The sequence below is a fragment of the uncultured Microbulbifer sp. genome (genome assembly GCF_947498635.1).
Classification (GTDB): domain Bacteria; phylum Pseudomonadota; class Gammaproteobacteria; order Pseudomonadales; family Cellvibrionaceae; genus Microbulbifer; species Microbulbifer echini.
The window spans coordinates 54,582-112,252 of record NZ_CANMKV010000004.1; the positions used below are offsets into that span (position 1 = coordinate 54,582).

The window sequence follows — 57,671 nt, forward strand, 5'->3', positions numbered from 1 at the left end:
CGCGGCAGTACCGCTACGGATCTGATCGGCCGTCTTAATCGAGGGGAGGTCACTACCTATCGCCTGACCCTGGTCGAGGGTTGGACTTTCCGGCAAGCCCTGCAGAAAATCCGCTCCGGGCAGAGGGTTGTTAAATCAGAGGCGGTCAGTAGCGTCCGCGCGGCGGCTCGGTTGCTGGGCTTGGAAGAGGGCTCTGTGGAGGGGTGGCTATTCCCGGACACCTATGTGTACCGTTCTGGCACTACGGATATTGAGCTGCTGCGCCAGGCCCACGAACGCATGCGGCGCGTGTTGGAAGAGGAGTGGCAGGCAAAAGGGGAGGGGCTTCCCTACGCTTCTTCTTATGAGGCTCTGATTATGGCCTCGCTGATTGAAAAGGAAACAGGGCAGCCCTCTGAGCGCAGCGAAATCGCAGGGGTATTCGTGCGTCGCTTGAATAAGGGGATGCGCCTGCAAACCGATCCCACCGTGATCTATGGATTGGGGGAGGATTACGATGGGAATCTCACGCGGGCCCACTTACGTGCGTCAACTCCGTATAATACCTATGTAATCAACGGGCTGCCTCCCACGCCTATCGCGTTGCCGGGTCGTGCGGCTATTCGTGCAGCACTCAATCCAAAGCCTGGTAAGAGCCTTTATTTTGTAGGTAAGGGAGATGGCTCCCATCATTTCTCAGCCACTCTGACAGAGCACAACCGTGCGGTGCGAGAGTATCAGTTGAAGAGACGGGCGGATTACCGCTCCAGTCCGGCAGAAGGAAATTAGAGATAGTGTCGCGCGGAAAATTTATTACCCTGGAAGGCGGGGAGGGGGTCGGTAAGTCCACCAACCTGCAATTTATCACCCAGTGGCTAACCGATCGCAATATTCCATTCATTCAAACTCGTGAGCCCGGTGGTACACCACTTGCCGAACAGCTGCGAGAATTACTCCTGGCGAAACGCGAAGAAATTGTGAATCCTACGGCGGAGCTGCTCATGGTTTTCGCGGCTCGGGCACAGCACTTGGCCCAGGTGATCGTTCCAGCCCTGGAACGCGGCGACTGGGTGGTTTGTGATCGCTTTACCGACGCCACTTATGCCTATCAGGGTGGTGGGCGAGAGCTGAATAGGGCGTTTATAGAACAACTGGAAAAAGACGTGCAGGGTGAATTGCGGCCAGATAAAGTGCTCCTTTTAGACCTGGATCCGCAAATAGGTTTACAGCGAGCAGCCCACACCGGAGCTGCCGACCGTTTTGAGAGTGAACATTTGGCATTTTTCCACCGTGTGCGTGCAGCCTATCGTGAGCGCGCGGAGGCGGCGCCGTCTCGCTATTCTATCGTTGATGCCAGCCAGACTTTACCAGAGGTCCAGCAGCAGCTGGCGCAGGAGTTACAGCGTTTACTCTAATGTACGCCTTGAATGATCAGCCCAGCTTGGCTGAAGAGAATTATCTGATTATCAATTTGGCGAATGGCTGTGTCTGAAATTCCTGAACATACTCCCATCCCCCAGTTACTGCCTTGGCAAGCCGAGCAGTGGCAGCGTCTCAGCACTCAGTGGCGAGCAAGGCGGTGCCCGCATGCTCTATTGTTGAGTGGCCAACCGGGTCTCGGTAAGCGGGCTTTTGCCGATGCTTTTTCTGCGGTGGTACTGTGTGCACAGCCTCAGGATGGACAAGCCTGCGGTAGCTGCAAAGACTGCCATCTTTGGCAGGCAGGGTCACACCCGGATTTTCTTCGGGTAGAACCGGAAAAAGTGGGCGCTCCGTTGAAAGTGGAGCAGATTCGGCGGTTGGATAATTTTGTATCCCGCACCAGCGGGCGCGGAGGCGCGCGCTTGGTGTGGCTGGCACCGGCGGAGGCAATGAATATCAATGCGGCCAATGCCCTGTTGAAAAACCTGGAAGAGCCTGCGGCATCGGTTATTTTCTTGCTGATCAGTGATTCTCCTGCGGGCTTACTGCCAACCATTCGCAGCCGTTGCCAATCTATTGTGTTTCCCTCCCCGCCAGAAGAAATGGCGCTGCAATGGTTGCGCGGACGCGAACTGGAAGAGTCTGCGGCAGTTAGGGCCTTGCCGCTTTCCGGTGGGGCGCCCCTACTGGCGGCGGAACTTGCGGATCCTAAGTGTGAGGAAGTCCGGCAGCAATTTCTTCAGGAAGTTATGGCATTATCCCAAGGGCGTGTCGGTGCGGTGGCAGTCGCCGGGCGCTGGGAAACACCCCCTGAACACACAGATTTGGGTCAGCTTTTGCAATTTTGGCAGCAGTGGGTTACGCAGATGGCGCGGGTGCGCAGCTGTGATTCGATGGGGGATACCCAGGTGATGGCGTTATTGCAACGGTTACCGGGTGCGGGAGAGGGGAGCCTGCGTGCATTGTTTGCTTTTTACGACCAGTTGCTTCAAGCGCGCAAGGGGCTTGCAAGTGGAGCGAACCCCAATCGCCGCTTGCTTCTGGAAGAATTGATGATCCGTTGGTCCAGGCTCTTTTCCCAGTGAATACTTGCCCATTTTCGAAAGAGCGGGGGTTCTGGACAGAAACAGTACGCTCGGATAAGTTAGTGCAACATTAAAAACATTGAGGTTGAGCATGAAAGCCATGGGAGGCGGTGCCCGAAACGGCATCCTATCGCTGAAAATTCAGGATAAATCGGTTCTCTATGCGGCCTATATGCCTTTTGTAAAAAATGGCGGCCTGTTTATCAGTACGGATAAATCCTACAGCCTCGGTGATGAAGTGTTCCTGCTGTTAAGCCTGATGGATGAGCCGGAAAAAATTCCGGTGGCGGGTAAGGTAATTTGGATTACTCCCAGCGGAGCCCAGGGTAACCGTACACCGGGTATTGGTGTCCAGTTTGGGGATAAAGACAACATTGCGCAAAACAAGATAGAAACTTACTTGGCTGGTACTCTTGAATCCAGCCGGCCCACTCACACGTTGTAACTTCACATGCTCGTAGATTCTCATTGCCACCTGGATAGATTGAAACTAGATACCGTTGAAGGCGGCCTGGACGCGGTTCTGGAGCTCGCTCGCAGCCGCGGGGTCGGTAAGTTCTTGTGTGTTGGTATCAGCCTTGATAATGCCGATACCGTCGTAGAGATCGCCTCCAGGTATCAAGATGTGGTTTGTTCTGTGGGTATTCATCCGCTGGATGTGGAATCCGGCCTTGCCGGAGTGGATGAATTAATTGCTATGGCCGCACGCCCCAATGTAGTGGCTCTTGGGGAAACCGGTCTCGATTATTACTACAGCACCGATACCAAAGAGACCCAGCAGCAGAGCTTTATTGCCCACCTGCAGGCCGCAGGCCAGGCAGAGCTTCCCGTAATTGTGCATACCCGCGATGCCCGAGAGGATACCCTTCAGCTGATTCGTGAGCATGGTAACTTGGATACTGCCGGTGTATTGCATTGTTTTACCGAGAGCTGGGAAATGGCGAAGTCTGCACTCGATCTCAACTATTACATCTCCCTTTCGGGCATTGTTACGTTTAAAAATGCTGAGGACTTGCGCGATGTGGCCCGCAAACTGCCACTCGAGCGTCTGCTGGTAGAGACCGATTCGCCCTATCTGGCACCGGTTCCCTACCGTGGCAAGCCAAATATCCCGGCCTATGTGCGGGAGGTGGCTGAGTTTATCGCCGAATTGCGCGGTATCTCCTACGAGCAGCTGGCTGAAATCACTACTGAAAATTTTCTTCGATTATTCCCCCGGGCTGCCTGAGTCCGGCTATAGGAAGTACCCCCCTTGATGATGAAACAACAATTACAGGTCATGCTGACCTTGCAGGATGAAATTAATACCGTCGTTAACGAAAATTGGCGTGCACAAAGCTATGCATGGTACCGCGCAATCTGGGTTGAAAGTGCGGAACTCCTGGATCACTATGGTTGGAAATGGTGGAAAAAACAGCAGCCGGAAATGGACCAGGTAAAACTGGAGCTGGTAGATATTTGGCATTTTGGGTTGAGTCTTGAGCTGCAGCAGGGTTCTCCGGCCCAAGTAGCTGAAAAGATGTTGAGCGAGCTGAGTACTGGTGAGTGGACGCCCGGTGATTTTCGCGAAAATCTGGAGGCCTTTACTCTCAATACATTGGCGAGTAGGCAATTTGATCTTGTCGGATTTGCCCAGCTACTTGCCGATGCCGAAATGCCTTTCACCGAGCTGTATCAGCGCTATGTCGGCAAGAATGTGCTCAATCGTTTCCGCCAGGACAACGGTTACAAAGATGGTTCATACATAAAGAATTGGGGCGGTCGGGAAGACAATGAGCATCTCGCTGAAATTGCCGGTCAACTCGATGCGCACGCTGAAGATTACAGTGAGCAGATTTATCGCTCACTAGATGAGCGCTACCGGGAAATTGCGCTGGTGTAAGCCATTTTTATCCCCCTGTTGGATAAAGTGAACATTTGTTAAGCCGATTGCGCTGGTATTTTTTCAGCTTGAGGTGAAATTTACTCGCGAGGCCCTATAATGCGGCCGCTTACAAACGAGGAGAACTATCGTGAAAGCACCTGTTCGTGTTGCTGTTACCGGCGCTGCCGGTCAGATCAGCTATTCGCTGCTGTTCCGCATCGCTTCCGGCGAGATGCTGGGTAAAGATCAACCGGTTATTCTGCAGCTGCTGGAAATTACTCCGGCACTGGAGGCGCTAAAAGGCGTGGCCATGGAGCTCGAAGACTGCGCTTTCCCGCTGCTCTCGGGTATTGTTCAGAGTGATGACGCCACTGTTGCGTTTAAAGACGCTGACTACGCTCTACTCGTGGGTGCACGCCCCCGTGGACCGGGTATGGAGCGCAAAGATCTGCTGGAAGCTAACGCCGCTATCTTCTCTGCACAGGGTAAAGCCCTGAATGACGTTGCCTCCCGCGATGTAAAAGTACTGGTTGTTGGCAATCCAGCCAATACCAATGCTTTGATTGCACAACGCAATGCACCGGACCTGGATCCACGCAACTTTACCGCAATGACTCGTCTTGACCACAATCGCGCGCTGTCGCAGCTGGCCAATAAGACGGAGTCTAGTGTTAATGACATTACTCACATGACTATCTGGGGTAACCACTCTTCCACTCAGTATCCGGATCTGCACCAAGTGAAGGTTTCTGGTGCTGCGGCGATGGATAAAGTGGAGCAGGATTGGTACGAGAACGACTTTATTCCGACCGTTCAACAGCGTGGCGCTGCGATCATCAAGGCGCGCGGTGCTTCTTCCGCAGCCTCAGCCGCGAATGCCGCGATCGATCATATGCACGACTGGGCTTTGGGCACCCCTGACGGTGACTGGACCAGCATGGCTGTTTACAGCGATGGCTCTTACGGTATCCAAGAAGGCCTGATTTACTCTTTCCCTTGCACTTGCAAAGGTGGTGACTGGGAGATTGTTCAGGGTGTTGATATCAATGAATTCTCCCGCGAGAAAATGTCTGCTACTGAGCAGGAGCTTGCGGAAGAGCGTGATGCGGTTGCCCACCTGCTGCCGTAATCTTATGGACACACCGGCCTAAGAGGCTGATCTGTCTTAAAGGCCCGCACATCTGTGCGGGCCTTTTTTTTTGGCGGTACACAGCTAGAAAACTGGCGGGTCGTTATACAACTGTGGGCTGATGATGGCGGCACTACACTGATTGTAAGTACTATTCGGAAGCGCTTGCCATGGTTACAGAAGTCGGTCGCCAAGCCCCCCGATGCGCCTGCATCCTTCTTCAGCCAAATCAATCCCTGTCTGCATCAGGCAACCTCTGGGTGTTTTTTTCCCTAGTCGGGGTCTCCCTTGGTATTAGTCTGGCATTTGCCTTTGCTGGGGCCTGGATGATCCTGCCCTTTGCGGGGCTGGAAATTCTGCTTCTGGCGGTTTTGTTTACCTATGTCTACCTCGAGGGTACTCGTCGAGAGGTCATCCGGATTAACGACGAGCGTGTGGTTTTTGATTGCTGTAAAGGGGTGCGCCAACAATCTGTCTATCACCGGGAGTTTTCTCGGGGCAATTTGGCGTTGTTGGTGCGTATGGGAAGCAGTGCGGCTGAGCCGGCCTCAGTGACTTTTAGTGGGCCTGAGGGATGCCTTGAGGTGGGTGAATTCCTCACCGATGCAGAGAAAGCGGACTTGGTACAAAAGCTCGGGCGAATGGGCATCATTGCGCGTCGGGAGAGGGAGTTTCGCCTGCATCAATTCTGATTTAAAGGTGCCCTCGGCCTCTTGGTAAGCAGTTTTCGTTATAATCCTCCAAAGATTTACAACAAAACCCAGGGGATTTCTCATGGCTTTTCCCAAGATTGGCAATTTGGCACCGGCTTTTACTCTAACAAACCAGAAAGGAGAGAAGGTGTCGCTAAAGGATTTTCGCGACAAAAATAATGTTGTGCTTTATTTTTATCCCAAGGCCCTCACGCCGGGTTGCACTACCCAGGCGTGCGGCATACGGGATAGCGCTGAGGCGTTTGATGAATTGGATACGGTTGTTCTCGGAGTTAGCCCAGACCCGGAAGCTAAATTACAGCGCTTTATTGACAAGCATGAACTGAACTTTGACCTCCTCTCAGATGAAGACCATAAAATTGCGGATAAATATGGTTGCTGGGGGCTAAAGAAGTTTATGGGCAAAGAGTACATGGGCTTGATCAGAACCACGTTCATTGTCGATAAGAGTGGCCGTTTACGCCATATTATCGACAAGGTTAAAACCAAGACTCACAGTGAAGATGTGCTCAGTTGGGTCTCTGAAAATCTGAACTGATTTTTGTTTTTCGCGGTGGCTGCCAGCTCTTCCAGCGAAGGCCTGCTGGCCCCGTTCCCTCGAATTCCCTTATGTTCTATAGGGGGCTGAGCAGATCAGTCAGTCAATTTTGACTTATACAGCACAATAAGATGAAAAAAACCGCTGTCGCCCCTTGCATTCTTAATTCTTGGTCTATACTGGCAGATGTAAAGGAAAGGTGCGCCGGCGAGAGAGTGTTTCTCTTTGGGTATTGCCGGAGCGGTTAGTTTAAAAATTGTACATCTCTGTGAAGGATTCGATGTCTGTTTTTGGTGCATCCCCCATCGAGTAGTAGTCCGCCGAAGTTTTTGGTGTGTTGGTGTGGGCAGGAGTAACCGGGATTCGCTGGATGCGGACATAGAAAAATAACTGCGGCTCACGGAACTCAAAAGGAGCAGCTCGATGAACCATACTCAGCCCGACCAAACTTCGCTCTCTGAAGACAAATCCCTTCAGCAGGCCAGAATATCCGGTGATCCGAATATTCTTGACCAGCTGCTGGCCCCCCCGGAAGCCACCAGCTTTGGCATTGCTGCCAGGGTCATCGATGTGCTGGAGCAGCGCATTGGTAAGGCTTCTCTCGCCATTCGCCCCGTTGCCTCCGATCTAAGCATGTCCACCCGGACCCTGCAGCGTCGTTTGCAGGAGCACAACCTAAGCTTTGCCTCGCTCCGGGATCATGTGCGTTTTCGCCACGCGGTGCATTTCCTCAAAGATACCGCTCTCAGCGTTGACGGAATTTCAAGGATTTTGGATTTTTCCGACAGGACCAGCTTTACCAGTGCCTTCAAGCGCTGGACTGGAATGTCGCCAACTGGCTATCGTCGCCAGGTTCGCCAGCGCTTTTAAGTGGGAATGGGTTAGGCCGATCCTTTTTGGATCGGTCCGATCCGTTGCCTCAACGGGGTAAACCCGTTAGAGTTGGCGGCAATTTTATAGGCTGACTCTTTGAGGTTTTGCATGAGCTTTTTTATTCCCTCTGCCATGGCACAGCAAGCAGCGCCGTCACCACAGGGCAACCCGATGATAACCCTGTTGATGTTTGCGGGTCTGTTCGCATTCATGTGGTTTTTTATTATCCGCCCTCAGCGCAAGCGCCAAAAAGAGCACCAAGAGCTGGTTGGTGCCCTCAAGAAAGGGGATGAGGTGGTGATGAGTAGCGGTATGCTGGGGCGTGTTGATAAAGTTGATGAGGACTACATCGTGCTGGAAGTTGCAGACAATATGTCTCTGAAGTTCCAGAAGGTGTCAGTTCATGCTGTTTTGCCGAAAGGCACAATTAAAAAGATCTGATCACTTTGTTTTGATCTTTTATTTGTCACTTGAGAGCCCGGCAGTCGCCGGGCTTTCTCGTATTTGCCAGTTTGATTTTTATAGGCGATGTTCTAGGTTTATTGGTGTAGGAAAACTTATAGGAAATACCTATGCCAAACAGTAGTCAAGATAAGCCGGGGGCCGCTATTGTCAGAAAAGTAAAGGCCCTTCCTGGACTATCAAAAATTCAAGTGGGCATCCCGGATAGGAAAGAGGGCGGCTTTCATTTTCAAGTAAACCTCTCTGCTGAGGCTACTTTGGGGGAGGGATTCCTGAAAACTGCTACGGTCCAGGCCAACGTGCCGGGGTGTGGGGCTTTTGAATTACTGTGTGACGAGGGCACTATCATTGGAGGTAAAGATAGCGCACCGGCGCCACTGGATTACCTGTCAGCGGGCATCGCTTTTTGTTTTCTTAGTCATCTATCTATCTATATCGACCAGACAAAACTCAACATTGAAAGTGTTCAAGTTGAGCAGCAGATGCGTTTCAAGGCTGCGGTTTACAAGATGCAAGAAGTTGTAGAGGCGCCTCATAGGGGTATTTGTGAGGGGATAGATACTGTTGTCTTTATAAAATCTGATGAGCCTAGGGAAGTGGTTGAGAAAATGATGTCTGTTTGCCAGGCTGCCTGTATGGGGCTGCAAACTGCGATGAATGCTGTTCCCGTTAAGATGACATTAGTTTACAACAAGCCCTAGAGGTCACTTATTTCTGGAAAGTGTCAGTTAGGCAGGGTTCCCAAACTCTAATCCCGCTATTCTAAGTGGAGTTTTCTGTGTCTGAAAGCTTGCCAATCCCTTTGCCCAGTCGCTTACGCCTGGCTCACCTTCCCACGCCTCTGCAGCCTCTTGATCGAATCAGTGAGCGCCACTCTTTTCCTTATGGTGGGCCGAGGATATGGGTGAAAAGGGATGATCTGACAGAGTCTGGGATGTCCGGCAATAAATTGCGCAAACTTGAGTTTGTTGCGGCTGAAGCACTTGGTCAGGAGTGCGATACCCTCATCACTTGCGGGGGTGTTCAGTCCAATCACTGTCGCACCACAGCGCTTGTCGGAGCGCGTCTGGGATTTAAGGTTCATCTATTGTTACGCGGTGAGCGAGATGCTGCGATAGATGGAAACCTGCTGTTGGATCACCTTGCTGGTGCAGATGTAACTATCTACCCACCTTCGGAATACACTGGAAATTTGGGCCGGATTTTTACTCATTGGCGTGAGCGTTACACTGCGCTGGGGCGCCGTGCATTTTGCATACCCACCGGAGCCAGTGATGGTCTGGGCATTTGGGGTTATCTGGCCGCCTCAATGGAGTTAATGCAGGATTGCCGTGCCCAGGGCTTTGTGCCCGATCATATAGTTTGTGCGACTGGCAGCGGAGGAACCCAGGCCGGGTTGACATTAGGCTGCCAGTTGCTTGAGGTAGAAAGCAGGGTTACTGGATATGCAGTGTGTGACAATGCAGCATACTTTCAGAACAAGGTTCGCGAAGATATTCGCCACTGGGTGGACCTTACGGAATGCAGTGTTGATTTGGCATCCCTTACAATTAATGTTAATGCGAACTATATGGGGCCAGGGTATGGGGAGGCGGGCCCAGAGGTCTATCAAACAATAAATAAGGTGGCGAATCTCGAGGGACTTTTATTGGACCCGGTCTATACCGGTAAAGCGTTCCATGGGCTTTTACAGGAACTTGGCAAGGGCCGTTATTCGGGCTGTAGCAACTTGGTATTTGTGCATTCGGGAGGGCAATTCGCTTTGTTTCCCCATCGTGACAATTTCTCATTTAGCGGGGTTTAGGCCCCATTACTGTTCTAGTGCTGCGGAAGCTGCTAACCTGCGCAACAAATTGCGGCTACTGCTGTATATAAAACAATCAGAATTAGATCAGAGAAGTGGGGGGTTAGTTTGGATTCCTTTAATCAGCTACTACTGTCATTGGACGGTGTGCTCGGTTCAGCGCCTTGGTTCCCCTGGGTGTTGCTCGGGGTAGGTTTCTTTTTCACTATCTATTTAGGGTTTCCACAAATCCGCTACTTTGGACATGCAATCAAGATTGTTCAGGGTAAATACGATAAACCCAGTGACCCCGGTGATACTTCTCACTTCCAGGCATTGGCCACGGCTCTTTCCGGGACTGTGGGTACCGGTAACATTGGTGGTGTGGGTCTTGCTATCTTCCTGGGCGGCCCAGCCGCGCTTTTCTGGATGTGGATGACCGCCTTCCTTGGTATGACAACCAAGTTTGTTGAGGTCACACTTTCACACAAGTACCGTATCAAGGCAGCAGACGGCTACTATGCCGGTGGCCCCATGTTCTATATGGAGCGCCGCCTCAATATGAAATGGTTGGCGGTGCTATTTGCCATTGCCACAGTGATCTGTTCCTTTGGTACTGGAAGCCTCCCTCAGGTAAACAATATTGCCCAGGCAATGCATGATTCCTTTGGTATTGAGAAAGCGCTTACCGGTGGTGTGCTCGCAATACTGCTGGGTATGGTCATCATTGGTGGGATCACTCGGATCGCCAAGGTAACCTCCACAATTGTTCCCACTATGGCATTGATTTATGTGGTTGGTGCCTTAGGTGTGATCATCTATAACTACGAGAATATTCTTCCATCTTTTGCTGCTGTGTTCCGCGATGCCTTTTCTGGTAGTGCCGCGGTTGGTGGCTTCCTGGGTGCCAGCTTTGCCTATGCTTTTAACCGCGGTGTGAATAGAGGGCTCTTCTCGAATGAAGCGGGCCAAGGTTCCGCGCCTATTGCCCACGCCGCCGCGCGTGCCGATGAGCCGGTTTCAGAGGGGATGGTCTCTCTGCTCGAACCATTTATCGATACCATCATTATTTGTACCTTAACTGGCTTGGTGATCTTGTCTTCTGGTGTTTGGAGTGAGAAGCACGAGAACTTATTTGAAGGTGCGGACACTTATGTCGTCGAAGGGCGTTACGAAGAAAGTAATCCGGAGGAAGTTAAGCAGTTGTTTAACTACCTGAGCAGTCAGCCCAGTGATGTGAAGCCCTATAACGGTTCAGTGGTGGTCACGGATGGACAGCCGCTCAATGTCCAGGACTTTACCCTGATCCATGCTCGCTCTATTGCTGAGGATCTGAATTTTAAAGTTGGAGAGGATGAATTTAGCGGTGTTCTCAATGTTGTAGATGGGAAGTTTGCCAACGAAAAAGTGGAAATTTGGGGTAAATCCTTGGTTCACTCTGTGGCGCTGACGAATAAAGCATTCCAGCGTGGCTACTTTGGTGAATACGGCGGGTTGATCGTGACCCTTGGTATTCTTCTGTTTGCTTTCTCAACTGCGATTGCCTGGTCTTACTATGGTGACCGCTCCATGATTTACCTGTTTGGCCCCAAAGCGGTGATGCCTTATAGGATCGTGTATGTGATAGCTTTTTTCTGGGCGGCGATTGAGGATACAACCGTGATTTGGAACCTGTCCGCCGTAGCCATCGTGATTATGACGCTACCTAACCTGTTTGGTATTACGATATTGGCTAAAGAAATGAAGGACTCGGTGAAGGATTACTGGAAGGATCCCAGCCATAAATAACAGGGGTTCACCAAACGCCCCGTGGCAAAAACAAAAAAGGCAGCCAATTGGCTGCCTTTTTTGATGCCTGGGTCAGCTGGTGTGTCTGCTGACTCAGGTTATCTATGCGCTTAGCAAAACAGCTTATTGTGCTTGAGCGCTGAGAGTAATACCGGAGTAGGAGGAGTAGCCACGGATGCTGATGTGCCAAGTACCTGCCTGGGGGTTGCTGATGCTGCAGCTCTCCTCATTGCCCCATTTATAAGGGCGGCAGTCCCAGTTGTTGCGAGTCGGGGTTGAACCGTAGCGTACGTAGAGGTCTCCGTCGCCGCTGCCACCCTGCATGTTGACGCTCAGGGATGACATGCCACTATCGACAACCAAAGTGTAGTGGTTCCAGCTATCTGTAGAGCCGGATACGTCGGTTTCTTCCCAGCCATCGGGATTGCCGCCGCCATCACCCTCAGTGAAGCTGCCTACCAAGCTGACGCCAGAGAAGGAGCTGTAGCCGCGCACCATGACATAGTAGGTGCCAGCTTGAACATCCCCATCGGCGATTTCACAGACTTCATTATTTCCACCGCTGAATGGACGACAGTCATAAGTGGAGCTTGTTGGAGCTGAGCCAAAACGCACGTAGAGGTCTGCGTCGCCGGTGCCTCCGGACATCTCAAATTTCAGATCGGTCGCATCGGCTGTAACGTCCAGAGTATAGAGTAACTCATCGCCGGAGCCGCCAGATAAGCCGCTTACTGGTACACCGTTGTCTAGTGCACCGGGGGGTGGGGGTGGGGTGTCATCACAGGTAACACCGACGGTATCGAAAGCGGCAGTGACATCGGCAGAGTTATATCCGAGATCTTCTGCTGCAGAAATCACACCACAGGCCCCATCGTCATATTCAGTTTGTGCTTGCCAGTACATCTGATTGGCGAGAACGAAAGCGTCAAACGCCGTGCGAGTATTCCAGCCGTTGGTATTGGCGAGAAGATAGAAGGCACGATTGTAAACCCCGGAGCTATAGTGTACGTCCATGCCGTCATAGTAATCGTCCGCATGACCGATAGAGCTACCGTCTTGGGTGGGATCCGCAAAGTAACGTAGGGCGCCGTTGGATTTGAAAATCTGGGAGCCCACCAGCCAGTCATTACTACCAGTCATATAATATTCAGCAGCTTCACCAGAGATGTCCGAGAAGGACTCGTTGATGCCACCATATTGTCTAGTGTATTCAAGCCCGGAATTCTGCTCCGTAAAACCGTGGCTGACTTCGTGTGCGGTCACATCCAGGCTAACCAGGGGGTAGAAGGTGTTGCGGCCATCCCCGAAGGTCATCTGGCTGCCGTCCCAGAAGGCATTTTCATAGTTGTTGCTGTAGTGAACTCGTAGACGCAGCTTCTGGGTGAGTGGTGAGGTGTTGTACCAATCACTGAACATATCGAAGACCACACCGCCAAAGAAGTGGGCGTCGTTCAACGGAGAGTAAGCGCCGTTGATTTCTTTGTGGTCATTGTACGGGCAGGTGAATGAGTGAACGCTGCCACCACTGGTAGCGTGATTCAAGTCAACGGTTTCGACGTTGGTGGTATCCATACGGCAATTACTATCCACTTCCATCGATGGGAAGTCGATACCGTATTCATAGCGCCCGGTTTTCTGGTTGCCGCCTGGGCCCTGTGCATCTTGGAAGGTAAGGCCATCCCAATGCTTGATCACCTCACCGGTCATAGCATCAATGAAGTAGAAGGGGCGCTTGGGCTCGTCACCATACTCAACCCAGTTCACCAGATAGGCGAGGCGAGCTTCATCTTGATCATTGATGTAGACATAGAGTTCTTTCTTCTGGTTTTTGGCTTCCAGTTTAAGAACCGGCAGTGAAAGTGCGCCCTGCATAACACCCTGCTGGGCGCGTAGGGTTACCTGGTGATTCATTGCGCGATCTATTGCATTTTTTGCATCGATAGATGCGCGCACGGTGGGTACTTCGAGTTCAAGGCCGGTGAGAATGTTGCCGCGTACTTCGGTAATAAGACCCTGACCTGAGCTGGTTACGGATTGCCCCCACACAGGAATGCCCTTGTGGGTTTGTTGATAACGGGCGACAGTTTTGCCACTTCCAAGAGTACGCTCACGAACCTTTACCAGGGCCATATCAGATCCGGCAACAGTACTTAATGTCTGAGGCGAGAGCATATCTGGGGTGGCTGGGACACGGTCGGCGGCCTGAGCACTGATAGCCATGGCTAAAGTGCAGGTAATTCCTACGAAATGCTTCATTGCTAGCTTTCCCTTTATATAACTTTTTTATTAGTTGCCGAGCACCGCCAACCGAAAACAGTGAATATAGAAATCACTGAATACTTCGGCAGTTCGATGCAAACGGTCTTTATGGGTGGTAAGACAGCAGAAGAAGGCCGGGCATCAGTGGTGGGGCCATAAAATGGCATTGACGTCCGCTTTCTCAAACCGGTTGCCCAAAATTTCCGGGCAACCTGAGATTACCTTGCATGCGCTTAGTGGCAACAAAAAGGTGATGACAAACTCATATATTTGAATTCTTTTCAATATTTTTGCATGGGTAGTCACAATTCAGCAAATAATATCCTGCCGGAGAATCCAAATGATAGCGCGTAAATAAACCTGATAAATGGGGGGTGCGCCAGTCAATTACCATTTTTCATAAAAGTCTCAATTTTTTTTCTTGGGAATATCTACACGTTAAGAAGAAGATATTCCCGCTCCCAGGAGCTGATGACTCGGTTAAATTCTTCGTACTCATCACGCTTGATTGCACTCCATGCTTTTACGAATTTTTTGCCAAACATTTCTGCAGCGGCTTCACACTCGGTTAAAAGATTGAGCGCGTGTTCCTGTGTGCGTGGGAGAGTGATCGCTTCTTTGGAGCAGTCGCCCTGATAAGGTGCGCTGGGTGCCACTTTATTAATCATACCCAGATAACCGCAGGCGAGAGAGGCGGCAATGGCGAGGTAGGGGTTACAGTCGGCGCCGGGAAAACGGTTTTCCAGTCTTTTTCCTTGTGGTGAACTGTCCGGAACTCTAAGTCCTGTGGTGCGATTGTCATAGCCCCAGTGCAAGCTGGTAGGGGCCGCCATTTCCGGAGTGAAGCGCCGGTAGGAATTTACGTTTGGGGCTAGAAAGCTAATAAATCCAGGGGTGTACTCCTGCATGCCGCCAATAAAATTTAGGAAGGTATCGTTTTCTTTGCCGTGACTGTCGACAAAAATATTTTTTCCGGTTTTTATATCGACAATACTTTGGTGTAAGTGCAGTGCGCTGCCCGGCTCATCTTCCATGGGTTTGGCCATAAAGGTGGCATAGATGCCGTGGCGAAGGGCAGTTTCACGGACTGTGCGTTTAAAAGTAAAAACCTGATCGGCGAGATGTAATGGATCCCCGTGAAGGAAATTTATTTCCATCTGTGCGGTCCCTGACTCATGAATCAGGGTATCGACATCCAGGCCCTGCGCCTCACAAAAATTATACATGTCGTCGATAATAGGTTCGTATTCATTGGCGGCATCAATGCTATAGGATTGTCTGGTTTTTTCTGTACGGCCGGATCTTCCTACGGGCGCTGAGAGCTTTTCATCCGGATCCAGGTTGCGTTTGACCAGGTAGAATTCCACTTCTGGAGCGACAACCGGTTTCCATCCTTGCGCTTTGTATTTTTCCAAAACAAATTTGAGAATATTCCGCGTGCTAATCGGATGAGGTTGACCATCGCGGGTATAACAATCATGAATAATTTGAGCAGTGGGATCATTGGCCCAGGGGTTAAGTCGAACAGAATCGGGATCGGGTACCAATAACATATCGGTATCGGCAGGATCTACTAGCTCATTGTGTTCATCGACAAAATCACCGGTGACGGTTTGTACAAGGATGCTCTCGGGCAGGCGGCTATCCTGGGTGAGAAACTTGTCCGTGGGGGTAAATTTACCCCTGGCGTTGCCCGACATATCTGGTACCAAGCACTCCACCTCGGCAATATCATGCTCGGCGAGCCAATTTGTAATCTTGTCCATTCGGTTGTTTTACCTAGTGTGATCCAATCTAAAGGTTGCTCCAGTATATGCCTGACTCTCTCAGTTGCGGTAGCTGGGTAGCTGGGTAGCTGGGTAGTTGGGAGTTGGGCAGTGCCTTGGTAGGCCCAGGTTGTGGGGTTGCTTAAGTGTGTCTGAAAACGGTTTTGAAAGGGACTGTGAAAGGAGTGCTGGACTAGGATCTGGAATAGGGGGTAAAAGCGAATTACCATTCGACAATTCTCGGGGCTTGAGCATTCTTTGTCTGAATCCCCGACCGGCTCAACGCCTTAAAGGGCTATATCAATGAATACCATACCTGGGTATACAAATTCCTATTATTCCGCGAGTGCCAATTTACAATCTTTGTACCCCCAGTTAGAGGGGGATAAGGAGGCGGATGTTTGCGTGATTGGGGCTGGCTATACTGGTCTCTCTACGGCGTTGCACTTAGCTGAACGAGGTTACAAGGTAGCTGTATTGGAGGCGGAACGAGCGGCTTGGGGAGCCTCTGGACGCAATGGGGGGCATGTGGGTGTAGGGCAGCGGCGCTGCCAGAGTGAGCTGGAAGAAATGTTCGGGCTCGATATTGCTAAAAGGCTTTGGCAGTTCAGTCTTGAGGCGGTGCAACTGGTTGAGCAATTAATCGGTAAATACCAAATAAATTGCGACTTGAAGCGCGGCATAATGCACCTTGCCGCCAAGCCTAGTCATGACAATTATCTGCGCGAGGAAGCCGAGCTACTCCGGGAGCGTTATGGTTACTCTGGTGTGCGTTATGCGGATGAGCAGGAAGTGGGTGGCCTTGTGGGTACCCGGCGATACCTGGGAGGGCAAATTGACAGCGGTTCACTACATTTGCATCCCCTGAACTACGGCCTGGGGCTGGCGGCCGCCTGTGCTGGCGCCGGGGTTGCGCTTTTTGAGCAAAGCCGGGTAACGGGATATCGGAGTGGGCGCCCCTGTAGTGTTGAAACAGCCAGGGGGCGGGTGAAGGCACGCAATATTGTATTGGCTTGCAACGGCTACCTCGGAAATCTCGAGCCCCGCTTAGCCGGTAAAATTATGCCGATTAATAACTTTGTCCTGGCAACTGAGCCCTTGTCCGAACCCTTTGCGCAGAAACTGATCGCTAATGATTACGCGGTTCAGGACACGCTCTTTGTCATCAATTACTGGAAACTCTCTGGTGATAACCGCCTGATTTTTGGTGGTGGAGAAAATTATACGACCCGCTTTCCCGCCGATATCCGCAAGTTTGTGCGAAAAAATATGCTGAAAGTGTATCCGCAGCTGGAAAAGACCCGCATTGATTATGGTTGGGGAGGCACTCTGGCCATCACTATGAATCGCATGCCGCATATGGGGAGATTGGAGCCCAATATCTACTACAGCCAGGGTTATTCTGGCCATGGGGTGCCGACGGCCACCTTTGCCGGCAAGTTGCTTGCGGAAGTGATTGCAGGGACTGAGGAGCGCTTCGATATTATGGCGAGGATCCCGACCGATACATTTCCTGGGGGCACACTACTGCGTTGGCCGGGGTTGGTGCTGGGGATGCTGTACCACAGCCTGCTCGATAGGTTTGGGCACTGATTGGACTTCTTCGGAGTCCTATTCTGAGCTGAAATAGATAGCTGGTTTGGTGGTAATATGCCCAGAGTTGCAATTGGGAACCCGATCTTGTCCAACGCCGAACAGCAAAAACGTAAAAGTCAGCTCTCCCCTCGCCGTGAACCAGTACAGGCCCGTGCACGGGCTCGGGCACGGCAGATTCTCGATGTCACCGGGCGCCTCCTCGAAGAGGTGGGTCTCAATGATCTGACCACTATTCTGATTGCGCGAAAGCTCGATATTTCGGTGGGTTCCCTCTATCACTACTTCCCCAATAAGCATGCGATTCTCTACGCAATGGGTGAGCAATGGCTTGCCAGTATCAATACGGTGATGCGTGAATTGGCCGAGCTCAACCTTGAAGGCATGGCACTTGAGGCTTTTATCGAGGCGCTTACCGGGCGCCTGCTGTCTGTGTACCGTGAACAGTGCGGTTTGTTGCCGCTGGTACAGGCCATGTGGGGGATTCCCGAGCTGCATGAGCTGGATGAATGCCACGATGAATTGGTGATCGGGCACTTGGTGGATATCTTCCGGCGCCTTGGCTTTGCCTGTCCGGCCAATGAACTGAATCGTCTTGGCAGACTCACCTTGGAAACGTGCCACGCACTGTTGCTGGTTGTTGTCAATCAGGCGGAAATTCGGGCTTATCGTACCCGCCAAGACCTGCAGCGGATGCTGCTCACCTTGCTCAGTAACAGGCGCAGTGATAGTAGTCCCGAAGGGCTCAGCGATGTGGAGGCCCCCTGATGAGCGCCCGACCGGATAAGCTGGTAATTGCCATTTCCTCACGGGCCCTGTTCAACCTGAAAGACAGCCATCAGGTTTTTGAAGAGCAGGGGTTGCAGGCTTTTTCCCGTTACCAGGTAGAGCGGGAGAATGATATTTTACAGAAGGGCGATGCCTTCCACTTGGTAGAGAAATTCTTAAAGATCAACTCTCAGCTTGGGGGGGAGCCCAGAGTCGAAGTTATCCTGCTTTCGCGGAATAGTGCCGATACAGGCCTGCGGGTATTTAATTCTATTGAGCACTATGGCCTGGATATTACCCGGGCTGCTTTTTGCAATGGCGAAAGTCCCTACCGTTATATCGCCCCTTTTGGTTGCAATTTGTTTCTGTCGACCGATGGGGTGGATGTGCGGCGCGCTCTGGAGCAGGGGGTTGCTGCGGCTACTCTGGTGGCGGGTGGCCATCGCGAGCATCGCGACGATGTTTTACGTTTTGCCTTCGATGGTGATGCGGTGATCTTTTCGGATGAAGCCGAGCAGGTTTACAAGCGGGATGGGCTTGCCGCCTTCACTGAGGCTGAGCGGGCCTCCGCCCAGATGCCACTTGGTGGCGGGCCGTTCAAAGGGTTTCTTGAGGCCCTGCAAAAATTGCAGGCAGAGTTCGGTCTGCAGGGCTGCCCGATCCGCACCGCACTGGTAACAGCCCGATCTGCACCGGCACACGAGCGGGTTATTCGCACTCTGCGCGCCTGGGATATCCGCGTGGATGAATCCGTTTTCCTGGGTGGCTTGCCGAAGGGAGAGTTCCTGCGGGCCTTTGGCGCAGATGTTTTCTTTGACGACCAGCCGGCGCACTGCGCCTCTGCTGCCGAGCATGTGGCTACAGGCCATGTACCTCACGGTATTGCCAATAGTGAGGCTTAATCCGGACCCCAGGTAGGTAGCTTTATCCCCAAAGTCGATTGACACCTGGGGCTCATCACCGGATATTCGTCTGTCCGTTGGCCCCGACTTCAATTGGCTGCTATTCTTTTCTCGCATAACTCAAGATGTTTTTTATAACTAACAATTTATCTGTCAGAGTTGCACTCGTCCTGAGGCGGGGTGATTGATACTAAAGGGAGGACTTATGAAGCTGCAGCAGTTGCGATATATCTGGGAAGTGGCACATCACGATCTCAACGTTTCTGCTACTGCGCAGAGCCTCTATACCTCCCAGCCGGGTATCAGCAAGCAAATTCGGCTGCTTGAGGATGAGCTGGGAGTAGAAATCTTTGCCCGCAGTGGCAAACATCTCACTCGTGTGACGCCCGCCGGTGAAGCCATTCTTAAGACCGCTGGCGAAATTATGCGCAAGGTGGAAAACATCAAGCAGGTCGCGCAGGAGTTTAGCAACGATAAAAAAGGTAGTCTCGCGGTTGCCACCACCCATACCCAGGCGCGCTATGCACTGCCGCCGGTGATCAAGTTATTTATGTCTCGCTACCCGGATGTATCCCTGCATATGCATCAGGGGACGCCCATGCAAATCTCGGAGATGGCGGCGGATGGCACTGCGGATTTTGCTATCGCCACTGAGGCGCTGGAGCTTTTCAGTGACCTGGTGATGATGCCGGTCTATCGCTGGAATCGCTGCGTGCTGGTACCGAAGGATCATCCCCTCTGTCATGTCAGTAAACTGGACCTGGAAGAGGTCGCGAAATACCCGATTGTAACTTACGTGTTCGGTTTTACTGGCCGCTCAAAACTGGATGAGGCTTTCCTGGAAAGGGGGCTCTCACCAAAAGTGGTGTTTACCGCGGCAGACGCGGACGTCATTAAAACCTATGTTCGTCTGGGGCTCGGTATAGGTATCGTGGCGGATATGGCGGTGGATGGCGAGGATGAAGATCTGGTGGCGCTCGATGCCAGCAATCTCTTTGAGCCCAGTGTGACCAAGATTGGCTTCCGTAAGGGAATTTTTCTGCGTGGCTTTATGTACGAATTTATCCAGCAGTTTGCCCCGCACCTCACCCGAGAGCTGGTAGATCAGGCTGCACACGCGAATTCCAGAGCGGAGGTGGATGCGCTATTTGCTGAAACAGAGCTGCCTGTTTATTAAGGTGGGCCGGCGGGTAGAGGCTATGAAGCCTCTACTTGCTGTGCCAGTGGCCGCAAAACTTCTTTGGCGAATTTGAAGTAGACAGTATAAATTTCCGCTTCCTGCCCTTCACGCTCAACCACAAAAAACGGCGCTCGCTGCACATCAAACTGTTGCGCAACTTGCATACCGGCACTTTGCGGGTCGCGCACATCGGCTATCAGGGTCTGGTCGATAAACTTGAGCTGAGCGTTTTCTTCCAGCTTTTCCTGCACGTCGCGGCACTTGGCGCAGGGGGAGCCATCGGCGAGTACTTTTTTGACCAGTGTGATCTTCACGATAAATTCCTTGATCCGAATAAGTGCTGAGATCAGCACTAGTGGCATTGAATCTATCAGATGGCCTAATAACTTTGAAATATCAATCCTAGATAGATCTATAACTAAAAAGCTGTAGTGAGACTACAGAAATACCCGCCAGAAAGGTAACTTGAAGATAGATTCCGGCGAGTGAGTTGATCAGTGCAGGAATTGCTCGGCAGTTTCCAGCAGCAGGCGTACTTTGGCCAGGCACTCGTTGTATTCTGCCGCGGGGTCGGAGTCGGCGACGATACCGCCTCCTGCTGCGCAGGTCATACGGCCGTTACTGGCACTGAACGTGCGAATGGCGATATTGGTGTCGGCGCGGCCGCAGCTGCTGATATAACCGATACTGCCACAATAAATACCCCTGGGGCTGCTCTCCAATTCGCGGATCACTTCCATCGAACGGCGCTTGGGGGCCCCGGTAATTGAGCCACCGGGAAAACAGGCCGCTAGGAGATCACTGTAGGAGGCGTCCCCGTGTATCTCGCCGGTCACGACACTCACCAGGTGGTGAACATTGGCAAAGCTGGCCAGTTGAAATAGTTCAGGCACCCGCACGCTGCCACTGCGGCACAGTTTGCTGAAGTCATTGCGAAGCAGGTCGACAATCATCAGGTTTTCCGCGCGATCTTTTGGGCTTTTCTGCAAAGTAAATGCGGCGCGCTGGTCTTCTATTGGATCGGATACCCGGGCAGCGGTGCCTTTAATGGGCTCGGTGCGCAAGCTGTCGGCATCGGCGCGGATAAAGCGCTCTGGCGATAAGCTCAAGAGGCTGCCTTGGGGCAGTTCCATATAAGCAGAAAAGGGGCCCGCAACCCGCTGGCGCAGCGCGAGGTAAACACTAAAAAGGTCCCCCTCATAGGGCGCGCTGAAGCGCTGAGTGAAGTTTGCCTGGTACACATCCCCAGCCGCAATGTATTCGAGGATGCGCTCGATACGCTTCCGGTAGTCTCTTGCGTCGAGTTCGTGGGCAAACGGGGCCAACAGGCGAAAAGCCTTAGGTGTCAGCGAACGTTCCCACTGCACCGCTTTAAAACGGTCGATAAGTTCTCGAACTTGCCGGGGCGGACAGGCCGGATGGAACACCAGATGGCTACTGCCCAGTTGGTGGTCGGCGATAAATGCCCAGCTGTAGAGGCCAAAGAAACCCGCGGGCAGATCTGTCGCGCGGGTGTCGGCTGACAGGTAGTTACCTTCTCCGCCCAACTCATAGCCTGCAAAACCAATGACCCCACCACAAAAGGGAAGCTGAGAATCCCGTTCCTGCGGGCAGAGCTCGCAGGTTAGATCATCCAGTTGGGAGAAGGGCTCTGGACTGTTAGCGGTCAACGCCAGGGTGCTGAGGGGGTCGGCGCTGATTATGTCGTAGCGCCCGCCACTGCTGAGTGGGCGGCCGCTATCGAGCCAGACCGGTGCGGGTAGATCCGCTACCGCCTGGAAAGCTGCTGCTGAGTTGAGTGAGTAGGGTAGGGAGACTATTTGCATATCAAAACACGGCAGTCTGGAAGACGGCGCACACTACACATTTTGACGCGGTGTGAAAAGGGCGCGTGGCCCTTTAGTCAATCCTTAGTCAATTCTTCGCTCGATACCTGCCTGGGACATTAGGCGGGTGGCGAGCTCCTCCACGGAAAGCTGGGTAGCATTGAGGAAGGGCACCTGAGCCCGTCTCAGCATCTGTTCGACCTGTCGTACCTCAAATTCGCACTGTTCTTTAGAAGCGTAGCGGCTGTTGGCGCGCCTTTCCTGTCGAATCTGCATCAATCGTTTCGGATCAATGGTGAGACCGAACAGTTTGCGATGATAGGGGCGCAGTATCTTCGGTAGAGTGGTGGAGTCCATATCCTCTTCGGTGATGGGATAGTTGGCCGCGCGCAGGCCAAACTGCAGGGCAAGGTATAGGCAGGTGGGGGTTTTACCGGAGCGGGAAACGCCGAGTAATATCACATCGGCCTGTTCGAATTCGCTGATACGGCGGCCATCGTCATTATCGATAGCAAAGTGCACCGCATCGATTCGCTCGCTGTAGCGCCGGTTGTCGGCGATACCGTGGGAGGCGTTGACGGTTTGGGTGGGATCACACCCAAATAAATTGGCCAGGGGTGTCAGGTAGTTCTCAAATACATCCAGCATCAGGGCAGAGCTTTGGTGCAGCTGATCACGAATCCGGTCGGAAACGATACTGGTAATAATAATGGGCTGAAGGCCCGATTCCTGCGCGGTCCGCTCTATACGCTGGAGTGCCTGCTGGACTTTTTCGCTGGAGTCGATATAGGGCAGGGTCACCTGCTCGACATGCTGGTCCTGAAACTGCGCCAACAGACTGTGGCCGATGGCCTCCACGGTGAGACCGGTTCCATCGGAAATAAAAAAGGCGGTGCGTTTATCTTTTGCCATGCTTTTTCTCTGTCTGTTGGCGGGTGCTGCTGAGAGGCCGCTAGTATAGGGGCGGCGGGCCAAAAGGTCTTACCTTCGTGCGGTTGTCATTTTTTGTAGAAAATTTACAACATATTGGCCATTTTTTCTGGGCTATTTTTTACAAGACTCATCCTTATAATCAGCGCCCAACAAAACCTGATTTCAGAGGGGCTTCACTTGACGAATTTCACCATCGACTTTGCAAAACTGGGAATGGATGATGTCGATAAGGTCGGCGGTAAAAACGCATCGCTCGGCGAGATGATCTCATCTCTGGCCGGTGCTGGTGTGAGTGTACCGGGCGGCTTTGCAACCACAGCGGATGCCTTCCGGGCATTCCTCGCCCACGAACAGTTGGAGCAGCGCATTGCCGAGCGTCTGAAAGGGCTGGATGTTGGCGATGTTACAGAGCTTGCGAAGGCTGGTGAGGAGATCCGTAACTGGATCTTGCAGACCCCCTTTCCCGCACAGCTGGAAAAAGAAATCCGCGAAGGTTACGAGGCCCTGGGGGGCGGTGCTACCGCTGTTGCGGTGCGCTCCTCTGCAACCGCGGAAGACCTGCCCGATGCCTCTTTTGCCGGCCAGCAGGAAACTTTCCTGAATATCCGTGGAATCGATGCGGTTCTACAGGCTGTGAAAGAAGTGTTTGCCTCCCTCTACAACGACCGCGCTATCGCTTACCGAGTGCATACCGGTTATGCGGACGTGGGCGTGGCCCTGTCTGCGGGTATCCAGCACATGGTGCGCAGTGAAACCGGCGCCGCTGGTGTGATGTTTACCCTCGATACCGAGAGTGGGTTCCGCGATGTAATTTTTATCACTGCGGCCTTTGGTCTGGGAGAGACGGTCGTTCAGGGTGCGGTGAACCCCGATGAGTTCTACCTTTACAAACCTGCCCTGGATGCGGGCCGTCCGGCTATTCTGCGTCGTAATCGCGGCAGCAAGGCCATCAAGATGGTGTATGACCAGAGTGGTGAGTGCGGGCGCTCCGTAAAAACTGTCGAAGTTGCAGAAGAAGACCGTCAGCGTTTTGCCCTCAATGATGAAGAGCTGACCAGTCTGGCTGTGCAGGCGCGCAAGATCGAAGAGCACTACGGCCGCCCGATGGATATCGAGTGGGCCAAAGACGGTGACACCGGCAAGCTGTTTATCGTACAGGCGCGTCCGGAAACCGTGCGTTCTCGCGATCAGGGCACCAGTATTGAACGCTATAGCCTACAAGAGCGCAGCGAGGTGCTGTGCGAGGGGCGTGCAATCGGCCAGCGTATCGGTGCCGGCCGTGTGCGCAAGTTGAAGTCCGTAGAAGATATGGCGGCGATGCAGGATGGTGAAGTCCTGGTAACCGATATGACTGACCCCGACTGGGAGCCCGTTCTGAAGAAGGCCAGCGCAATTGTCACCAATCGCGGCGGCCGTACCTGTCACGCGGCAATTATTGCCCGTGAATTGGGAATTCCCGCAGTGGTTGGTTGCGGAAACGCCACCGAACTTCTGGAAAACGGCACTCCGGTAACGGTGTCCTGCGCTGAGGGTGATACCGGTTTCGTAATGTCTGGAGAACTGGATTTCCAGCGTGAGGAGACCGAAGTCGCCGAAATGCCAGATCTGCCCTTCAAGATCATGCTCAATGTGGGCAATCCGGATCGCGCTTTTGCCTTTAGTCACCTGCCCAATCAGGGGGTTGGCCTCGCGCGTTTGGAGTTTATTCTGAACCGCATGATCGGCATCCACCCCAAAGCCCTGCTGGATCTGGATAAGCTACCGGAAGACCTGCAGCAGAATATACGCGAGCGCATCGGTGGCTACGCATCACCGGAAGACTTCATTGTTGAGAAACTGGTGGAAGGTATCGCTACCCTCGCGGCAGCGTTTGCCCCCAATCGCGTGATCGTGCGTCTATCGGACTTTAAGTCCAACGAGTACGCACACCTGGTGGGCGGACAGTTGTACGAGCCCAGCGAAGAGAACCCGATGCTCGGTTTCCGCGGTGCGGCTCGTTACCGCTCCGAAGATTTTCGTCAGTGCTTTGCTCTGGAATGTCGCGCGCTGAAGAAAGTGCGTGATGAGATGGGCTTGACCAATGTGGAAATCATGGTGCCCTTCGTGCGCACGCCGGAAGAGGCCGAAGAGGTTGTCGGTCTGCTCGCCGAAAACGGCCTTCGCCGTGGAGAGGGTGGCCTGAAGGTCATCATGATGTGTGAGCTGCCCTCCAACGCACTTCTGGCTGAGGAATTCCTACAGCACTTTGACGGTTTTTCTATCGGTTCCAATGACCTGACTCAGCTCACTCTGGGCCTGGATCGGGATTCCGGTCTGGTGGCCGACCTGTTTGACGAGCGCAATCCGGCTGTGAAAGCACTGTTGTCCCGCGCTATTCAGGCTTGTAAGAAAGCGGGTAAGTACGTGGGTATCTGTGGTCAGGGCCCCTCTGACCACAAAGACTTTGCTCGCTGGTTGATGGACGAGGGGATCGATAGTGTTTCCCTGAATCCCGATACGGCCGTAGATACCTGGCTATTCCTGGCGAACGAAGAAGCCTAATTTTCCTCTAAAGGCGGCCCCAGTGGGCCGCTTTCCTATCTCATGGTTGCTCTGGCCTCCTAGAATTTTTTTTGCATGGGCCAATGCGTCTTTGCTGGAAATTTAGACCCCTGTTGCGGCATTCCCCAATTACCCCGAAATTTATCCTGCATTTTTGTGTGTGATATTTGTGCATCACACCCTACCTAAAAAGTTCAAACCTCTATGGCTCCCCATCGAGAGAAGAAATCATTCTAAGTTTTTACGCCTGCCTCAATAGAATCCAAAGAGTCCTGAGGCAGCGCATTAACAAAAATACTCCGCGCAATTTGCTTTGGTGCTGATTCACCTGTTGGGGATATTTCCCTCGGTGTTGAAGTTCAAGTGGTATCGGTTCGGCTGTTTTCCTTACCGCCCACTTTGGCAGAGCAGAAAAAATTGTTGAGGTGAGCTATGCATACGAGCAGACAGTTACAAGTCCCGATTTTTCATATATTTCTGATGTTGTGCCTTCTGGCATTTCTCGCAGTACCCCCTGCAATGGCCAAGCCACGAGGCGGTAATTGGTTTGATGACCGAGCCGCAGCCCGCGGAGGGAGCCCATCGATCAGAATTGATTTGAGTGAGCAGCGCGCCTACCTCTACAAGGGGGGTAAGTTGGTCGGGGTATCACGAATATCCTCAGGCAAGCGAGGCTATAGCACACGGCCTGGGCATTTCCGTGTGCTTTCCAAACACCCAAATCATCGCTCTTCGATTTACGGTAGCTATGTGGATAGACGCACGGGCCGTGTGGTTAGGTCCAATGTAAACACCCGCAAGCATCGCCGTCCTTCCGGTACGGTATATCGCGGTGCAAAAATGAATAATTACATCCGTTTCAACGGTGGTATTGGCTTACACGCTTCGGGCCATGTACCCGGATATCCCGCCTCCCATGGTTGTGTACGCATGCCGCCGCATATGGCGAGTAAGTTTTACCGACATGTGCGTGTAGGCACTCCGGTTCGCGTCACACACTAAACAGTTTTGTAGCAGCGAAGCCTTAGCCGGGTATTATCAATAGGGGTGATACCCGGTATTTTTTTGTCCGCCTGCCACCAGAGTAACAGTACCGCTATCATCATTTTTTTAAGGAAGCTTGCGAGAGAAATTATGTCAATTTCAACACCTGATTTGTGTGATGCCCACGGCGATGCGGTACAAGTAGTCGAACCTATGTTTATTAATTATGGTGGCCGTGAGCGTTTTGGCGGGCAAATCGTAACTATCAAATGCTTCGAGGATAATTCCCTGGTCCGTGAGCTAGTGGCGGAGCCGGGGCAGGGCAAGGTTTTGGTAGTCGATGCAGGGGGCTCTATGCGCCGTGCATGCCTGGGAGATATGCTCGCCGAAAAAGCGGTAGCCAATGGTTGGGAGGGGATTTTGATGTATGGCTGTATCCGCGATGTTGACCAGATCTCAGCTTTGAATCTGGGAGTCCAGGCCCTGGGTACACACCCCATGAAAACTGAAAAAAAGGGGATCGGCGAACGGGATCTGGCAGTGACTTTCGGTGGGGTGACATTCCGCCCGGGCGATTATCTGTATGGGGACAACAACGGTATCATTGTTGCTCAACAATCTTTAGTGTGAAATAAATTTTTAATAAGAACTTACCGAGTGAAAATGCCCGCAGGTAATTTGCGACTCCACAGGCATTTTCCTCGCGGCACTTCCTAGCGATTGATTAAATCAGAGACTGGATCTCTGGGCATTCTCAGAGACATCAGAAAATACAGAATTTTGTTTTTGTCATCGTCACTGAGGTTGTTGAAATTTTGGGCCGCATAACCGGCTTCGCTACCGGGATTATCGTGCAGCAGAATAGCTTCAACCAGGGTGAGTGCCCGGCCATCGTGCATATAGGGCGCCGTATCCGCAACCCCCCATAAGCGCGCGGTGATAAATTCCCTGTTTTGCACTTCATCCTGGAAGAAGGCTGTTTCAGCCAGCGCTATACCCATATCATGTCGCTTGAGATCTGAGAACATCTGGACTTCAATTCCAGCCCCAAAAATGGACTTGAAGATCGTGGGTGGTTTGCTCAGGTCCACCTCATAGAAGGTATCTTCGAAGGGAGTGTGTGGGGAGCCGGTTAGTTTAAAAGGTAACTTTCTGCGTTCCGTCGTCATAACGGGACGATGACAGTCGGCGCAGCCTATCTCATTGAATAACCTGAAACCGTTAGTGTTTTTTGAGGACTCTATTTGGAATGGGCGATCCAGAGTCGCAACAAAGATACTGAGTGCAGAGAGATCGCCGACAGAGATTTCATTGGTGACGCCATCTTTATCAAAATCGGCATCCGCGCCACCAAACTTCTCCGTCGCCTGCATCCCCATATGGAAGACCAGGGCGTTTAAACCAAACTCACGGGCTGAGGCATTATCCCCTTTCCTGCCAAAAGGTCGCACGACTAAGTCTTCATCGACACCTTGAACATTGCTGGTGTCCAGGTTGCCATGCTCATCAGCAGCGATAGTGCCAAAATTAACGGATTTTGTATCCAGGTTGACAATCACTCCGGGGTTGTCCAGGGCATACTGCTTGAGATGCTGAAGATCTTCGGTCATTTCCCTAGCCACTAATTCGATGCCCCCAGAACCAAATAAAAAGAGGGGGTTGATCAGGCGACCGTTATATTCGGCAGTCCCATCGAAGTCTTCGTCAATCACATCGATATTTACCGGACGAAGCATTGCACTGGTGCTAAAGCCACCACCGCCGCCAATACCGAGGGTGGCTGGCACTGTGCGGTTGCTGACGATGCTATGGCACTCGAGGCAGTTTTGAGAATCGAGTCCATTTACCCTCAGGTAGGTGCCATTGCCCTGTAAGGTTGGCCTGTTGCCGGACTCGGCCGAGTTATTATCTGGCTCGGAGCTGTCGTGCTCGCCATCCCCATAACCATCCTGGCGATTAAATGGGGTGCTAAAGATAAGCAGTCCAGCTTTGCGAATTTCATCCAGGGTCAGCTCGCCCTCGACTATCTGCCCTTGAGTAATTCTGTCTTCCGGGGCTAAGCGGGGGCCTTCTCCCGCCAGGTTGGCGAAGAGTAGGGTGGGTGATAGCAGGCCGACAACGACAACCGAATTCATTAGAGTCAGCTTCATATGAGCATCCTAATTCAATGCTTTACATCAATAGATCCTGATCTTCACTGGCGGCGTCCATTCCATTTTTTTAAATATAGGTAGTTTTTCTTAGGGATATGACGACAAGTGGCGCCTATTACATCTTATCGGTGTTTAAACGATAGGATCTCCTGGGCGCCGGCTCTTTTATTCCATTCGTTGCCTATCATTGTGTTTTGATAACTCTCAATGGCCTGTGGGAAATGGCAGGGTATTTCGCCGATACTGCAGCTACAGAAGGTAAAAATGAGCGAGTTGCGTAAGAAGTTCTTTACCAAACCTCTTCTGAACATTATTAAGAGGGTTTTGCCGCCAATTTCTCAAACTGAGCGTGAGGCCATGGAGGCCGGTGAAGTTTGGTGGGATGCCCAGTTACTATCGGGCAAGCCAGACTGGAAGCAACTACTGGATATGGGCCCGCCGGAACTGAATGAGGAGGAGCAGGCCTTCGTGGATGGCCCCGCCGAAGAACTCTGTAAGATGGTGAACGACTGGCAGATCAGTTTTGTCGATCACGATATCCCTGAGCATGTTTGGGCCTTTCTGCGCAAGAACCGCTTCTTTGGAATCATTATCCCCAAAAAATACGGCGGCCTCGGCTTTTCCCCTACTGCGCATGCTGAAATTGTCACCAAAATTTCTACACGCAGTAACACTGTGGGGGTGACGGTCATGGTGCCCAACTCGCTGGGACCGGGGGAGTTGTTACTAGCCCACGGGACCCAGGAGCAGAAGGATTTTTATTTGCCTAGGCTCGCCGATGGCACTGATATTCCCTGTTTTGCCCTCACCAGCCCCCAGGCGGGCTCCGATGCCGCATCCATGATTGATCGCGGTGAGGTCTGCTATGGAGAGCACAAAGGGGAGAAGGTCCTGGGTATGCGTGTCAATTGGCATAAGCGCTACATCACCCTGGGGCCAGTGGCCACTATATTGGGGCTCGCTTTCAAGCTCTACGATCCAGAGCATATCCTCGGTGATAAAGAGGAACTGGGGATCACAGTGGCTTTGGTACCTACTGATACCGAGGGCGTTACTATCGGCCAGCGCCACCTTCCCGCCATGCAGTCGTTCCAGAATGGCCCCAACTGGGGCAAGGACGTCTTTATTCCCATGGAGTGGATTATCGGCGGCCAGGACAATGTCGGGAAGGGGTGGGAAATGCTGATGAGTGCCCTGGCGGCGGGACGGGGTATTTCCCTACCCTCACTCTCCACTGGCGGCGCGAAAATGGCGGCCAGGGCCACTGGTGCTTATGCGCGTATTCGCGAGCAATTTAATATGCCCGTGGGGCGTTTCGAAGGGGTTCAGCGGCGTTTGGCAGAGATTGCCGCTATCGCCTTTGTGCTCGATAGCGCTCACAAAACTACCACCAGGGCGCTGGATGATGGGCTCAAGCCGGCAGTGATTACCGCAATCATGAAAGCCAGTGCTACGGGTGGGCTGCGCCAGGCGATCGATGATGCTATGGATATTCATGCGGGCAAGGCGATAATGGACGGCCCGATGAACTACCTGGGCAATGCCTATCGCGCGGTGCCTGTGGCGATTACGGTGGAGGGGGCCAACCTCTTGACTCGCAGCTTGATGATCTTTGGTCAGGGGGCAATACGCTGTCACCCGTATCTACTCGATGAAATGCTCGCGGCGGAAAATCCCGATGAAGAGGAGGGCCTGGAGCAACTGGATAACCTTCTCCCGAAGCATATGTGGTTCCAGATCAAGACCTTGTTTCGGGGCGTATTCCACGGGTGGACAGTGGGGCTCTTTGCCAGTAGTCCTCGCAATGTGGGCGGCGCAGCCAAGTATTTCCGCCAAATTAATCGCTATTCCGCTGTGCTTACGCTAGTGACAGAATTCTCCCTGATGACACTGGGGGGGGAATTAAAAAGAAAAGAACTGATTTCTTCCCGCCTTGGCGATGTGCTTAGTCAGTTGTACTTGCTCAGTTGCACGCTCAAGCGTTTCTATGACGATGGAAACCCCAAGGATGATTTGCCGCTGTTGGAGTTCGCTATGCGCGATGGCTTGTACAAAATTGAAGTTGAACTCCTGGAGGTTTTTCACAATTTTCCGCGCCCATTTTTTGGTCAGTTGATGCACTTCCTGACCATGCCTTGGGGGCATAGTATCCATACCGCATCGGACCGTCAGGCACGGGCCTGTGCCGAACTGTTGTTGAACCCGTCCAAAACCCGGGACCGCCTCACTCGTGGTGTCTTCCTCGGTAACCCCGGCGATGGAATTGATATCGTTGAGCAGGCTTTCAACAAGGTGTGCGCCTCTGAGCGCGCGCGGCAAAAACTGAAGAAAGGTGGTATACGCACTCTTAGCCGCGAGTCTGTGGAGGAGGGGTTACAGCGTAACTTGATCAGCGATGAGGAAGCGGGTGCATTGCGAGAGGCCGCAGATGCAGTGGACAAGGCTATTCAGGTGGATCATTTTGATCACTTAGGAGAGGAGGCGGGAAAAATCGAATAGCCTTGCCTGGGAAGCCAGATATCAATGGGAGCACCCCTCAGCAAAGTCCCGCAGCGCTTTACCAGTGTCGATAAGTGCATCGATACACTTTTGCAAAAAGTCGGCAAAAAAATTGTACTGGGATTGCCCCTGGGGCTGGGCAAGGCCAACCACTTCGTTAACGCTCTCTATGCACGCGCAGCCACCGACCCCTCTATTTCCCTCACTATATTCACTGCACTGACTCTTGAGCGCCCCAGGGGTAGCAGCGACATCATGCGTCGTTTCGTGCAACCGTTACTGGATCGTCTCTACAGCCACTACCAGGATCTGGGTTATGTGCAGGCGCGTAGCAAGGGGCAGCTTCCGAAAAATATTGAGGTGATCGAATTTTTTATGGAACCCGGCGCACTGCTGGGCAACCGCTACGCGCAGCAACACTATATCAGTGCAAATTATACTCAGGTGCCCGCGGATCTTTTGCGCGGGGGGGTTAATGTTATTGCGCAGATGGTGTCACCTTCGCCAGAAGGGGGTAAATACAGTTTGAGCTGTAACCCAGATCTGACTTTGCCACTTTTAAAAATGGCGGAAGAGCGCAAAGAGCCGCCTCTGCTTTTACTGGGTGAGGTCAATCCCCAGTTGCCTTACATGGTCGGTAGTAGTGAACTTGCTGAAGCGGAGTTCGATTTTTTGCTCGAAGGGGAAGCCTTCGATACCCCCCTTTTTGCGGCGCCCGCGATGCCGGTGAGCTTTACCGAATACGCGATCGCTTTCCATGTCGCCAGCCTGATCGCCGATGGTGGGACTTTGCAAGTGGGCATCGGGGCGCTGGGCGATGCAGTTTGCCATGCACTGCGCTTGCGACAGACAGAGAATGCGCTCTACACGCGACTACTTGAATCGCTCAGCGGAGTACGCCTCGCCGCTTACCGGGAAAACCTACCCCTGCAAAAAGTACCGTTTCAACAGGGGCTTTATGGAGCCAGTGAAATGGTTCCCCATGGCTTTTTGCATCTGCGCAGGGCGGGAATTCTGATCCGTGAAGTTTTTGGGGATAGGGCATTACAGGAGCTGCTCGACTCTGATGCTATTACCCACACCGTCAATGAGGAAACCCTGCTTGCGCTAAAAAAATGTGGCCGTATCCACTGCCCGCTCACCCCGGAGGATACGAAGTTCTTGCAGCGCTTTGGCATTGTCGATGAGAGCTATAGTTGGCGCGGCCACAAGTTACTGACACCGGATGGCGAGGAGGAGGAGTGCGACCTCCACAGTGAGCACGGCCGCCGGCGCCTCATCGGTGGCTGCCTGAATCAGAAGCTGAAGGGTGGCATTTGGCTTCATGGCGGTTTTTACCTCGGCCCTGAAGTGATGTACCGGGAATTGCGTGACCTGGCTCCAGCAGAGCGGGCCGGTATCGATATGACGTCAATCGAGTTCACCAATGACCTACACGATCAGTTGGCGCTGAAACAGGCCCAGAGAAAACATGCGCGTTTTGTCAACTCTGCCATGATGGTCACCCTCGGCGGGGCGGTCGTTTCCGATGGATTGGTGGACAATCAAGTAGTGAGTGGTGTCGGCGGGCAGTACAATTTTGTGGCCCAAGCTTTCGCCCTGTCCGGTGCTCGTTCGATTATTGCGCTGCCCAGTACTCGCGTTCGCGATGGAACCTGTGAGAGTAATATTGTGTGGGAATACCCCCACACAACCATACCCAGGCACCTGCGCGATATTGTGGTTACCGAATACGGAGCGGTGGATCTGCGCGGTAAAACAGACCGGGATGTAATGGTCTCGATGCTGAGTATTTGCGATGCGCAATTCCAGGCGGTATTGCTGGAGCAGGCAAAACATGCGGGCAAGATCGAAAAAGACTTTAATATTCCCGCTGAGTTTAATCAAAATACGCCGGAACATATTGCCGAAACTTTCTCTGATGAGAAATCTCTAGCGATGTTGCCTTACTATCCTCTGGGGACCGATTTTACCGATGACGAGGGGCTGCTTGCCGTTGCGTTACAGCAGCTGCGGGCGGCAGATCGCAGCTGGTGGCGAATGCTGGTAGCGGTGATCAAAGGGCGCAAGGTCTGGCGCGACAAATCTGATAAATTGACGTACCTACAGCGCTGCCTGGAACGAATGGGTTGTGATCATCCTGCCACTTATGAGCATCGGCTGGAGGCCTATATGATTGCCGCCGCGTTGTATCAGTATATCGATCCCCGTCGCCCCCTCAGTTGGGAGTAAGCGGTTATTTGTTTTTCTGATCCTGTTGTCGCAGCTGGGCCTGAATGGCAGTGAGCGCAATGGTGTAAACAATATCGTCGACTAAAGCACCGCGGGAAAGGTCATTCACCGGTTTGCGCAGCCCCTGCAGCATGGGACCAATACTGACTAAATCTGCACTGCGCTGCACCGCTTTATAAGTGGTATTGCCGGTATTCAGATCGGGGAAAATAAACACAGTCGCATGCCCGGCTACAGGGCTGTCCGGCGCTTTTTGTTCGGCCACATTTTCTATCAGTGCCGCATCGTATTGCAGCGGTCCATCAATTATCAATTCCGGTCTTCTTTGTCTGGCAATTTGGGTGGCTTCACGGACTTTATCTACGTCGGAGCCTGTTCCCGACGTGCCGGTGGAGTAACTGATCATCGCCACGCGCGGTTCGATACCAAACGCCGCAGCGGAGTCCGCCGACTGTATCGCGATCGAGGCCAGCTGGCGCGCATTGGGATCTGGATTAATGGCGCAGTCCCCGTAAACCAATACTTGATCGGGCAGAAGCATAAAGAAAATCGACGATACCAATTCCTCACCCGGTGCCGCCTTGATTAATTGCAGGGCGGGGCGGATGGTATTGGCTGTGGTGTGAATAGCGCCCGATACCAATCCATCTACCTCGTCCAGTGCCAGCATCATGGTGCCCAGCACCACATTGTCCCGGAGCTGCTCTTTGGCAACCACTTGGGTGAGCCCTTTACTTTTACGCAGAGTCACCATCGGCTCTATATAGTTCTCACGCACATCCTCTGGGTTGATGATCTCAACGTTGTTATTGAGTTTCAGGCCCTGTTGCTCAGCCACTCTTCCAATGGTTTCGGGCCTCCCCAACAATACGGGCTTTGCAATATCGCGATCTGTACAGGCCAGAGCGGCTCTGATGGTGCGGGGCTCTTCCCCCTCCGGCAGAACAATCCGTTTTGGGGCGCGTCGGGCCAGTTCCGTTAGGTGGTAGCGAAAAGCTGGGGGCGCTATACGGCGCGGGCGCTGAGAAATTTGGGTGAGGGATTTCACCCAATCGTTATCCAGGTGGCTGGCGAAGAAGTCTTGCACCCTGTTTATCCGCTCGCGGTCATCAGCGGGCGTGCGCAGGTTAAAGCTTTGCAGGTCCATGACGGTACGCCAGGTATTGGACTCGACCAGTAGGACTGGCAGGCCGGTCTCCATGGCTGGGGTACAAAGCTTGTGTACACCGGGATCGAGTCGAAAACCCCCAGTCAGGAGCAGGCAACCAATTTTCACTCCGTTCATTGCTGCCAGGCAGGCTCCTGTTACCACATCGGGTCTATCGGCCGATGAGACCAACATGGCTCCCGATGTGAAACGGTGAAGCATATTGGCGAGTGATCGCGAGCAGAAAGTCACACTGTGCAAGCGGCGGCTTTCGAGCTCTCCGCGATTGATCATCTGCGCATCGAAGTGCCGAACGAGATCCAGGGCGCGAGGGGCTAGAAGCTTTGCATTCCAGGGTATAGCACCAACAATCCGCAACGGTATCTGGCGGTACAGCGCCTTGCGGTCGATGGCGGCAGCGGGGGGCTCCTGCTGGGCGCCCACAGAGATAAAATGCGCACCCGGTGGGTCAGATACGCGAGTGGGTGCGTCCAGTTTATTGAGAATGCAGCCCACTACCGGGTTGGATGGGCCCCGGCCAAATAAACGCATCGCAAATTGCAGGCGCTCTTTTAGCTGGTGAATATCCCCTGCATGGGGGCTGGCCACCAAAATCACTTCCGCATCCAAGGTCTTGGCCACCTGGCAGTTCAGCTGGTCGGAGAACTGGTTTAGCCCACTGGGTAAGAGACCCTCCACCACAATCACTTCCGCTGCCTGAAAGCTGCTGCGGTAGAGGCGCAATATCTTCTCCAGCAATTCTGTAGTCTCTCCCGCTGCAATCATGCTTTCCGCTTGCTGTGCACTGAAAGAGCGGGGAATTTTTAAGCTGGTCGTTTGCCGCAATATCTCTGTGGTTCTCTCGATTGTGCCATCGCGGGAAGGGGGCTCACTCACGGGTTTGAAAAACTGAATTTCCGCTCTGTTACGCTCAAGTGCCCTTATCAGGCCCAGACTTACCGAGGTGATTCCGACACTGATATCAAGAGGAACCAGCATGAGACTGCGTGCGTTGTGCGACATTCTTATTGCGCCTTGGCCGCGAGGCGGGCGGTGTCGCGGGCGATTACCCAATCTTCCCGAGTGGGAATGACAAAAATATCCGGTGTTCCGATTCTGGAAATTCTTCCCTCCGCCCCAAAGCGGATTTTTTCGTTACGCTCGGCATCCAGCTGATAGCCCAGTGGAGAGAGCCAGTCTATGGTTTTGCGCCGCACCCAGCTGGAGTTCTCGCCGATGCCACCGGTGAATACCAGGGCATCGAGCCTTTTGAGCGGTACTGTATAGGCGGCGATATATTTGGCCAGTCGGTAGCAGAATATATTCAACGCCAAGCGTGCTCCAGCATGCCCCTTAGCCATGGCTTCTTCCAGTTCGCGACAATCATTACTCAGCTCAGAAATCCCCAGAAGCCCACTTTTGCGGTTTAGGAGAAGCTCGAGTTCCGCTAAGGAGTAGTCTAACGCCTCGCCCAGGTGCAGTAGCAGGCCGGGGTCCAAGTCCCCGCAACGGCTGCCCATCACCAGCCCCTCTAGTGGGGTCAGCCCCATGCTGGTATCCAGGCTTTGCCCGCCTTTAATGGCGCATATGGAGGCGCCATTGCCAAGGTGCGCGGAAATGATGTTGACCTTATCGGTGGGCGTCTTCAGCAATTGAGCGCCGCGTTCGGCAATAGAGCGATGACTACTGCCGTGCATGCCGTAGCGGCGGATATGGTGGTCCCGGTAGAGGCTGTAGGGCAGGGCGTATAAATAGGCGTAGTCCGGCATACTTTGGTGAAAGGCGGTATCGAATACCGCCACTTGTGGCAGTTGCGGGAAGGCTGTTAACGAGGCCTGTATTCCTTGCAGGGCAGCGGGATTGTGTAGCGGCGCCAGTTCACAGCAGTTGCGAATAGCCGATAGGACCTTTGTATTGATCAGAGCGGAGTCGGCAAAGTGCTCACCGCCGTGGACCACTCTGTGACCTATGGCCATAAGGCGTTCTCGAAGGTGAGACCAGGATTCAGCAAAGCGCCCCACCAAGGCCTCGATAATGCTTTCGCAGTCATCGGTGGGGGAGAGCTGCTCGTCTCCCTCCTCATTGTGCTGACGCCATTTCAGTCTTGCGGCAGAGGTGCCCAGGGCTTCGGCCTGGCCATATAAGAATTCTGCGCCATCCGCGGGGTCAATGGCGGAGAACTTCAGCGAGGAGCTGCCGCAGTTGAGGATCAATACAAGGCTTGGGCCGGGCATAGGCTATGCACACTCCAGCAGATATAACCTAAGGCTAGCCAATTTGTCGTAAAAATCTTCAGAAAGGGGCTTTGCGGAGAAACAAAAAAGGGCCTCGATTGCGGCCCGAATTCAAAGTGCAGAGATTAAAGCGCAGTTTGCAATAACTGTTCTTCTTCAGCGGAACCATAAACCGCTGGCCGGTTTGGCCAAGGGGGGAGTTCCTGAAGAAAAAGGCGGCTCACGCCGCCTTGAATCTACCTATAAGGTATAAGAGCGTACTTAGCCGAACTGGTTCATGGTGTTGTCTTTACCAGAAGCTTTCAGGGCAGCTTCACCGGCAAAGTATTCTTTGTGGTCGTCACCGATATCGGAACCGGCCATGTTCTGGTGTTTAACGCAAGCGATACCCTGACGGATTTCCTTGCGCTGTACACCTTTCACGTAGCCCAGCATGCCTTGCTCACCGAAGTACTCTTTGGCCAGGTTGTCGGTGGACAGGGCCGCAGTGTGGTAAGTGGGCAGGGTGATCAGGTGGTGGAAGATACCCGCTTCACGGGCAGCATCTGCCTGGAAGGTCCGGATCTTCTCATCAGCCGCGGCAGACAGCTCGGAGTCATCGTACTCAGCGCTCATCAGGTTGGCGCGGTCGTAGGCGGAGACATCTTTGCCTTGTTCAGCCCAGGCATCGAATACCTGCTGGCGGAAGTTCAGGGTCCAGTTAAAGGACGGGCTGTTGTTGTAAACCAGCTTCGCATCGGGAACGACTTTGCGGATCTCGTCCATCATGCCGCCGATTTGGCGAACGTGAGGCTTCTCGGTTTCGATCCAAATAAGATCAGCACCGTTTTGCAGGGAGGTGATGCTGTCCAGGATGCAGCGCGCTTCACCGGTACCTTTGCGGAATTGGAACAGGTTGGAAGGCAGACGCTTAGGACGCAGCAGCTTACCTTCGCGGTTGATGACAACGTCGCCATTGGCCAGGTCGGAAGGTGCGATTTCTTCGCAATCCAGGAAGGCGTTGTACTGGTCGCCCAGGTCGCCCGGCTCTTTGGTCACGGCGATTTGCTTGGTCAGGCCGGCACCCAGGGAGTCGGTACGGGCAACGATCACGCCGTTATCTACACCCAGCTCCAGGAACGCGTAACGTACCGCGCGGATCTTGGCGAGGAAGTCTTCGTGGGGAACGGTTACTTTACCGTCCTGGTGGCCACACTGCTTCTCATCGGAAACCTGGTTTTCGATCTGGATACAGCAAGCCCCCGCTTCGATCATCTGCTTGGCCATCAGGTAAGTGGCTTCCGCGTTACCGAAACCGGCATCGATATCGGCGATGATGGGTACAACGTGGGTCTTGTGGTTGTCGATCTTGTCTTGAGCCGCTTTCTCGGCAGCTTTGTCACCGGCGTCGCGGGCGGCGTCCAGCTCGCGGAACAGGTCGTTCAGCTCGCGGGCATCGGCCTGGCGCAGGAAGGTGTACAGCTCGTTGATCAGGTTTGCAACAGAGGTCTTCTCGTGCATGGACTGGTCGGGCAGGGGGCCAAATTCGCTGCGCAGAGCGGCGACCATCCAGCCGGACAGGTACAGGTAGCGGCGATCGGTATTGCCTTCGAAGTGCTTCTTAATAGAAATCATCTTCTGTTGGCCGATAAAACCGTGCCAGCAGCCCAGAGACTGGGTGTACTTGGAGGTGTCCTTGTCGTAGTTCTCCATGTCTGCACGCATGATATTGGCCGTGTACTTGGCAATATCCAGGCCGTTCTTGAATTTGTTCTGGGCGCGCATGCGGGCGACGGATTCGGGATCGATGGCGTCCCAAGAGCCGCTCTTGCTGTCACGGAGCTTAGCTACCGCGTCGATGTCTTGATTGTAAGTGGACATGACAGTGTTTCCTTAAAACGGTGACTGCGATTAGGTGTTGAGTATCTTAGGAGGAGTGGCATAATTTGCCTAATTTATTGATTTTATTTTCACTATCGATTTGGCAAATGTTGTATGCAACTGGAAAGAGCTGACCTGAACCTGCTGGTGTACCTAGATGTGCTATTACGTGAGCGCAATGTCACCCGCGCGGCTAACTACCTTGGGCTGTCCCAACCCGCTATGAGCAATGGCCTCAAACGCTTGCGTGAACTTTTTGACGACCCCCTACTGGTGCGCACCCGAGAGGGAATGATGCCCACAGAGCGCGCACTGGAACTCCAGCCGATGGTGCGCGAGGCGCTATCCAGCATCGATCGGGTGATTCAGCCCAACCGGGATTTCGATCCCGCTAATACCCGTCGAACGTTTCGAATTATGGCCAGTGACTATGCGGAATCCACATTGATTCCACCATTGCTCAAGCAGCTGCGGGATAACGCACCGGGCATTAGTCTGGATATCATGACCCCCAGCGATGTGAGTTTTGTGGATGTGGAGCAGGGCAAGGTGGATATGGTCATCAATCGCTTCGACAGCATGCCGCAGAGCTTCCACCAGGCGACGGTATGGCGTGACAGCTTCTCCTGTATCATGCGGGCAGATAACCCAATTCTCGAAGACTACAATCTGCAAAGTTATTTAAAGGCCCAGCATATCTGGGTGAGCAAGACCGGAATGGGCGTTGGTGTGGGGGTTAACCCGGAGGATGTACAGCGCCTTGGCTGGGTGGATGAAGCCATCGGGCAGTTGGGGGAAAAGCGGGATATTTCGGTGTTCACCCGACATTATCAAGTGGCCATGCTGCTGGCGGAGCAGAGCGACTTGATCGTAACAGTACCCACCCGCCTGGCTCAGCTTGCCAGTGATAACCCCAGAGTGGTGCGCCGGGACCCACCACTGGATATTCCACCGCTGGAGCTGAAAATGGCTTGGAGTCCGCTTTTACAGCAGAGCGCGCCACACCGCTGGTTGCGCCGCCTGATCCTGGATATTGGCCGAGCCCTGTAAGTGACCAGCGGGTAAGCGGGCATGTGTCTTGCCGATGAATGGTTAGTTCTTCGAATGAAGTTTCATGCGCCATCCGCATTCATAAAAATTTGATCTATGAATAGTGGAAATTGTGTCTATAAATTAGCGGTATGCCGAAATGGCTGTTTAGAATGCCGTAATTCCAACAATCAGTGAGAGGCCCAGGGTATGACGGAACGCGTCCAAATCGGTGATTTACAAATCGCACCAGAGCTTTACAACCTGGTTTGCGAGGAGGTGACTCCAGGAACCGGGGTTGATGCCGAGAAATTTTGGGCTGGACTCGATGCGATCGTTCGCGACTTGGCTCCGGTAAATCGCTCTCTACTGCAGAAGCGCGATGAGCTCCAGGAAACCCTGGATCGCTGGCACAGCGACAACCCGAAAGGTTTCCGTGACTTGGAAGGTTATCAGTCATTCTTGCGTGAAATTGGTTACCTGGTGGATGAGCCAGCTGATTTCGGTGCCTCCACGGAAAATGTGGATGAAGAAATCGCCACTCTAGCCGGCCCACAGCTGGTTGTGCCGGTGATGAATGCTCGCTATGCACTCAATGCCGCTAACGCCCGTTGGGGAAGCCTCTACGACGCCCTTTATGGCACTGATGTGATCAGTGAAGAGGGTGGTGCTGAAAAGGGCAGTGAATACAATCCGGTGCGCGGCGCCAAGGTCATTGAGTACGCGCGCAGCTTCCTCGACCAGTCTGCTCCGCTGACTTGTGGCAGTCATAAAGAGGCCGTTCAGTACCGTATCAATGGCTCTTTGCTGGAAGTCGTTCAGGCCAATGGCGATATCGCCACCCTAAAAGATGGCAAGCAATTTGCTGGCTACCTCGGTGATAGCGAAGAGCCCACCAGCATTCTGCTCAAGCAGCACGGCCTCCATTTTGAAATTCAGGTGGATCGCGAGAGCCCCATTGGTAAGACCGACGACGCCGGTATTAAAGACGTATTGATGGAGTCTGCGCTGACCACCATCATGGACTGTGAGGATTCCGTAGCCGCTGTGGACGCGGAGGATAAGGTTGTGGTTTACCGCAACTGGCTCGGTCTTATGCGGGGTGACCTAAAGGAAACCATCAATAAAGGTGGTAAGGCTTTCGAGCGCAGGCTCAATGCCGATCGCGAATATATCACCCCGAATGGCAATCAGCTTACGCTACCGGGCCGCAGCTTAATGTTTGTGCGCAACGTCGGCCACCTGATGACCAACGATGCGGTTTTGTATGGGGATGGCCAGGAGATTCCTGAAGGCATTCTCGACGGCATGATCACCAGCCTGATTTCCCTGCACGATCTACGCGGCAATAATGCGATCAAGAACTCCCGTGAGGGCAGTATCTATATCGTTAAGCCGAAGATGCACGGCCCGGATGAGGTGGCTTTCGCCAACACTCTGTTTAACCGTATCGAGGATGTCCTCGGGCTACCCCGCTATACAGTGAAGATGGGCATCATGGATGAGGAGCGCCGCACTACGGTGAACCTTAAGGCCTGTATCGCTGAAGCGAAGGAACGCGTGGTGTTTATTAACACTGGTTTCCTGGATCGCACCGGTGATGAAATCCACACCTCCATGCTTGCCGGGCCCATGATTCGCAAGGGCGATATGAAGCAGTCCGCCTGGATCAACGCCTACGAAGAGTGGAATGTCGATGTAGGTCTTAACAGCGGTCTCAAGGGCAGAGCGCAAATTGGCAAAGGCATGTGGCCAATTCCTGATCAGATGTCAGCTATGATGCACGCCAAGCTCGCGCATCCTATGGCCGGCGCGAATACGGCCTGGGTTCCATCCCCCACAGCAGCCACCCTGCACGCACTGCACTACCACAAGGTAGATGTGAACCGCCGCCAGGAAGAAATTCAGTATCGCCACCACGCCAAGCTGGAAGATATTCTCACGGTCCCTGTAGCTGAAGATACAAATTGGAGTGCCAAAGAAATCCAGCTGGAACTCGACAATAATGCCCAGGGAATCCTCGGCTACGTAGTACGCTGGGTAGAGCAGGGTGTGGGTTGCTCCAAGGTCCCGGATATTAATGATGTTGGTCTAATGGAAGACCGCGCAACTTTGCGAATTTCCTCTCAACATATTGCCAATTGGCTCAAGCATGGCATCGCTACGGAGAAGCAGGTGCGTGAAACCATGGAGCGTATGGCCGCCGTAGTCGATCGCCAGAATGCTGGGGATGCGAATTACAACAATATGGCTCCTGACTTCGATAAGAGTGTCGCCTTCCAGGCAGCCTGTGAGCTGGTGTTTGAAGGTTACGCGCAGCCGAATGGCTACACCGAGCCGGTACTGCATCGCCGTAGACGCGAGTTTAAGGCTTTGAATGCATGATTGTTGAGCGGATTGAGTATTAAAAAGGCCCCGAAAGGGGTCTTTTTTTGTTGATAAATGTCAATTCTTCGGAAGTTCTTTCAATATCTCAGCCTGGGAAATCTGTATTGTGTTTGTAGAGTTCAAGCAAAATTCATGTTTTGTATGGGCATAGAAAAATCAATACCTTATAGGCACGGGGTTTATCTCACTGGCAATAGAGCGGCTAATGATGGACTGAACCATCGTGGCACATGATCTTTTTGCTTCGTAAAGGGGGGGTTGTCAACAGCAGTTTACGGCGATTATATTTAATAAAGAGTGATGATGAGAAAAATAATCGTTGTCTTATTTGTGATTGTAAATTCTGGGTGTGTTTCTGACGACCCAAAATTAAAAAGTGAGCAATCGGCCATATAGAATTCAATAGGGGTACATAAGCTCTGGCTGGTGCCAGAAAGAAAATATGGAACTGTTAAAGAGGTTAGTGTGGCCGATTGTTCTAGAGCTCCATGTGGGGGAAACTGTGGGGTAATTCAGAAAAAGCTATCGAACCTTAAAGGCAAAAGTGGCTGCTTAGGCGTGGATGCACTTGTTGAAACAAACTGTTCAGCTGCCCCGTTAGTGAATAGTTACTGGGTGGCACAAGTTTGCTCTGGTATTGCTGGGAAGTGGTCGGATATATAATTAGATTATATTTAGTTAAATATGTTGTGTGTATTTTTTGAGAGGGTACAGTATCTTTCCTCGAAAGAATGCGCGACACGAGCTAGCAGTTATAACGACTTTGCAGGTTGGGATGTGCCATTCGAATAGCTGAATAAGATGACGCAATACACGGCTTGATAATTGGTTTATGTAACTAGAGGTCTCCTTATAGTGTTTAAAACCTTTTCTTTGTTATATGTGATGGCACTCCGTGGCTTCGAATATATTGTGATTGTCAAATTACTGCTTTCTAAAAGGAGTAGATATTAAAGTTTCATATGATTTTTTTGGTTATGACGCATAATTAAGCAATCGATACTCTTTGCCACAGTTTTATTTTCCTGCCCTTCTATATGCCATACTCCCTTTTGGCAATTCACCATAAATTTATGACATATATGTCTTTCTGCGCCAAAGAATAAATAGGCGTTACTGAGGTATCCAAATATATAGTCGGAGAGAGTCTTGCATCTATCTCGTAATGCGAAAGAGTCGATCAAACTCGCAGCGGCCCTGGTGATTGTTTATGCCATTGCGATGGGGCTCAATTGGGAGAAGCCTTTTTGGGGCGGGTTTGCCGTTATTGTATGTAGCCAGGCTAATTTAGGGCAATCCTTAAACCGCGCCATTTTGTGGATACTTGGGACTCTTTTTGCGCTAGTAGGTGGGTGGTTAATAGTCGCATTATTCCCCCAGGATCGTTGGCTGTTTATGATTGCCCTCTCTATTTGGGTTGCTACCTGCGTTTATCTCTTACAGAGGTCTAGGCATCAGTATTTTTGGGTGACGTGTGGCTATGTCATTTTACTGTTGTGGGATGCCACTGGCGGGGATTTGTCCATTTCCTACGAAGAGGGTATTTTACGTGTTCAAGAATCATTGCTGGGGATTGTCGTTTACGGCCTCATAGCGGTGCTGATATGGCCTAATTGCAGCCGAGAGGCGTTGCGCAAAGCCTCTATTGTGCTTTTAGCCAGGCAGAGACTATTTGCAGCTGGTTGTTTTACCCGAATTAAAAGTCAGGAAAAAGTCATGCTTCATCCTGATAAACGGGTCGAACTATTGAAAGCGGATGCGAGTCTGAGAGCAGCCATTGATGATGCCTGTTCTGATAGCTATGAGATTTGGGAGTGTCGCAAGCAGTGGAATCATTTCGGTTCTCGTGCAACGGCTCTAACACAATCACTCCTGAAGCTGGAAGAAAGTCTAGCTCTTTCTAACGAATTAGGAGTTGCAGAATTTTTTCCCGGAGTAAATGATTATATTGATGATATACAGTGCCGTTTAAATGAGATAAAGCTGACAGTTGATGAAGGTGTTCTGGCTAATATGCCAAAGGAAAGGTGTATTCAAGGCGATATCGATAAAATAAAGGCATTGTCTACATCCCAAACTGCAGCTTTGGCCATTACTAAGCAATCGTTAAATGACCTTGAAGTGGAGTCGAGGTCATTAATAGATTCTGTGAATGATATTCAGGTAATGGGGGACTCTTATTTAAAATTTCCGAGTGAAGATGGGGCATATTGGCTTGGCCTGCTTATGCCGGACCCAGATAGGCTCGCTAATGTTGTTCGTGTAATTGTTGGTCTATGGATTTCATATCTGGCATACCTATTTGTTCCGGGTATGCTTGGTGGGTTATTGGTTGTGTTGCTAATTACGGTTATTGCAATAATTGCAGCCCTCAGTCCGCAAATTAGATTGTTTGAAACTTGCTTTTATACCATTATCGTTTGTTTGTTATCTGCACCGATGTATTTTGTTCTTATGCCCAAGCTGCAAGGGTTTTACTCCCTGGGGATAATGATATTTGTTTGGAGCTTTATTGTTTGTTATCTGGCCAATAGGGCTTTTGGTGCTCAGTCAATGATAAGGACGTTGGTGCTGATTTTTCCGCAAATCATTTTCAATTTCAACGACTATCAAGTCTACAGTTTTGTTGTATACACGAACTATATTTTTGTGTTGGCTATTATTTTTTGTATTTTGGCCGTATCCAGAAATATACCATTTTCTTCACATCCCGAAAGAAATTTCAAAAAAAATGTAGATCGATTTCTCAATAGTGCCGGTTCGCTGGTTGTTCAGGGTGATATCCCAGAGTCTAGAAGGCAATCTTTTTTTTATCGTTTGTATGTTCTGTATCACATCAACATTATTATGGTTTCGCGTAAAAATATACTCTATTGGATGGAGGGTATTGATAAAGGGCGTATTAGGGGGATGTCAAAAGATCAAATGAGAAGCCTTGTTGATTTGTTGATGCTGATCGCAAATCAGGTGAAAATTTTATATAGAGTGGATAGGGGTAAGATGCGCTTCGTGGCCACTAAAAAAATGTTACGAGAAGCCTTTATATGGCGATGCCTTGCTGCGAAGGTGTTTTTTTATCTTTCTGGAAGAAAGAGAGAGATTCATATTGATTCTTTGAGGCGGGGATATAGGAGGGTTTTTGATAGGATCAACATTGAAGTTGGTGAGTTGATGGAATTAAGGGAGAGTGATGAGCGGTCTAAAGAGGGAGTATCTAATTTTTTATATTTCTTAGGGGTTGTTCATTGTATTGATAATTATTTGTCGGATTTATTTCATTTGTCAGAGCTTGTGGATTGGAGCTGTTTTTGTGAGGATCGATGTCTTTGATGGGCGTAGGAATTTGGATGGAGAAAATACCGCATGACATATCATTCGGTGGATTCTATCTTTCCCCAATTCTGGTTTCTGGATTGTTTGGTGTGCTTGCCGCACTGCTCACGGCAAGGTTGTTGGATCGTTACCGCCTCTCAAGATATTTTGCAAATCCTCCGGTTGTTATTATCTCGTTGAGCATTATTTATTCAGTTTTCTTCGGGGCAGTATTTGTGGGGATATAAAAGTGAAGAAATTTAGTAAATATATTCTCACTGGAGGTATTGTTTTTGTTGCTGTGTTGTTGCTGATCTTGCAGTTTTGGAAATACCTCAATAACCCCTGGACTAGGGATGGAACAGTCCAGGCAGATATTATACAGATTACGCCAAGGGTTTCCGGTCAAGTTGTTAAGCTACCAATTAGAGATAACCAGTTCGTTAATGCTGGGGACCTCCTATTCCAGATAGATCCTAGAACCTATGAGGCTGCGCTTGCGGAGGCTAAGGCTCAATATGAGGAAGCGATTGACACTTATAACGCACAAAGAGAAAACATCCTTGCCTATGAAGCCAGAATACGCGAATCCGCGGCGGCAATAGATCAGGCTCAAAGCAATATAAATGCGCTAGAGGCAGACATAATAAAATCCAGGGCAGAATATAAACGCCAACAGGAATTACTTCCGCAGCGTGCTACTTCGGTGAGGTCCTTGCAGGCCGCGCAGGCTGAATACGAATCTTCTGTGGAGTATCGCGCAGGTGCGGAGGCAAGACTCGCTGAATCCTTGGCTTCTCTGGAGCAATCTCAAGCGGAACTGGCCAGAGTTCGGGTACAACTTGGCGCACTTGGTGCTGACAACCCTGGTGTACGCGCTGCTCAAGCTTTAGTGCGTCAAGCGGAGCTTAACCTTGAATATACTAGTGTTACCGCGCCAATTTCCGGCTATGTGACCAACCTTGACTTCCGTTTTGGTGATCAGGCTGTGGCCAACCAACCGGCCCTTTCAATCGTGGATGTTAGTACCTATCGTGTGGAGGGGTACTTTCGCGAAACATTAATTCGCCGTATATCACCTGGGGATCGGGCCATAGTGACATTGATGGCCTATCCATATAGACCATTAAATGGCTTTGTTGAAAGCATTGGTTGGGGTATTGCACAGCAGGATGCAACCGCCGGTAATGATTTACTGCCGAGGGTAGAGCCTACATTCGAGTGGATTCGTCTGGCGCAGCGGATACCGGTAAGAGTTTATTTAATTGATCCCCCTGAATCAGTTGATTTACGTGTTGGTTTTACCAGCTCAGTACTTGTTTTGAGTGGTACTGCGGGCACTGAACAAGATGAAACGGCGAAGAGTCCCTAAGCGCCTAGGCATAAGAATTTTGCGACTGCCAGTAGCTGTTGGTGCCCTTGCTATGTTTGTAATCCATGGTTGTATGTTGGGCCCCGATTACGTGCCTCCACCAGTGAGCGTTGAAGATTCTTGGATTTATGGGGAAGATAAACGTCTAGATAGCCTTGAAGCGATTAACCCTTTGTGGTGGCAAATTGCTTTTTCGGATCCAGTGCTCGATGACTTGGTGGCTCAGGCAATAGAAAATAATTTGGAGTTGAGATCGGCAGCCCTGAGGGCTCTACAGGCCCAGCAGGTTCTAGCCATTGCCGTTGGAAATCAATACCCCCAGGTACAACAACTCGACGGCTTAATTGATCGTTCAAAATATGTTCGGTCAGGCATAACTGGTAACTTACAAAATGAATATTATCTTAATTTTAATCTAACCTGGGAGTTAGATATGTGGGGTCAGCTTAGGCGATTAGTAAATTCTGCTGCAGCTGATTTTGAAGCGAGTTTGGCTGAATACGATGGTCTTCTCGTTTCGATTATCGCCCAAGTGGCTCAGGCGTATATAAATATTCGTACTGTGAAGCGTCGCCTAGAGGTTGCCAGGGAAAATATTCGCACTCAGAGGGAGGGATTGAGGATTGCAGAAGTAAAATTCCGTGCGGGTGAAGTTAGTGCTTTGGATGCAGAGCAGGCTCAGACTTTATTGAGTAATACCGAGGCTACTGTACCTGGATTGGAAATTGCTTTTCAGCAACTTAAAAATTCTCTGGCCATTTTACTTGGAATGCCCCCGCGCAGTCTTAATGAGATACTCTCAGTACGCCCAACAGTACCGCAGGTACCCGCAATTACGAGTATTGGAATGCCGCAAGATCTTCTGCGACAGCGGCCGGATATTCGCCAGGCAGAACGCTTGCTCGCTGCGCAGGGAGAGCTGATTGGTGTGGCAAGAGCAGAACTTTACCCAAACTTTTCCATCGGTGGGTTAATAGGGGCGATTGATATTAGGGGGGGGCAGTTAAATGGTAGAAGTGATGCATGGGATTTATTTCTCGAGTTCGATTGGGATATTTTAAACTATGGAAGACTGCGCAATAATGTGCGCCTGCAGGATGCTACCTTCCAGCAGCTGGTTTCAGATTATCAACAGGTCGTTTTGCAGGCTCAAGTCGATGTGGAAAATGCCATCGTTGCTTATCTTAAGTCCCAGGAGCAACAATTTTTTTACAAAACTGCTGCTATGGCCTCGGAAGAAGCTGTTAATCTCTCTTTGACTCAGTATGTCGATGGGCAGGTTGAATACAATACAGTGATCACTACCCTGATATCCAACCTTCAACAACAGGATATTCTGGTGATAGCACAAGGTGCAGTGGCAGCAAATTTAGTACAGGTATATTTGTCACTCGGTGGAGGTTGGCAGATCCGTGATGGACTGACTCCTTTGGAGCTATTACCGGAAGAGACAATAGAGGATATGCTTTGGCGGACTCACTATTGGGATAAATTCTTGAGTGAATAATTTTGTACCAAGTATTTCCCGGGCTAATCCCGAAAGGTGAGTGTACTCAGTATTTCTAAAGCCTACTCATGCATCATTACTATTGCAGTTAGCTTACTAAATCTATCAAGCCCCGCGTTGATAAAATTTTAGCTGGATATTGACCCTGGAATTCTTTCACATAGGCGTTATGTAGTTTGATTCACTTGCGAAGATGTCTCAGTCATCAATCGAGTTTTTATTTGTCAATGGGATCACATCTATTCATAAAAAAGTGGGTGTATTAGAGCTCAGCACTTGGTATTGACCTCAACTTAAGTTTAGGTATTAAGCTTGCTTTATTGTTGATTGACCCTAAGGATTAAAGCGAAATGACTACGAATGCACACAGTGTTGACTTGAAAAAATACTTCGAACGTATTGACTATCATCAAAATCCATCCCAAAACCTGCAAACATTGAATGACATACTTGCTCAACATGTCCGAACCTTGCCGTTTGAAAATCTAACCTCCTTTCTTGGAAGTCCGGTAAACATTGATCTGACGGCAATTGAAGAAAAACTCGTACAACAGAAACGCGGTGGGTATTGCTTCGAACAGAATGCCCTGCTGGGTGCGGTATTACGGCAGATTGGCTTTTCTGTTACTGGTCTCGCCGCTCGCGTCTTGTGGCAGACCCCCGCAGGACATGAACCAGCTCAATCCCATATGATATTACTTGTGGAGGTGGGCGAGGTGGCCTATTTGCTGGATGCGGGCTTTGGCAGTAATACTCTCACCGCACCTCTGCGTTTAGATATCAATGCCCCACAAAAGACAGTTCACGGAATCTACCGTCTTACTCGAATAGAGGAAGATTACCTGCTACAAGTAAGAGTCGCGGGTACTTGGCAGTCGATGTACAGTTTTGATTTAAGGCCGCGTACCGCAGGCGATTATAAAATTGCTAACTGGTATTGCTGTACTCACCCGCAATCCCGTTTTGTTGAGCACTTGATTGCAGCCCGCGCATTTCCGGAGGGGCGCCATGCATTATTGAATCGTCAATTGAGTTTCCAGCCTGTTGATGGCCCTAAGAGCGTGATTATGTTGGCCAATATTACTGAGTTAAGAAATGCCTTATTGGAGGTGTTTGGAATCGAGGTGCCGGAGGATTTTAGTACTGAGAAGAAGCTGGCGAGCATCTTCGAGGATATGTCGAAGCCTCTGGGTATTGGCAGCAATGAATTGGTATCCAGTCGAGTACTGTCATGATCCAAGTAGGTGTTGTTTATCACTCGGTTTGCGGAAGCATAAAGGTTCTGGCAGAGGCTATTGTGGAGGGAGCGGATAGTATTTCTGACCAGCAAAGAGTGCTATCCAAGAATCGCGATCCAGGAATTGGTTGATTTAGAGCACGGTTGGCAAAAGAGCAGCCTTTCTAAGCGCCGAGCTCTCTGAGCGAGGTCGGGTGTACCTTCGAGTTTTGGCGAAGATTGTGTGCCGCGAGCTGAATATTGTCAGGGAATTAAAATATCTTGAAACCATCTAGGCCAGCATTTTTCCTCCCAAGCTTGCCGTCATGGAATTTAGCTTCCCTTCAGCAGCCTAAGGCTCCACGTATTGTGCTCCTTAATTACTGCTGCCATATCTAGAGAGTTTATTTCTCCATTATCAACGATTTTCTGACCGTGAATTACCACCGTTTGCGCAGACTGTGGGGCACAGAAGATTACTGCGGCCACGGGGTCTGAAAGTCCACCAGCATAATTGATAGTGTTGAGCTGTAGAGTAAAAAAATCGGCGCAACGCCCAACTTCAAGCGCGCCAATATCAGAGCGGTTTAGGACTTTGGCCCCTCCAAGGGTGGCGAGTTCCAGGGCTTCGCGAGCACTCATCCACTCTGAGGAGCGCAGGGGGTGGGACTGGGAGAGCTGGGAGTAACGATGTGGGCCCTCTGGGGGGCGCAGGCCCATCCTTAGTCTCGCAAGTAGCATTGCCTGGCGAGTTTCCATAAGCATATTGGATGCATCATTGCTCGCAGCCCCATCTACACCGAGGCTAACTTTCACACCGGCAGCCATATAGTCTTTAACGGGTGCAATCCCCGAGGCGAGGCGCATGTTAGAACTCGGGCAGTGGGATATTCCGCACCCAGTGCGTGCGAAAATGTTTATCTCTTCAGAATCAACATGTATGGCGTGGGCGAACCAAACATCGGGGCCTAGCCACCCCATTTCCTCCATCCACTCCAAAGGGCGTTTGCCAAATCGTTCAAGCGTGTAACGCTCCTCATCGAATGTCTCACACAGGTGTGTGTGTAACATGACGCCTTTATCTCGAGCGAGCAGGGCTGTCTCCTTGAGGAGAGCCTCTGAAACCGTAAAAGGGGAGCAGGGAGCCAGGACAATTCGAGTTAGGGCGCCAAAGCTGGCATCGTGATAGCGGTCAATAACACGGATACTGTCTTTCAGTATGAAATTTTCTTCTTCGACACTCTCATCTGGAGGCAGGCCCCCGAGAGACTTACCCAAGGACATGGAGCCACGACTAGCGTGGAATCTCACGCCTAAATCCCGTGCGGCTTCAATATGGATGTCGACCTGGTTACCACTCTTGAATAGGTAGGAATGATCAAACACCGTAGTGCAGCCAGAGAGAATAAGCTCGCCTAAACCAATCAGGGCACTTGTTCGTGAAGCCTCAGGATTAATGCGGGTCCAAATGGGATAGTGCAGCTGTAGCCAGGCAAAAAGATTCTTATTTTGGCAGCAGGGCAGGTTACGGGTGAGTGTTTGGTTGAGGTGATGATGGGTATTCACCATTCCGGGGAGAACGATCTGTCCTGTGGCGTCAATGACCGTATCGGCACTGGTGGGCAGAGACTTGGTCTGGCCCACAGCGGTAATTAGCCCATCTTCGGCAAAAATACCGCCCTTGGTGATTTCACGCCTCTCAGCATCCATGGTTACTAGGATATCGGCATTTTTTAGCAGTAAGGTCTTTGCCATGAGGAATGATTGCGTTCTCTTAAGAGATGTTAGGCCCTCTAATATTAGCTAGGCTCCTCCTGAGCATGGGACAGCCTGTCTTTATCTAGACTCCAGGCTATATATCCACTTGAAAAAAGTAGACCGCCGGCCGCCATATTCATCCCAGTAGAATCCTGTAAAACCTTGCGTTTTCCCTCCTGGATAACCATGAAGTTTGAGCATTTTATCTGGGGTCTTTAGGTCACACCCACCATGCCGCCCCCAGCCCCAGCCGGTTCAATAAAGATAGAGCAGCAATATTTTGAGTATCTGCAACGTTCGATAAAAGAATACACTTATAAAGCCGTTATCATCTTGCCTTTAAATATTTACTAGCAACATCTCCTGAACTCGTTGTCAGGATTGAGGGGAGAAATAAGGTAAGGGGCACCTTAGTAGGTAGGTTGGGAGGAGCATAGTCTTTACTTGAAAGGGTATTCAGGCCATGAACTTGGTGATCTATGCTTCATCGAGCCTTTTTTTCAAGTCGGATTAATGGGTTGAGTGATGGTGTTTTTGCTATAGCCATGACGCTTCTTGTGTTCAACATTCAGATCCCCGATTTGGCCGACATTAAAACGGGGGCGGACTTTCACAATAAAATGCAGGAGCAGGTCCCCCACATATTTTCCTGGTTGTTGAGTTTTGCGATCCTCTGTCGCCTGTGGCTGACCCATAACCATCTGATGTCTGATCACACGTCAAAATCTGCGAGTTTTACCAGCTGGAATTTTCTGCTGTTAGGTGCGGTTGCATTTACACCATTTCCGGCCGGGTTACTGGGGGAGTACCCAGATCAAACCTGGTCCGTGATTCTTCTTTCAATCACCTACGCGGTAGCGGCACTGTCGATTGCGGGTATGTGGTGTATCGCACCGAATCGAGCCAGTGCGGGTGCGCGACGAGTGGTATTGATTAGCCTGGTGATGTTGTTGACCAGTATTTCCGCTAGCCTTCTCGCGGCTCTGAACCCCTTCTGGGGATTGATTTTGTGGATTGTGTATGTACTTGGTATCGCGCCCCTGGCCCATTTCCTGGAGCGCTATGTTTTCCGCGGTGGGGATAAAATTGAAGGCGAGTGAGGGTGTTTTTCCTGTCGGTCAGCTCAGTTCCAGGACCATTTTCAGGTGGGGAATGCCCGCTTCATGGAAAATTTCGCCCTGCGCACTAAATCCGGCTTTCGCATAGAAGCCTTGCGCGTGTTGCTGCGCATGCAAGTAGATATTCGGGTAGCCTCTTTGTTCAGCGTATTCGCAGATGACCTGGAGCAGCTGAGCGCCAAGCCCCTCGCCCCGATCGGACTTACTGATTGCCATGCGTCCGACTTTGCCATCTTTACTCAGTCGCCCGGTGCCTACGGCGCGCTCATTTTTGAAAACCAGGAAGTGTTGCGCATCTCCCTCCTGGTCATCCCACTCCAACTCCGCAGGTACTTTCTGCTCTAGTACAAAGACCGTTTCCCGAATAGCGCGAATAGAATCACTCTCGCTATTCCAATCGGCGGGGCGTACGAGAATTGCCATATTAGAAATCCTCAGGTGGATAGATCAGGGTGCCCTGGGATACCAACTGATCTACCAGTCCATCGGAACCGGCGATCTGCGGGAAGGTTTCGATATCACTCCAGGATATCTTATGGGTGTTAACAAACCGTTCTGCAAAATTCAGCGGGGCAGGGAAGGCTTCACCATCGACAAATAGGGTTGCGGGTTCTCGGCAAAAAGCGGCTCGCGAGGCAGGATTCAGTATCAGTTGTACTCCCTGGGGTAACTGGTCGCGCCAGTCGACGGCATCATCGGCGTCTAATGCCACTGTGTCCGGATACTTCACCTCTGTCATTACGGCTCCAAACCACTGGGCAATCTTTTCCGGCTGCTTTAACCAGGCGCCAAGTTGCTGCTGTAGCCGTGCGACGGAAGCTGGGTCTACTTCGCCCGGGCATTTTGCAGGTTCAGATCCGGCATCGGTATACCGCAGACTGTCTGGTAAACCCATCGCTACTTCCGCAGCGAGGTCCTCGAGAATGACGGCTGCAGACGGGGCACGGAAGCCAATGGAAATGGTGGTACAAGCGCCCTCGGCGATTCCCCAGTGGCTATATTGTGGCGGGAGATAGAGCATATCACCGGGCTCCAAGACCCAGCTGTTTTCCGCATCAAACGCTTTAAGGATATTGAGCGGAGTTCCCTCCACGCGCGGGCTGCTCTCATCCACTTTGGGCCCTTGCTGCCAATGGCGCTTGCCTTCGGCTTGTAGCAGGAATACGTCATAGTGATCGTAGTGTGGGCCGACGCTGCCCTTGTCGGCGGCGTAGCTGATCATAACGTCGTCGAGGCGCCAGTCGGGGATAAAACGGAAGTACTCTTTTAGCTCCGCAATTTCGGAAAGCCATTGATCCACCGCCTGTACCAAGAGTGTCCAGTGTGTTTGGGGCAGGGAAAGAAAGTCCTCTTCTGTAAAAGGGCCGGTTCGCAGCTCCCAGGGGCCACTCTCACCATTTTCCAGGACTAGGCGCGATTCCACCGCTTCTTCCAAAGCCATTCCGGCGAGCTCTTCACCGGATATCGGTGCTTCGAAGTTGGGGAATGCATTGCGGATCAACACAGGCTTTTGTTGCCAGTAATCGCGCATAAACACTTCAATTGGCATATCACCGAGATGGGTAAGGGGGCTGGCCACGGTAATTCTCACTGTCTGATAGGGCTGTGGTTGCTCTCAATATCTGCACAGGGTCATGTCTCAGTACCGAGCAGCGACATGGCAGGGGAGAGAATAAGGGGTTATTAGTAAGCTACCGGCCACAACGGTGTGGTCGGTAGCTCGGCCCGCTTAGATTTTGCGGGCTTGCTCTGTAGCATTACCGATATAGGAAGCTGGGGTCATTTCCAGCAAAGTGCTTTTGGCTTCTGCGGGAATTTCCAAATTCTCGATAAACACTTTCAGGGTTTCCTGAGTGATACCCTGGCCGCGAGTGAGGTCTTTCAATTTCTCGTAGGGTTTTTCAATGTTGTAGCGGCGCATAACGGTTTGGACCGGCTCGGCCAACACTTCCCAGGAATTATCCAGGTCTTCTGCCAGGCGCTCAAGGTTAATTTGCAGCTTACCCAGGCCTTTCATTGTGGCGGCGTAGGCGACTGCGGAGTAGCCCGCGCCCACCCCCATATTGCGCAGCACGGTGGAATCGGTCAGATCCCGCTGCCAGCGGGAAACGGGTAGTTTTGCTGCCAGGTGCTGGAATACGGCATTGGCCAGGCCCAGGTTGCCTTCGGAGTTTTCGAAGTCGATGGGATTCACCTTGTGCGGCATGGTGGAGGAGCCCACTTCGCCGGCAACCACTTTCTGCTTGAAGTAACCGAGGGAAATATAGCCCCAGATGTCGCGATCGAAATCAACCAGAATAGTGTTGAAACGTGCGATGGCATCAAACAGCTCGGCAATATAATCGTGTGGTTCAATCTGGGTGGTGTAGGGATTCCAGGTCAGACCGAGGGAGGTTATGAATTCTTCCGCATTCTTTTCCCAGTCGATGCTGGGGTATGCAGATAGGTGTGCGTTGTAATTACCTACGGCTCCATTGATTTTCCCCAGTAGAGGTACGGCCTGTATCTGGCTGATCTGGCGGCGCAAGCGAGCTACGACATTGGCCAGTTCCTTGCCGACGGTGGTAGGGCTGGCGGTCTGTCCATGGGTGCGGGATAACATGGGCACATCGGCGAAATCTTGTGCAAGACCGGCGATTTTGCCTACGAGTGCATTCATTGCAGGCAGCATCACGTCATCGCGGCCGGCACGCAACATCAGTGCATGAGATAGGTTGTTAATATCTTCAGAGGTGCAGGCGAAGTGAACAAACTCGTTCACTTTCTCCAGTTGTGCATTGCCACTGATTTTTTCTTTTAGGAAATATTCAACGGCTTTAACGTCGTGGTTGGTGGTGCGCTCGATTTCCTTGATGCGTTCGGCATCTGCCAGGGAGAAATCGGCAACAATGCTGTCCAGAAGCTGGATGGCCGTTTTATCAAACGGCTGAACCTCGCTTATTTCTGAATGTGCGGAGAGTTTTTGCAGCCAACGCACTTCTACTTCAACACGGGCACGAATCAGGCCGTATTCACTAAAAATTTCACGTAGGGGGGCAGTCTTGCTCTCGTAGCGACCATCAATAGGGGATACCGCTGTGAGTGCGGAAAGCTCAACTGTCATAGTAAATCTCCGGGATTAGTGTTTTATAGATTCGATCTGTGTGATCAGCTCGTTAGTTGCTTGTAATAGCTTTTTACGCTGAAATAGCAGGTGCAGACGGCGCCCCCCTAATTGTCGCCAAAGGGTGGCTGAGCGAATACCGGCAAAGAGCATGGAGCGGATCTGGTTTGCGATACGCTGCTGCTGCAAATAGTTAAAATCTCCCAGGACCTGGATGCGGAAACGGAAAGTTCCGAGAGTGTCGCTATAGATGCTGGCAAGATTGGAAAATACATTTTCGTGGGTAGGGGTGAAATGTTCAGCCTGGGTCTTGGCTTTATCCAGACGGTTACCGATGATTGAGAGCAATTCCCCCTTCTTGCTTAACTGCCGCTGCAGATAGAGTATCGACAGCGCGTAGCGCAGGCAGTCGGTGTACTCGGGGTGCTGCCTGGACTGCAGCAATTGCCGCGATACCTGTAAGCCAGGCAGCAGATTTTCAGTGCCGTCAAAGACATCTTCGGTGCGATCTGGATTAAGCTGGAAGAGGCTGTAAACCCCAGTTTCCAGCTGTGTCTGGGGCGCGGTGCCGGTTTTGGCCAGTCGCTCCACCAGTGTTGCGGATTGAAAAATTCCGGCCAGCGCCAGTGCCTGATCCCGCCAGTTATTCAAAATTATTCCTTAGTGTTTCTTGTACTTGTCCGGTACGGCGGAGCCAACGCCTGTGGCCTGCTCTATCACTGCACCTCCGAGGCATATCTCACCATCGTACAGTACCAGAGACTGCCCCGGTGTAATTGCGCGCTGTGGTTCGTCAAATTCCACAACGAGATTACCATTCTCCCGAACGTGTACGGTGCAGTTTTGATCTGGCTGGCGGTAACGGGTTTTTGCCTGGCAGCGGATTTGGTCGCTGGGGGCTGCGCCATTGATCCAATGTGTCTGGGTTGCTTTGAGGCCGGTTGCGTATAGCAGAGGGTGATGTGCACCCTGGGCAACAATTAATACGTTGCGCTCGAGGTCCTTCCCGACGACGTACCAAGGCTGCTCACCGGCGCCCTTGACTCCGCCAATGCCCAACCCCTGACGCTGACCGATCGTGTGGTACATCAGACCCGCATGGCGGCCCATTACCTCACCTTCGGGTGTCTCCATGGCGCCGGGTTGGGCGGGTAGGTACTGCTCCAGGAAGTCCTTAAAGCGGCGTTCGCCGATAAAGCAGATACCAGTGCTGTCCTTCTTGTTATGGGTGATAAAGCCATTTTCTTCGGCAATGCGTCGGACTTCAGGCTTTTCCAATTCCCCGAGCGGAAACAGAGAGCGGGTGAATTCCGCCTCTCCCACGGCGTGCAGGAAATAGCTTTGATCCTTGTTGCCGTCGAGCCCCTTAAGCAGGTAAGTGCGACCATCAATATCCCGGCGCCGGGTGTAGTGCCCAGTCGCGATGGCGTCCGCACCCAGAACTTCAGCGTATTCCAGGAAGACTTTGAACTTGATTTCCCGGTTGCACAGGATATCCGGGTTGGGCGTGCGACCAGCTTTGTACTCTGCCAGGAAGTACTCGAATACGTGATCCCAGTACTCCGCCGCAAAATTGGCGGTGTGCAGTTTGATCCCCAGTTTTTCACAGACGGCCTGGGCATCGGCCAGGTCCGCTTTTGCGGTGCAGTATTCGGTGCCGTCGTCCTCATCCCAGTTTTTCATAAACAGACCCTCCACCTGGTAGCCCTGCTGCATCAGGAGGAGAGCGGCCACAGAGGAGTCCACACCGCCGGACATACCGACGATGACGCGTTTTGGCTGTTTGTTGTGCGGAAAATCAGGCATAAGAAGGACAGTCATTACTTCACTGGGATGGAATGGGGGCGAATTTTACCTGTGAATGGCCTCTCTGACCAAGGCCGCTTTAATCTTTGGTTATTGCTTAGTACCTCGGCGCGGGCGATTGCGCCTTTGGGGCGGCTTCGATTTGGGGTTGGGCTTTGGCCTGGGGGGACTGGGGGCTTCCTCCATTCGATAGCTTCCTGGCTGCAATGCGTCGAGCTTCCAGTGGCCGATTGCCATGCGAACTAGGCGCAGGGTGGGGAAGCCGACAGCCGCAGTCATGCGTCGAACCTGTCGATTGCGCCCCTCATGGATTGTGAGTTCCACCCAGCTGGTGGGTATAGATTTGCGCTCGCGAATCGGTGGGGTACGTGGCCACAGGTCGGTGTCGATGAGTCGTCGGGCCATTGCTGGAGCAGTGAGGCCATCTTTCAGGTCGACACCGCGGCGCAGAAACATCAGGGCGTCGTCGGTAATATCTCCCTCTACCTGAGCCCAATAGGTCTTGGCCATCTTTCTTTTCGGATGGCTGATTTGATGTTGTAGCGCTCC

47 protein-coding genes (2 of these 47 cut by a window edge) are annotated in these 57,671 nt (G+C 51.8%); 31 read left to right on the plus strand and 16 right to left on the minus strand.

Annotated elements, in window-relative coordinates; all coding sequences use genetic code 11:
• From mltG to Q1A69_RS03240, 14 genes are all read left to right on the plus strand, one after another.
• A protein-coding gene (mltG, locus tag Q1A69_RS03175) for an endolytic transglycosylase MltG (protein ID WP_299581016.1) crosses the window boundary here: on the plus strand, positions 1-768 show its 3' portion. 222 nt of this gene lie to the left of the window's left edge; only the last 768 of its 990 coding nucleotides appear in the window; its start codon lies off the left edge, out of view; it ends in the stop codon at positions 766-768.
• Positions 769-773: 5 nt separating this feature from the next.
• Positions 774-1,394, plus strand: coding sequence for a dTMP kinase (gene tmk, locus Q1A69_RS03180; RefSeq protein WP_299581018.1), 621 nt, complete (start codon positions 774-776; stop codon positions 1,392-1,394).
• Between the two features lie 69 nt (positions 1,395-1,463).
• Positions 1,464-2,486 (plus strand): DNA polymerase III subunit delta', encoded by a 1,023-nt coding sequence (locus tag Q1A69_RS03185; RefSeq protein WP_299581020.1) that lies wholly within the window; start codon positions 1,464-1,466, stop codon positions 2,484-2,486.
• A 91-nt stretch (positions 2,487-2,577) separates the two neighbouring features.
• A complete protein-coding gene (locus tag Q1A69_RS03190) occupies positions 2,578-2,931 on the plus strand; it encodes a PilZ domain-containing protein (RefSeq protein WP_152453370.1) in 354 nt (117 codons plus the stop codon).
• Between the two features lie 6 nt (positions 2,932-2,937).
• Positions 2,938-3,714 (plus strand): TatD family hydrolase, encoded by a 777-nt coding sequence (locus tag Q1A69_RS03195; RefSeq protein ID WP_299581022.1) that lies wholly within the window; start codon positions 2,938-2,940, stop codon positions 3,712-3,714.
• 27 nt (positions 3,715-3,741) lie between these two features.
• On the plus strand, positions 3,742-4,368 hold the full coding sequence (locus tag Q1A69_RS03200) for a dUTP diphosphatase (RefSeq protein WP_299581024.1): 627 nt from the start codon (positions 3,742-3,744) through the stop codon (positions 4,366-4,368).
• A 130-nt stretch (positions 4,369-4,498) separates the two neighbouring features.
• On the plus strand, positions 4,499-5,479 hold the full coding sequence (locus tag Q1A69_RS03205) for a malate dehydrogenase (RefSeq protein ID WP_299581026.1): 981 nt from the start codon (positions 4,499-4,501) through the stop codon (positions 5,477-5,479).
• 170 nt (positions 5,480-5,649) lie between these two features.
• A complete protein-coding gene (locus Q1A69_RS03210; protein WP_299581028.1) occupies positions 5,650-6,171 on the plus strand; it encodes a DUF2244 domain-containing protein in 522 nt (173 codons plus the stop codon).
• An 82-nt stretch (positions 6,172-6,253) separates the two neighbouring features.
• A complete protein-coding gene (gene bcp / locus Q1A69_RS03215) occupies positions 6,254-6,730 on the plus strand; it encodes a thioredoxin-dependent thiol peroxidase (RefSeq protein WP_299581031.1) in 477 nt (158 codons plus the stop codon).
• A gap of 423 nt (positions 6,731-7,153) precedes the next feature.
• Positions 7,154-7,600 (plus strand): helix-turn-helix domain-containing protein, encoded by a 447-nt coding sequence (locus Q1A69_RS03220; protein ID WP_020415217.1) that lies wholly within the window; start codon positions 7,154-7,156, stop codon positions 7,598-7,600.
• Between the two features lie 111 nt (positions 7,601-7,711).
• The gene (gene yajC / locus Q1A69_RS03225; RefSeq protein WP_299581034.1) at positions 7,712-8,044 is read left to right on the plus strand and encodes a preprotein translocase subunit YajC; all 333 of its coding nucleotides are present in this window, start codon (positions 7,712-7,714) and stop codon (positions 8,042-8,044) included.
• A gap of 131 nt (positions 8,045-8,175) precedes the next feature.
• Positions 8,176-8,766, plus strand: coding sequence for an OsmC family protein (locus Q1A69_RS03230; RefSeq protein ID WP_299581037.1), 591 nt, complete (start codon positions 8,176-8,178; stop codon positions 8,764-8,766).
• Positions 8,767-8,843: 77 nt separating this feature from the next.
• Entirely contained in the window at positions 8,844-9,869 is a 1,026-nt protein-coding gene (locus Q1A69_RS03235; protein ID WP_299581040.1) for a D-cysteine desulfhydrase family protein, read from the plus strand.
• A 108-nt stretch (positions 9,870-9,977) separates the two neighbouring features.
• Positions 9,978-11,636 (plus strand): AGCS family amino acid carrier protein, encoded by a 1,659-nt coding sequence (locus tag Q1A69_RS03240; RefSeq protein WP_299581043.1) that lies wholly within the window; start codon positions 9,978-9,980, stop codon positions 11,634-11,636.
• 123 nt (positions 11,637-11,759) lie between these two features.
• On the opposite strand, the gene Q1A69_RS03245 is transcribed toward Q1A69_RS03240, so the two are convergent.
• Complete coding sequence (locus Q1A69_RS03245; RefSeq protein WP_299581046.1) at positions 11,760-13,892, minus strand: pre-peptidase C-terminal domain-containing protein; 2,133 nt, start codon at positions 13,890-13,892, stop codon at positions 11,760-11,762.
• Between the two features lie 434 nt (positions 13,893-14,326).
• Positions 14,327-15,661, minus strand: coding sequence for a glutamine synthetase family protein (locus Q1A69_RS03250; RefSeq protein WP_299581049.1), 1,335 nt, complete (start codon positions 15,659-15,661; stop codon positions 14,327-14,329).
• Positions 15,662-15,964: 303 nt separating this feature from the next.
• On the opposite strand from Q1A69_RS03250, the gene Q1A69_RS03255 reads away from it, so the two are divergent.
• The 4 genes from Q1A69_RS03255 to cysB all read left to right on the plus strand — a co-directional run bounded on the left by Q1A69_RS03255 (position 15,965) and on the right by cysB (position 20,101).
• Positions 15,965-17,254 carry an FAD-binding oxidoreductase gene (locus Q1A69_RS03255; RefSeq protein ID WP_299581052.1) on the plus strand — a complete coding sequence of 430 codons (1,290 nt, stop codon included), beginning with the start codon at positions 15,965-15,967 and terminating at the stop codon, positions 17,252-17,254.
• Positions 17,255-17,311: 57 nt separating this feature from the next.
• Positions 17,312-18,022, plus strand: coding sequence for a TetR/AcrR family transcriptional regulator (locus Q1A69_RS03260; RefSeq protein ID WP_299581055.1), 711 nt, complete (start codon positions 17,312-17,314; stop codon positions 18,020-18,022).
• Positions 18,022-18,924: a 5'-nucleotidase gene (locus tag Q1A69_RS03265; RefSeq protein ID WP_299581058.1), complete on the plus strand. Its 903-nt coding sequence runs from the start codon at positions 18,022-18,024 to the stop codon at positions 18,922-18,924. The genes Q1A69_RS03260 and Q1A69_RS03265 overlap by 1 nt, the downstream gene beginning before the upstream one ends.
• Positions 18,925-19,129: 205 nt before the next feature.
• Positions 19,130-20,101, plus strand: coding sequence for an HTH-type transcriptional regulator CysB (cysB, locus tag Q1A69_RS03270; RefSeq protein WP_299581061.1), 972 nt, complete (start codon positions 19,130-19,132; stop codon positions 20,099-20,101).
• Positions 20,102-20,121: 20 nt separating this feature from the next.
• Here cysB and Q1A69_RS03275 read toward each other — a convergent pair whose 3' ends face one another.
• The 3 genes from Q1A69_RS03275 to Q1A69_RS03285 form a co-directional block, all read right to left on the minus strand.
• The gene (locus Q1A69_RS03275; protein ID WP_299581064.1) at positions 20,122-20,418 is read right to left on the minus strand and encodes a hypothetical protein; all 297 of its coding nucleotides are present in this window, start codon (positions 20,416-20,418) and stop codon (positions 20,122-20,124) included.
• Between the two features lie 180 nt (positions 20,419-20,598).
• Entirely contained in the window at positions 20,599-21,930 is a 1,332-nt protein-coding gene (pabB, locus tag Q1A69_RS03280) for an aminodeoxychorismate synthase component I (RefSeq protein WP_299581066.1), read from the minus strand.
• Positions 21,931-22,014: 84 nt separating this feature from the next.
• Positions 22,015-22,842: a pyruvate, water dikinase regulatory protein gene (locus Q1A69_RS03285; protein WP_299581068.1), complete on the minus strand. Its 828-nt coding sequence runs from the start codon at positions 22,840-22,842 to the stop codon at positions 22,015-22,017.
• A 198-nt stretch (positions 22,843-23,040) separates the two neighbouring features.
• Here Q1A69_RS03285 and ppsA point away from each other — a divergent pair, with 198 nt between their 5' ends.
• The 3 genes from ppsA (at position 23,041) to rraA (ending at position 27,018) form a co-directional block, all read left to right on the plus strand.
• Entirely contained in the window at positions 23,041-25,404 is a 2,364-nt protein-coding gene (gene ppsA / locus Q1A69_RS03290) for a phosphoenolpyruvate synthase (RefSeq protein ID WP_299581071.1), read from the plus strand.
• Between the two features lie 519 nt (positions 25,405-25,923).
• On the plus strand, positions 25,924-26,406 hold the full coding sequence (locus Q1A69_RS03295; protein ID WP_299581074.1) for a L,D-transpeptidase family protein: 483 nt from the start codon (positions 25,924-25,926) through the stop codon (positions 26,404-26,406).
• A gap of 132 nt (positions 26,407-26,538) precedes the next feature.
• Positions 26,539-27,018, plus strand: a complete 480-nt coding sequence (rraA, locus tag Q1A69_RS03300; protein ID WP_299581077.1) for a ribonuclease E activity regulator RraA — start codon at positions 26,539-26,541, stop codon at positions 27,016-27,018.
• An 83-nt stretch (positions 27,019-27,101) separates the two neighbouring features.
• Here rraA and Q1A69_RS03305 read toward each other — a convergent pair whose 3' ends face one another.
• Positions 27,102-28,538, minus strand: a complete 1,437-nt coding sequence (locus tag Q1A69_RS03305; protein ID WP_299581080.1) for a di-heme oxidoredictase family protein — start codon at positions 28,536-28,538, stop codon at positions 27,102-27,104.
• 267 nt (positions 28,539-28,805) lie between these two features.
• Here Q1A69_RS03305 and Q1A69_RS03310 point away from each other — a divergent pair, with 267 nt between their 5' ends.
• Positions 28,806-31,040, plus strand: coding sequence for an acyl-CoA dehydrogenase (locus Q1A69_RS03310; RefSeq protein WP_299581083.1), 2,235 nt, complete (start codon positions 28,806-28,808; stop codon positions 31,038-31,040).
• A gap of 24 nt (positions 31,041-31,064) precedes the next feature.
• Positions 31,065-33,272, plus strand: coding sequence for an acetyl-CoA hydrolase/transferase C-terminal domain-containing protein (locus Q1A69_RS03315; RefSeq protein ID WP_299581086.1), 2,208 nt, complete (start codon positions 31,065-31,067; stop codon positions 33,270-33,272).
• Between the two features lie 4 nt (positions 33,273-33,276).
• On the opposite strand, the gene pta is transcribed toward Q1A69_RS03315, so the two are convergent.
• The 3 genes from pta to Q1A69_RS03330 form a co-directional block, all read right to left on the minus strand.
• Entirely contained in the window at positions 33,277-35,442 is a 2,166-nt protein-coding gene (pta, locus tag Q1A69_RS03320) for a phosphate acetyltransferase (protein ID WP_299581089.1), read from the minus strand.
• A gap of 2 nt (positions 35,443-35,444) precedes the next feature.
• Complete coding sequence (locus Q1A69_RS03325; protein WP_299581092.1) at positions 35,445-36,653, minus strand: acetate kinase; 1,209 nt, start codon at positions 36,651-36,653, stop codon at positions 35,445-35,447.
• A 261-nt stretch (positions 36,654-36,914) separates the two neighbouring features.
• Positions 36,915-38,513, minus strand: coding sequence for an isocitrate lyase (locus Q1A69_RS03330; protein WP_299581095.1), 1,599 nt, complete (start codon positions 38,511-38,513; stop codon positions 36,915-36,917).
• Positions 38,514-38,627: 114 nt separating this feature from the next.
• On the opposite strand from Q1A69_RS03330, the gene Q1A69_RS03335 reads away from it, so the two are divergent.
• The 7 genes from Q1A69_RS03335 to Q1A69_RS03365 all read left to right on the plus strand — a co-directional run bounded on the left by Q1A69_RS03335 (position 38,628) and on the right by Q1A69_RS03365 (position 49,356).
• Positions 38,628-39,563, plus strand: a complete 936-nt coding sequence (locus Q1A69_RS03335) for a LysR family transcriptional regulator (protein WP_299581098.1) — start codon at positions 38,628-38,630, stop codon at positions 39,561-39,563.
• A 189-nt stretch (positions 39,564-39,752) separates the two neighbouring features.
• Positions 39,753-41,927, plus strand: a complete 2,175-nt coding sequence (locus Q1A69_RS03340) for a malate synthase G (protein WP_299581101.1) — start codon at positions 39,753-39,755, stop codon at positions 41,925-41,927.
• A 1,152-nt stretch (positions 41,928-43,079) separates the two neighbouring features.
• Positions 43,080-45,260: an FUSC family protein gene (locus Q1A69_RS03345; protein WP_299581104.1), complete on the plus strand. Its 2,181-nt coding sequence runs from the start codon at positions 43,080-43,082 to the stop codon at positions 45,258-45,260.
• Positions 45,261-45,277: 17 nt separating this feature from the next.
• Positions 45,278-45,490: a DUF1656 domain-containing protein gene (locus tag Q1A69_RS03350; RefSeq protein WP_299581107.1), complete on the plus strand. Its 213-nt coding sequence runs from the start codon at positions 45,278-45,280 to the stop codon at positions 45,488-45,490.
• A gap of 2 nt (positions 45,491-45,492) precedes the next feature.
• Complete coding sequence (locus Q1A69_RS03355; RefSeq protein WP_299581110.1) at positions 45,493-46,614, plus strand: HlyD family secretion protein; 1,122 nt, start codon at positions 45,493-45,495, stop codon at positions 46,612-46,614.
• A 52-nt stretch (positions 46,615-46,666) separates the two neighbouring features.
• Positions 46,667-48,121, plus strand: a complete 1,455-nt coding sequence (locus tag Q1A69_RS03360) for an efflux transporter outer membrane subunit (RefSeq protein ID WP_299581235.1) — start codon at positions 46,667-46,669, stop codon at positions 48,119-48,121.
• A gap of 350 nt (positions 48,122-48,471) precedes the next feature.
• Positions 48,472-49,356: an arylamine N-acetyltransferase gene (locus Q1A69_RS03365; protein ID WP_299581113.1), complete on the plus strand. Its 885-nt coding sequence runs from the start codon at positions 48,472-48,474 to the stop codon at positions 49,354-49,356.
• 314 nt (positions 49,357-49,670) lie between these two features.
• Here the strand turns inward: Q1A69_RS03365 and Q1A69_RS03370 are convergent, their stop codons facing one another.
• Entirely contained in the window at positions 49,671-51,092 is a 1,422-nt protein-coding gene (locus Q1A69_RS03370; protein ID WP_299581116.1) for an 8-oxoguanine deaminase, read from the minus strand.
• A 521-nt stretch (positions 51,093-51,613) separates the two neighbouring features.
• On the opposite strand from Q1A69_RS03370, the gene Q1A69_RS03375 reads away from it, so the two are divergent.
• Positions 51,614-52,195 carry a TMEM175 family protein gene (locus Q1A69_RS03375; protein WP_299581119.1) on the plus strand — a complete coding sequence of 194 codons (582 nt, stop codon included), beginning with the start codon at positions 51,614-51,616 and terminating at the stop codon, positions 52,193-52,195.
• 18 nt (positions 52,196-52,213) lie between these two features.
• Here Q1A69_RS03375 and Q1A69_RS03380 read toward each other — a convergent pair whose 3' ends face one another.
• From Q1A69_RS03380 to Q1A69_RS03405, 6 genes are all read right to left on the minus strand, one after another.
• Positions 52,214-52,636: a GNAT family N-acetyltransferase gene (locus Q1A69_RS03380; protein ID WP_299581122.1), complete on the minus strand. Its 423-nt coding sequence runs from the start codon at positions 52,634-52,636 to the stop codon at positions 52,214-52,216.
• A gap of 1 nt (position 52,637) precedes the next feature.
• Positions 52,638-53,792 carry a cupin domain-containing protein gene (locus Q1A69_RS03385; protein WP_299581125.1) on the minus strand — a complete coding sequence of 385 codons (1,155 nt, stop codon included), beginning with the start codon at positions 53,790-53,792 and terminating at the stop codon, positions 52,638-52,640.
• A 150-nt stretch (positions 53,793-53,942) separates the two neighbouring features.
• Positions 53,943-55,316 carry an adenylosuccinate lyase gene (gene purB, locus Q1A69_RS03390; RefSeq protein ID WP_299581128.1) on the minus strand — a complete coding sequence of 458 codons (1,374 nt, stop codon included), beginning with the start codon at positions 55,314-55,316 and terminating at the stop codon, positions 53,943-53,945.
• Positions 55,317-55,331: 15 nt separating this feature from the next.
• Positions 55,332-55,970 (minus strand): high frequency lysogenization protein HflD, encoded by a 639-nt coding sequence (gene hflD / locus Q1A69_RS03395; protein WP_299581237.1) that lies wholly within the window; start codon positions 55,968-55,970, stop codon positions 55,332-55,334.
• A 6-nt stretch (positions 55,971-55,976) separates the two neighbouring features.
• Positions 55,977-57,137 carry a tRNA 2-thiouridine(34) synthase MnmA gene (gene mnmA, locus Q1A69_RS03400; RefSeq protein ID WP_299581131.1) on the minus strand — a complete coding sequence of 387 codons (1,161 nt, stop codon included), beginning with the start codon at positions 57,135-57,137 and terminating at the stop codon, positions 55,977-55,979.
• Between the two features lie 75 nt (positions 57,138-57,212).
• On the minus strand, positions 57,213-57,671 hold the 3' portion of the coding sequence (locus Q1A69_RS03405) for a pseudouridine synthase (protein WP_299581134.1). 162 nt of this gene lie beyond the right edge of the window; only the last 459 of its 621 coding nucleotides appear in the window; its start codon lies off the right edge, out of view; the stop codon is at positions 57,213-57,215.

Coding starts and splice junctions, on each gene's coding strand:
- Q1A69_RS03325 (WP_299581092.1), bottom strand. CDS start 36,653: ATGCCCGGCCCAAGCCTTGTATTGATCCTCAACTGCGGCAGCTCCTCG.
- Q1A69_RS03265 (WP_299581058.1), top strand. CDS start 18,022: ATGAGCGCCCGACCGGATAAGCTGGTAATTGCCATTTCCTCACGGGCC.
- Q1A69_RS03370 (WP_299581116.1), bottom strand. CDS start 51,092: ATGGCAAAGACCTTACTGCTAAAAAATGCCGATATCCTAGTAACCATG.
- cysB (WP_299581061.1), top strand. CDS start 19,130: ATGAAGCTGCAGCAGTTGCGATATATCTGGGAAGTGGCACATCACGAT.
- rraA (WP_299581077.1), top strand. CDS start 26,539: ATGTCAATTTCAACACCTGATTTGTGTGATGCCCACGGCGATGCGGTA.
- Q1A69_RS03380 (WP_299581122.1), bottom strand. CDS start 52,636: ATGGCAATTCTCGTACGCCCCGCCGATTGGAATAGCGAGAGTGATTCT.
- Q1A69_RS03190 (WP_152453370.1), top strand. CDS start 2,578: ATGAAAGCCATGGGAGGCGGTGCCCGAAACGGCATCCTATCGCTGAAA.
- pabB (WP_299581066.1), bottom strand. CDS start 21,930: ATGCAAATAGTCTCCCTACCCTACTCACTCAACTCAGCAGCAGCTTTC.
- Q1A69_RS03350 (WP_299581107.1), top strand. CDS start 45,278: ATGGAGAAAATACCGCATGACATATCATTCGGTGGATTCTATCTTTCC.
- Q1A69_RS03260 (WP_299581055.1), top strand. CDS start 17,312: ATGCCCAGAGTTGCAATTGGGAACCCGATCTTGTCCAACGCCGAACAG.
- Q1A69_RS03365 (WP_299581113.1), top strand. CDS start 48,472: ATGACTACGAATGCACACAGTGTTGACTTGAAAAAATACTTCGAACGT.
- Q1A69_RS03200 (WP_299581024.1), top strand. CDS start 3,742: ATGATGAAACAACAATTACAGGTCATGCTGACCTTGCAGGATGAAATT.
- Q1A69_RS03245 (WP_299581046.1), bottom strand. CDS start 13,892: ATGAAGCATTTCGTAGGAATTACCTGCACTTTAGCCATGGCTATCAGT.
- Q1A69_RS03305 (WP_299581080.1), bottom strand. CDS start 28,538: ATGAAGCTGACTCTAATGAATTCGGTTGTCGTTGTCGGCCTGCTATCA.
- Q1A69_RS03360 (WP_299581235.1), top strand. CDS start 46,667: ATGTTTGTAATCCATGGTTGTATGTTGGGCCCCGATTACGTGCCTCCA.
- Q1A69_RS03220 (WP_020415217.1), top strand. CDS start 7,154: ATGAACCATACTCAGCCCGACCAAACTTCGCTCTCTGAAGACAAATCC.
- Q1A69_RS03230 (WP_299581037.1), top strand. CDS start 8,176: ATGCCAAACAGTAGTCAAGATAAGCCGGGGGCCGCTATTGTCAGAAAA.
- Q1A69_RS03285 (WP_299581068.1), bottom strand. CDS start 22,842: ATGGCAAAAGATAAACGCACCGCCTTTTTTATTTCCGATGGAACCGGT.
- Q1A69_RS03210 (WP_299581028.1), top strand. CDS start 5,650: ATGGTTACAGAAGTCGGTCGCCAAGCCCCCCGATGCGCCTGCATCCTT.
- Q1A69_RS03340 (WP_299581101.1), top strand. CDS start 39,753: ATGACGGAACGCGTCCAAATCGGTGATTTACAAATCGCACCAGAGCTT.
- Q1A69_RS03255 (WP_299581052.1), top strand. CDS start 15,965: ATGAATACCATACCTGGGTATACAAATTCCTATTATTCCGCGAGTGCC.
- bcp (WP_299581031.1), top strand. CDS start 6,254: ATGGCTTTTCCCAAGATTGGCAATTTGGCACCGGCTTTTACTCTAACA.
- pta (WP_299581089.1), bottom strand. CDS start 35,442: ATGTCGCACAACGCACGCAGTCTCATGCTGGTTCCTCTTGATATCAGT.
- Q1A69_RS03195 (WP_299581022.1), top strand. CDS start 2,938: ATGCTCGTAGATTCTCATTGCCACCTGGATAGATTGAAACTAGATACC.
- Q1A69_RS03310 (WP_299581083.1), top strand. CDS start 28,806: ATGAGCGAGTTGCGTAAGAAGTTCTTTACCAAACCTCTTCTGAACATT.
- Q1A69_RS03250 (WP_299581049.1), bottom strand. CDS start 15,661: ATGGACAAGATTACAAATTGGCTCGCCGAGCATGATATTGCCGAGGTG.
- Q1A69_RS03315 (WP_299581086.1), top strand. CDS start 31,065: ATGGGAGCACCCCTCAGCAAAGTCCCGCAGCGCTTTACCAGTGTCGAT.
- Q1A69_RS03330 (WP_299581095.1), bottom strand. CDS start 38,513: ATGTCCACTTACAATCAAGACATCGACGCGGTAGCTAAGCTCCGTGAC.
- Q1A69_RS03295 (WP_299581074.1), top strand. CDS start 25,924: ATGGCCAAGCCACGAGGCGGTAATTGGTTTGATGACCGAGCCGCAGCC.
- mnmA (WP_299581131.1), bottom strand. CDS start 57,137: ATGACTGTCCTTCTTATGCCTGATTTTCCGCACAACAAACAGCCAAAA.
- yajC (WP_299581034.1), top strand. CDS start 7,712: ATGAGCTTTTTTATTCCCTCTGCCATGGCACAGCAAGCAGCGCCGTCA.
- purB (WP_299581128.1), bottom strand. CDS start 55,316: ATGACAGTTGAGCTTTCCGCACTCACAGCGGTATCCCCTATTGATGGT.
- Q1A69_RS03335 (WP_299581098.1), top strand. CDS start 38,628: ATGCAACTGGAAAGAGCTGACCTGAACCTGCTGGTGTACCTAGATGTG.